56 protein-coding genes and 3 pseudogenes (1 of these 59 running past the window's edge) are annotated in these 56057 nt (G+C 72.1%); 22 read left to right on the top strand and 37 right to left on the bottom strand.

Features of this window, described 5'->3' with window-relative positions; genetic code table 11:
* Nucleotides 1-56: 56 nt before the first annotated feature.
* Genes FHL80_RS05620 through FHL80_RS05630 form a run of 3 tightly spaced genes read right to left on the bottom strand, consistent with a single transcriptional unit; the run spans nucleotide 57 to nucleotide 2544 of the window.
* Nucleotides 57-938, bottom strand: a complete 882-nt coding sequence (locus FHL80_RS05620; RefSeq protein WP_138732478.1) for a branched-chain amino acid ABC transporter permease — start codon at nucleotides 936-938, stop codon at nucleotides 57-59.
* Nucleotides 935-1684 (bottom strand): ABC transporter ATP-binding protein, encoded by a 750-nt coding sequence (locus FHL80_RS05625; RefSeq protein WP_216870451.1) that lies wholly within the window; start codon nucleotides 1682-1684, stop codon nucleotides 935-937. Before FHL80_RS05625 ends, FHL80_RS05620 begins: the two co-directional genes overlap by 4 nt.
* Entirely contained in the window at nucleotides 1681-2544 is an 864-nt protein-coding gene (locus tag FHL80_RS05630; protein WP_216870452.1) for an ABC transporter ATP-binding protein, read from the bottom strand. The genes FHL80_RS05625 and FHL80_RS05630 overlap by 4 nt, the downstream gene beginning before the upstream one ends.
* 89 nt (nucleotides 2545-2633) lie before the next feature.
* On the opposite strand from FHL80_RS05630, the gene FHL80_RS05635 reads away from it, so the two are divergent.
* From FHL80_RS05635 to FHL80_RS05665, 7 genes are all read left to right on the top strand, one after another.
* Nucleotides 2634-3554 (top strand): LysR family transcriptional regulator, encoded by a 921-nt coding sequence (locus tag FHL80_RS05635; RefSeq protein ID WP_216870453.1) that lies wholly within the window; start codon nucleotides 2634-2636, stop codon nucleotides 3552-3554.
* Nucleotides 3555-3615: 61 nt separating this feature from the next.
* Complete coding sequence (locus FHL80_RS05640; protein WP_216870454.1) at nucleotides 3616-4626, top strand: amidohydrolase family protein; 1011 nt, start codon at nucleotides 3616-3618, stop codon at nucleotides 4624-4626.
* Nucleotides 4623-5621 (top strand): cyclase family protein, encoded by a 999-nt coding sequence (locus FHL80_RS05645; protein ID WP_246078482.1) that lies wholly within the window; start codon nucleotides 4623-4625, stop codon nucleotides 5619-5621. Before FHL80_RS05640 ends, FHL80_RS05645 begins: the two co-directional genes overlap by 4 nt.
* A 1-nt stretch (nucleotide 5622) precedes the next feature.
* Nucleotides 5623-6576 carry a fumarylacetoacetate hydrolase family protein gene (locus FHL80_RS05650; RefSeq protein ID WP_216870455.1) on the top strand — a complete coding sequence of 318 codons (954 nt, stop codon included), beginning with the start codon at nucleotides 5623-5625 and terminating at the stop codon, nucleotides 6574-6576.
* Between the two features lie 2 nt (nucleotides 6577-6578).
* Entirely contained in the window at nucleotides 6579-7364 is a 786-nt protein-coding gene (locus tag FHL80_RS05655; RefSeq protein ID WP_138732482.1) for an SDR family oxidoreductase, read from the top strand.
* Between the two features lie 2 nt (nucleotides 7365-7366).
* The gene (locus FHL80_RS05660; RefSeq protein WP_138732483.1) at nucleotides 7367-8149 is read left to right on the top strand and encodes a CoA transferase subunit A; all 783 of its coding nucleotides are present in this window, start codon (nucleotides 7367-7369) and stop codon (nucleotides 8147-8149) included.
* Nucleotides 8146-8820, top strand: coding sequence for a 3-oxoacid CoA-transferase subunit B (locus tag FHL80_RS05665; RefSeq protein ID WP_138732484.1), 675 nt, complete (start codon nucleotides 8146-8148; stop codon nucleotides 8818-8820). Before FHL80_RS05660 ends, FHL80_RS05665 begins: the two co-directional genes overlap by 4 nt.
* Here FHL80_RS05665 and FHL80_RS05670 read toward each other — a convergent pair.
* The 4 genes from FHL80_RS05670 to FHL80_RS05685 are packed head-to-tail and all read right to left on the bottom strand — an operon-like array spanning nucleotide 8810 to nucleotide 11902.
* The gene (locus tag FHL80_RS05670; protein WP_216870456.1) at nucleotides 8810-9499 is read right to left on the bottom strand and encodes an alpha/beta fold hydrolase; all 690 of its coding nucleotides are present in this window, start codon (nucleotides 9497-9499) and stop codon (nucleotides 8810-8812) included. The genes FHL80_RS05665 and FHL80_RS05670 overlap by 11 nt on opposite strands.
* Nucleotides 9496-10260: an enoyl-CoA hydratase/isomerase family protein gene (locus tag FHL80_RS05675; RefSeq protein ID WP_138732485.1), complete on the bottom strand. Its 765-nt coding sequence runs from the start codon at nucleotides 10258-10260 to the stop codon at nucleotides 9496-9498. The genes FHL80_RS05670 and FHL80_RS05675 overlap by 4 nt, the downstream gene beginning before the upstream one ends.
* The gene (locus FHL80_RS05680; RefSeq protein ID WP_138732486.1) at nucleotides 10257-10766 is read right to left on the bottom strand and encodes a nuclear transport factor 2 family protein; all 510 of its coding nucleotides are present in this window, start codon (nucleotides 10764-10766) and stop codon (nucleotides 10257-10259) included. The genes FHL80_RS05675 and FHL80_RS05680 overlap by 4 nt, the downstream gene beginning before the upstream one ends.
* An 11-nt stretch (nucleotides 10767-10777) precedes the next feature.
* Nucleotides 10778-11902: a 3-hydroxyacyl-CoA dehydrogenase family protein gene (locus FHL80_RS05685; RefSeq protein ID WP_216870457.1), complete on the bottom strand. Its 1125-nt coding sequence runs from the start codon at nucleotides 11900-11902 to the stop codon at nucleotides 10778-10780.
* 575 nt (nucleotides 11903-12477) lie between these two features.
* On the opposite strand from FHL80_RS05685, the gene FHL80_RS27015 reads away from it, so the two are divergent.
* Nucleotides 12478-12678 carry a helix-turn-helix domain-containing protein gene (locus FHL80_RS27015; protein WP_369333791.1) on the top strand — a complete coding sequence of 67 codons (201 nt, stop codon included), beginning with the start codon at nucleotides 12478-12480 and terminating at the stop codon, nucleotides 12676-12678.
* Between the two features lie 345 nt (nucleotides 12679-13023).
* Here the strand turns inward: FHL80_RS27015 and FHL80_RS26115 are convergent, their stop codons facing one another.
* From FHL80_RS26115 to FHL80_RS26125, 3 genes and pseudogenes are all read right to left on the bottom strand, one after another.
* A complete protein-coding gene (locus FHL80_RS26115; protein WP_342777317.1) occupies nucleotides 13024-13644 on the bottom strand; it encodes an alpha/beta hydrolase fold domain-containing protein in 621 nt (206 codons plus the stop codon).
* Nucleotides 13645-13739: 95 nt separating this feature from the next.
* Nucleotides 13740-13964, bottom strand: a pseudogene (locus FHL80_RS26120) (VOC family protein); the annotation flags it as partial.
* 161 nt (nucleotides 13965-14125) lie between these two features.
* Nucleotides 14126-14422: pseudogene (locus FHL80_RS26125) on the bottom strand (VOC family protein); the annotation flags it as partial.
* 50 nt (nucleotides 14423-14472) lie between these two features.
* Between FHL80_RS26125 and FHL80_RS05705 the strand changes: the two are divergent.
* On the top strand, nucleotides 14473-14874 hold the full coding sequence (locus FHL80_RS05705) for an alpha/beta hydrolase family protein (protein WP_138732490.1): 402 nt from the start codon (nucleotides 14473-14475) through the stop codon (nucleotides 14872-14874).
* Between the two features lie 92 nt (nucleotides 14875-14966).
* Here the strand turns inward: FHL80_RS05705 and FHL80_RS05710 are convergent, their stop codons facing one another.
* Genes FHL80_RS05710 through FHL80_RS05720 form a run of 3 tightly spaced genes read right to left on the bottom strand, consistent with a single transcriptional unit; the run spans nucleotide 14967 to nucleotide 18193 of the window.
* On the bottom strand, nucleotides 14967-16637 hold the full coding sequence (locus tag FHL80_RS05710; protein ID WP_138732491.1) for a CocE/NonD family hydrolase: 1671 nt from the start codon (nucleotides 16635-16637) through the stop codon (nucleotides 14967-14969).
* Entirely contained in the window at nucleotides 16634-16981 is a 348-nt protein-coding gene (locus tag FHL80_RS05715) for a putative quinol monooxygenase (RefSeq protein WP_138732492.1), read from the bottom strand. Before FHL80_RS05715 ends, FHL80_RS05710 begins: the two co-directional genes overlap by 4 nt.
* 3 nt (nucleotides 16982-16984) lie before the next feature.
* On the bottom strand, nucleotides 16985-18193 hold the full coding sequence (locus FHL80_RS05720) for an FAD-dependent oxidoreductase (protein WP_138732493.1): 1209 nt from the start codon (nucleotides 18191-18193) through the stop codon (nucleotides 16985-16987).
* A 107-nt stretch (nucleotides 18194-18300) separates the two neighbouring features.
* Here FHL80_RS05720 and FHL80_RS05725 point away from each other — a divergent pair, with 107 nt between their 5' ends.
* Entirely contained in the window at nucleotides 18301-18957 is a 657-nt protein-coding gene (locus FHL80_RS05725; RefSeq protein WP_138732494.1) for a TetR/AcrR family transcriptional regulator, read from the top strand.
* Between the two features lie 745 nt (nucleotides 18958-19702).
* Here the strand turns inward: FHL80_RS05725 and FHL80_RS05730 are convergent.
* Both FHL80_RS05730 and FHL80_RS05735 read right to left on the bottom strand, forming a co-directional pair.
* Complete coding sequence (locus FHL80_RS05730; RefSeq protein ID WP_138732495.1) at nucleotides 19703-20437, bottom strand: hypothetical protein; 735 nt, start codon at nucleotides 20435-20437, stop codon at nucleotides 19703-19705.
* Between the two features lie 53 nt (nucleotides 20438-20490).
* On the bottom strand, nucleotides 20491-21327 hold the full coding sequence (locus tag FHL80_RS05735; protein ID WP_138732496.1) for an undecaprenyl-diphosphate phosphatase: 837 nt from the start codon (nucleotides 21325-21327) through the stop codon (nucleotides 20491-20493).
* Between FHL80_RS05735 and FHL80_RS05740 the strand changes: the two genes are divergently transcribed.
* The 3 genes from FHL80_RS05740 to FHL80_RS05750 all read left to right on the top strand — a co-directional run bounded on the left by FHL80_RS05740 (nucleotide 21308) and on the right by FHL80_RS05750 (nucleotide 23652).
* Nucleotides 21308-21838, top strand: coding sequence for a BlaI/MecI/CopY family transcriptional regulator (locus FHL80_RS05740; protein ID WP_281283435.1), 531 nt, complete (start codon nucleotides 21308-21310; stop codon nucleotides 21836-21838). The two genes, FHL80_RS05735 and FHL80_RS05740, sit on opposite strands and share 20 nt — an antisense overlap.
* Nucleotides 21839-21840: 2 nt before the next feature.
* A complete protein-coding gene (locus tag FHL80_RS05745; RefSeq protein ID WP_138732497.1) occupies nucleotides 21841-22797 on the top strand; it encodes a M48 family metalloprotease in 957 nt (318 codons plus the stop codon).
* A 72-nt stretch (nucleotides 22798-22869) separates the two neighbouring features.
* Complete coding sequence (locus FHL80_RS05750; RefSeq protein ID WP_216870458.1) at nucleotides 22870-23652, top strand: ABC transporter permease; 783 nt, start codon at nucleotides 22870-22872, stop codon at nucleotides 23650-23652.
* 31 nt (nucleotides 23653-23683) lie between these two features.
* Here FHL80_RS05750 and FHL80_RS25245 read toward each other — a convergent pair whose 3' ends face one another.
* A complete protein-coding gene (locus FHL80_RS25245; protein ID WP_216870459.1) occupies nucleotides 23684-24157 on the bottom strand; it encodes an SLAC1 family transporter in 474 nt (157 codons plus the stop codon).
* Between FHL80_RS25245 and FHL80_RS25250 the strand changes: the two genes are divergently transcribed.
* Nucleotides 24150-24761, top strand: a complete 612-nt coding sequence (locus FHL80_RS25250) for a LysR substrate-binding domain-containing protein (RefSeq protein ID WP_216870460.1) — start codon at nucleotides 24150-24152, stop codon at nucleotides 24759-24761. The two genes, FHL80_RS25245 and FHL80_RS25250, sit on opposite strands and share 8 nt — an antisense overlap.
* Here the strand turns inward: FHL80_RS25250 and FHL80_RS05760 are convergent.
* From FHL80_RS05760 to FHL80_RS05775, 4 genes are read right to left on the bottom strand one after another with little or no spacing between them, the layout of a single operon-like run.
* A complete protein-coding gene (locus tag FHL80_RS05760; protein WP_138732498.1) occupies nucleotides 24706-25317 on the bottom strand; it encodes a DedA family protein in 612 nt (203 codons plus the stop codon). The two genes, FHL80_RS25250 and FHL80_RS05760, sit on opposite strands and share 56 nt — an antisense overlap.
* Before the next feature lie 46 nt (nucleotides 25318-25363).
* Nucleotides 25364-25660 (bottom strand): hypothetical protein, encoded by a 297-nt coding sequence (locus FHL80_RS05765; protein WP_138732499.1) that lies wholly within the window; start codon nucleotides 25658-25660, stop codon nucleotides 25364-25366.
* The gene (locus FHL80_RS05770) at nucleotides 25657-26052 is read right to left on the bottom strand and encodes a DUF1622 domain-containing protein (protein ID WP_138732500.1); all 396 of its coding nucleotides are present in this window, start codon (nucleotides 26050-26052) and stop codon (nucleotides 25657-25659) included. The genes FHL80_RS05765 and FHL80_RS05770 overlap by 4 nt, the downstream gene beginning before the upstream one ends.
* Complete coding sequence (locus FHL80_RS05775) at nucleotides 26049-26279, bottom strand: hypothetical protein (RefSeq protein WP_216870461.1); 231 nt, start codon at nucleotides 26277-26279, stop codon at nucleotides 26049-26051. Before FHL80_RS05775 ends, FHL80_RS05770 begins: the two co-directional genes overlap by 4 nt.
* 145 nt (nucleotides 26280-26424) lie before the next feature.
* Here FHL80_RS05775 and FHL80_RS05780 point away from each other — a divergent pair, with 145 nt between their 5' ends.
* Entirely contained in the window at nucleotides 26425-26988 is a 564-nt protein-coding gene (locus tag FHL80_RS05780; protein WP_138732501.1) for a DUF421 domain-containing protein, read from the top strand.
* A gap of 115 nt (nucleotides 26989-27103) precedes the next feature.
* Nucleotides 27104-28030, top strand: coding sequence for a haloalkane dehalogenase (locus tag FHL80_RS05785; RefSeq protein WP_138732502.1), 927 nt, complete (start codon nucleotides 27104-27106; stop codon nucleotides 28028-28030).
* Nucleotides 28031-28314: 284 nt separating this feature from the next.
* Here the strand turns inward: FHL80_RS05785 and FHL80_RS05790 are convergent, their stop codons facing one another.
* The 3 genes from FHL80_RS05790 to FHL80_RS05800 all read right to left on the bottom strand — a co-directional run bounded on the left by FHL80_RS05790 (nucleotide 28315) and on the right by FHL80_RS05800 (nucleotide 29634).
* On the bottom strand, nucleotides 28315-28986 hold the full coding sequence (locus tag FHL80_RS05790; RefSeq protein WP_138732503.1) for a haloacid dehalogenase type II: 672 nt from the start codon (nucleotides 28984-28986) through the stop codon (nucleotides 28315-28317).
* A 168-nt stretch (nucleotides 28987-29154) separates the two neighbouring features.
* Nucleotides 29155-29409, bottom strand: coding sequence for an OsmC family protein (locus FHL80_RS05795; protein ID WP_138732504.1), 255 nt, complete (start codon nucleotides 29407-29409; stop codon nucleotides 29155-29157).
* Entirely contained in the window at nucleotides 29410-29634 is a 225-nt protein-coding gene (locus FHL80_RS05800) for a hypothetical protein (RefSeq protein ID WP_138732505.1), read from the bottom strand. It abuts the gene before it with no gap.
* Between the two features lie 139 nt (nucleotides 29635-29773).
* Between FHL80_RS05800 and FHL80_RS05805 the strand changes: the two genes are divergently transcribed.
* On the top strand, nucleotides 29774-31339 hold the full coding sequence (locus FHL80_RS05805) for a Na+/H+ antiporter (RefSeq protein WP_138732506.1): 1566 nt from the start codon (nucleotides 29774-29776) through the stop codon (nucleotides 31337-31339).
* Between the two features lie 215 nt (nucleotides 31340-31554).
* Nucleotides 31555-32931, top strand: coding sequence for a DUF2254 domain-containing protein (locus tag FHL80_RS05810; RefSeq protein ID WP_138732507.1), 1377 nt, complete (start codon nucleotides 31555-31557; stop codon nucleotides 32929-32931).
* A 643-nt stretch (nucleotides 32932-33574) separates the two neighbouring features.
* On the opposite strand, the gene FHL80_RS05815 is transcribed toward FHL80_RS05810, so the two are convergent.
* The 11 genes and pseudogenes from FHL80_RS05815 to FHL80_RS05865 all read right to left on the bottom strand — a co-directional run bounded on the left by FHL80_RS05815 (nucleotide 33575) and on the right by FHL80_RS05865 (nucleotide 47708).
* Complete coding sequence (locus tag FHL80_RS05815; RefSeq protein ID WP_138732508.1) at nucleotides 33575-33982, bottom strand: four-helix bundle copper-binding protein; 408 nt, start codon at nucleotides 33980-33982, stop codon at nucleotides 33575-33577.
* A 262-nt stretch (nucleotides 33983-34244) separates the two neighbouring features.
* A complete protein-coding gene (nhaA, locus tag FHL80_RS05820; RefSeq protein ID WP_138732509.1) occupies nucleotides 34245-35564 on the bottom strand; it encodes a Na+/H+ antiporter NhaA in 1320 nt (439 codons plus the stop codon).
* Nucleotides 35565-35777: 213 nt separating this feature from the next.
* Complete coding sequence (locus FHL80_RS05825; RefSeq protein WP_138732510.1) at nucleotides 35778-36221, bottom strand: MerR family transcriptional regulator; 444 nt, start codon at nucleotides 36219-36221, stop codon at nucleotides 35778-35780.
* On the bottom strand, nucleotides 36221-37642 hold the full coding sequence (locus FHL80_RS05830) for a SulP family inorganic anion transporter (protein WP_246078485.1): 1422 nt from the start codon (nucleotides 37640-37642) through the stop codon (nucleotides 36221-36223). Before FHL80_RS05830 ends, FHL80_RS05825 begins: the two co-directional genes overlap by 1 nt.
* A gap of 564 nt (nucleotides 37643-38206) precedes the next feature.
* Nucleotides 38207-38365 (bottom strand): annotated as a pseudogene (locus FHL80_RS26130) (MerR family DNA-binding transcriptional regulator); the annotation flags it as partial.
* Between the two features lie 326 nt (nucleotides 38366-38691).
* The gene (locus FHL80_RS05840; RefSeq protein WP_138732513.1) at nucleotides 38692-40182 is read right to left on the bottom strand and encodes a SulP family inorganic anion transporter; all 1491 of its coding nucleotides are present in this window, start codon (nucleotides 40180-40182) and stop codon (nucleotides 38692-38694) included.
* Nucleotides 40183-40547: 365 nt separating this feature from the next.
* Nucleotides 40548-42233 (bottom strand): ribonuclease J, encoded by a 1686-nt coding sequence (locus FHL80_RS05845; RefSeq protein WP_216870462.1) that lies wholly within the window; start codon nucleotides 42231-42233, stop codon nucleotides 40548-40550.
* Between the two features lie 75 nt (nucleotides 42234-42308).
* Nucleotides 42309-43724, bottom strand: coding sequence for a mannitol dehydrogenase family protein (locus tag FHL80_RS05850; RefSeq protein ID WP_246078486.1), 1416 nt, complete (start codon nucleotides 43722-43724; stop codon nucleotides 42309-42311).
* Between the two features lie 161 nt (nucleotides 43725-43885).
* Nucleotides 43886-44890, bottom strand: a complete 1005-nt coding sequence (locus FHL80_RS05855; RefSeq protein ID WP_138732515.1) for an aldo/keto reductase family protein — start codon at nucleotides 44888-44890, stop codon at nucleotides 43886-43888.
* 316 nt (nucleotides 44891-45206) lie between these two features.
* Nucleotides 45207-47084: a glycosyltransferase family 2 protein gene (locus FHL80_RS05860; protein WP_138732516.1), complete on the bottom strand. Its 1878-nt coding sequence runs from the start codon at nucleotides 47082-47084 to the stop codon at nucleotides 45207-45209.
* A gap of 462 nt (nucleotides 47085-47546) precedes the next feature.
* Entirely contained in the window at nucleotides 47547-47708 is a 162-nt protein-coding gene (locus FHL80_RS05865) for an SDR family NAD(P)-dependent oxidoreductase (RefSeq protein WP_138732517.1), read from the bottom strand.
* Between the two features lie 151 nt (nucleotides 47709-47859).
* On the opposite strand from FHL80_RS05865, the gene FHL80_RS26135 reads away from it, so the two are divergent.
* Together FHL80_RS26135 and FHL80_RS27020 are read left to right on the top strand one after the other, a co-directional pair.
* Nucleotides 47860-48027 (top strand): hypothetical protein, encoded by a 168-nt coding sequence (locus FHL80_RS26135; RefSeq protein ID WP_246078487.1) that lies wholly within the window; start codon nucleotides 47860-47862, stop codon nucleotides 48025-48027.
* A 49-nt stretch (nucleotides 48028-48076) separates the two neighbouring features.
* On the top strand, nucleotides 48077-48295 hold the full coding sequence (locus tag FHL80_RS27020) for a PaaX family transcriptional regulator C-terminal domain-containing protein (RefSeq protein WP_369333792.1): 219 nt from the start codon (nucleotides 48077-48079) through the stop codon (nucleotides 48293-48295).
* Between the two features lie 763 nt (nucleotides 48296-49058).
* Here FHL80_RS27020 and FHL80_RS05875 read toward each other — a convergent pair.
* Nucleotides 49059-50987, bottom strand: a complete 1929-nt coding sequence (locus FHL80_RS05875; protein ID WP_138732519.1) for an FAD-binding monooxygenase — start codon at nucleotides 50985-50987, stop codon at nucleotides 49059-49061.
* An 85-nt stretch (nucleotides 50988-51072) separates the two neighbouring features.
* Between FHL80_RS05875 and FHL80_RS05880 the strand changes: the two genes are divergently transcribed.
* Nucleotides 51073-51828, top strand: a complete 756-nt coding sequence (locus FHL80_RS05880) for an IclR family transcriptional regulator (protein ID WP_138732520.1) — start codon at nucleotides 51073-51075, stop codon at nucleotides 51826-51828.
* 150 nt (nucleotides 51829-51978) lie between these two features.
* On the opposite strand, the gene FHL80_RS05885 is transcribed toward FHL80_RS05880, so the two are convergent.
* Nucleotides 51979-52458 (bottom strand): fumarylacetoacetate hydrolase family protein, encoded by a 480-nt coding sequence (locus FHL80_RS05885; protein ID WP_342777319.1) that lies wholly within the window; start codon nucleotides 52456-52458, stop codon nucleotides 51979-51981.
* Nucleotides 52459-53315: 857 nt separating this feature from the next.
* Nucleotides 53316-54233: an NAD-dependent epimerase/dehydratase family protein gene (locus tag FHL80_RS05895; protein WP_138732521.1), complete on the bottom strand. Its 918-nt coding sequence runs from the start codon at nucleotides 54231-54233 to the stop codon at nucleotides 53316-53318.
* A gap of 1123 nt (nucleotides 54234-55356) precedes the next feature.
* Here FHL80_RS05895 and FHL80_RS05900 point away from each other — a divergent pair.
* A protein-coding gene (locus tag FHL80_RS05900; RefSeq protein WP_138732522.1) for an epoxide hydrolase family protein crosses the window boundary here: on the top strand, nucleotides 55357-56057 show its 5' portion. It continues 562 nt past the right edge of the window; 701 of the gene's 1263 nt are visible here — the first part of the coding sequence; it begins with the start codon at nucleotides 55357-55359; its stop codon lies off the right edge, out of view.

The following is a 56057-nucleotide window of genomic DNA, read 5'->3' on the forward strand; positions in this document are numbered from 1 at the left end:
CGGGGCGGCCTGCGTGGCCGGGACGGCGCCGGCCGGCTCGGAGATCGAGGTGGCCATCAGGCACGCACCGTCGAGGCGCGACCGAACAGACCCTGCGGGCGGACGAGCAGGACCAGGAAGATGATCGCGAAGGGGACGACGAGCTGCAGGTCACCGCCGATGCCCGGCACGTACCTGCTGGCCAGGTTGGACAGCACGCCGACCAACAGGCCGCCGACCACCGCACCCAGCCGGCTGGAGAACCCGCCGAGCGTGGTCGCGGCCAGCGCCAGCAGCAGCGCGTTGGTCATCAGCTCGGGGGACAGCCCCAGCGTGGGCGCGGCGACCAGGCCGGCGATCGCGCCGACGGCGGCCGCGATGCCCCAGCCGACGGCGAGCATCAGCCCGGTGGAGATGCCCAGCAGCCGGGCGGAGTCCGGGTTGTCCGCGACGGCCCGCAGCCGCAGCCCCAGCGGCGTGAACCGGAACACCGCACCGCAGACCAGCATGGTGACGAGCACCAGCGCCCCGCCGCCCAGCGCCTGGGCGGTGAACGTCAGCGCCCCGACGTGGAAGACGGAGTCCCCGAACGGGCTGGGCATCGACCGGACGTCGGTGCCCCAGATCAGCGCGGTCACCGCGTTGGTGCCCAGCAGGAGGGCCGCGGTGACGGTCAGCAGGGCCAGCGGGCCGCTGTTCTCCACCGGCCGGACCAGCAGTCGCTCCACGCCGGCGCCGAACACGAACGCCACCACGACGAGCACCGGGACGACCAGCCACCAGGACAGCCCGGCGGTGCTCAGGGCGAAGGCGACGAACGCGGCCAGGGTGGCGAACTCGCCCTGGGCGAAGTTCAGCGTGCCGGTGCCCTGGAAGACCAGCGCGATGGCGAGGGCCAGGGCGGCGTAGACCAGGCCGGTCGTCAGTCCCGACACGGTCTGCTGGAGGAACTCGGTCATGCGGTCACCCCTTCGGGGCTGTCGGCGGCGGTGCCGAGGTAGGCCGCGCGCAGCGACGCGTCCGCGGCGAGCTCGGCGGCGGGGGCGGTGGCCACCACCCGGCCGCGGGCGAGGACGACGCCGCGGTCGGCGACCTTCAGCGACGCCCGGGCGTTCTGCTCGGCCAGCAGCACCGACAGGGACCACTCCTCACGCAGCCGGGAGAGGACGGCGAACATGTCCGCAGAGGTGAGCGGGGCCAGGCCCAGCGACGGCTCGTCGATGAGCAGCAGCCGGGGCCGGGCCAGCAGCGCCCGGGCCAGCGCGAGCATCTGCTGCTGGCCGCCGGAGAGGGCACCGGCCGGCCGGCGGCGCATCTCCTGCAGAACGGGGAACGTCTCGTAGATGCGCGCGAGGTCGCCGTCGGCCTGACCACGGGACCCGGCCGGGCGGGAGAGCAGCCCCAGCCGGACGTTCTCCTCCACGGTCAGCCCGGTGAAGGTGCCGCGGCCCTGCGGGACGTGCCCGAGGCCGGCCCGCGCGATGCGGTGCGCACCGGTCCGGGTGAGGTCCAGGCCGCCCAGGGAGGCCCGGCCGGCGGCCTTCACGGTGCCCGACAGCGCCCGCAGCAGCGTGGTCTTCCCGGCGCCGTTCGCCCCGAGCACCGCGACGATCTCGTTCTCGCCCACGGTCAGGTCGATGCCGTGCAGGGCGCGGACCGCGCCGTAGCCGGCGGTGAGCCCGGCGACCTCCAGCAGTGCGATCACGACGCCTCCTCCGTCACCGCGTGCAGCCGCTCGGGAGCGGGCTCGTCGACGTCCTCTGCCCCCAGGTAGGCCTCGACGACCCGGGGGTCGGCCCGGACCTCGTCCGGCGTGCCGACGGCGAGCAGCCGCCCGGAGTCCAGGACGACGACCCGGCGGGCCACCGACATCACCAGCGCGACGTCGTGCTCGACCAGCAGCACCGTGGTGCCGGGGCCGGCGACCTCCTCCACCTCCCGTAGCAGGTCCCGGGCCTCCTCGGCGCCCAGACCGGCGGCGGGTTCGTCGAGCATGAGCAGGGTGGGCGCGCTCATCAGCGCGCGGGACACCTCGACCCGGCGGCGGTCACCGTGCGGCAGCCCGGCGACCGGCCGGTCGGCGAGCTGGTCGATGCCGGCCCGCCGCAGCAGCTCGAACGCCTGCTGCAGCGTCGCCTGCTCCTCGCGGCGTCGCCGGGGCGTCATGAGCATCGAGTCCAGGACGCCGACCCGGCTGTGCGCCACCGCGCCCAGGGCCACGTTCTGCAGCGCCGACTCGCCGTCCAGCAGCGCCGGGGTCTGGAACGTGCGGGCGACGCCCAGCCGGGCCCGCTGGTGGGGGCGCAGCCGACCGAGGGGCCGGCCGTGCAGCAGCAGCTCGCCCTCGTGGCGGTAGAGGCCGCTGATGCAGTTGAACAGCGTGGTCTTGCCCGCGCCGTTCGGGCCGATCACGGCGGAGGTGCCACCGGCCGGCACTTCGAACTCCAGCGCGTCGAGAGCGCGCAGGCCCGCGAAGGACAACCCGACCCCGCGCGCCACCAGAGCGGGTGCACCCGGTGGGGACGGGGCCGGTGGTCCGGCCGGCTGCGCGGTGGAGTGGGTCACATCCGCGGACGCTAGGGGGTTGCTCAGGCCACAGGGAAATGGTTCCTTCTGATGCGATGCATCCATGCGGTGAATGGGAAGGAGGTGCGATGAACCTGGCCGGGGCGGACCTCAACCTGCTCGTCGCGCTGCGCGCCCTCCTGCAGGAGCGCAACGTCACCCGCGCGGCGCAGGTGGTCGGACTGAGCCAGCCGGCCATGAGCAACGCGCTCGGGCGGCTGCGCAGGCAGTTCGGCGACGAGCTACTCGTGCGCGAGGGGCGCGGGCTGACGCTGACCCCGGTCGCCCGCGAGCTCCAGCACGCCGTCGAGCCCGCGCTGGCCATGGTCGAACGCGCGCTGCGCATCCAGGCGTCCTTCGACCCGGCCATGGCGGTCCAGTACTTCCGGGTCGCTGCCAGCGACTACGGCATGACGCTCATCGCCGAGCGTCTGCGCGGCCTGCAGCGGATCGCGCCGGGGGTGACCGTCGACCTGGTGCAGATCGACCACGGGTTCGTCCGGGACAGCGAGACCGTGATGCGCGGGGTCGACCTGTTGCTGGCTCCCCGGGCGTTCCTCAGCGGGTACCCGAACGAACCGTTGTCCAGCGAGCCCTGGGTCGCCGTCGTCGACGCCGACCACCAGGGAGACCACCTCGACGAGGCAGACCTGGCCGCGCGCCCGCTGGTCGGCCTCTTCCACGACCTGGGGTCCGGCGCGCACATCGAGCGACTACTCACCGTCCGGGGCATCACCGCCACCGGCGCGGTGAACGCCGAGGCGTTCTCCGCGGTGCCGGCGCTGGTCGAGGGAACCGACCGGGTCGGCTTCCTCCCCTCTGGACTCGCCCGCCGCCTGCAACCGGGCTACCGCATCCGGGTCCTCGAGCTGCCGTTCCTGGGAGAGCCGCTCGTGGAGTGCCTGTACTGGCACCGCTCGGCGCTGCGCGACCCGGCGCACCTGTGGTTGCGCCGGCTGCTCCTCGGTGAGCATCCGACGTCCACGGAGCCGGGGTCATCGGCACCGTGAATGGCAGGGCATACCGGATCTGCGGTTCCGCCAGCGACCCGCAGCACCGATGCTGGCGGTCGTGTCAGCGCCGTCACGACCACCCGCCATCGACGTCCATGCGCACGTCGCCGTCCCGTCCGCCGACGCGCTCCTCGAGGGTCCTGGCCTCGACCAGCAGCGCCGGGTCGACGCCGCCTCGCTCGGGCGGGAGTCGCTGCAGCTGAACCTGCGGCAGATCGCCGAGATCGGACCGAAGCTGGTCGACCTGGACCTACGGCTCACGGCCATGGACGCCGCTCGGGTCGACGTCCAGGCGGTCAGCGCGTCCCCGGTGCCGCACCTGTGGACCGACCGCGAGCTGGCCACCCGGTACACCGCTGCCAGCAACGAGGCGGTGGCCGCGTTCTGCGCCCAGCAGCCGGACCGGCTGCTGCCGATCGCCACCGTCTCCCTGCAGCACCCCGACCTGGCCGTCGGCCAACTCGAGGCGGCTGTCCGCGACCACGGCGTCCGCGGTGTGCAGATCTCCACCTCGGCCGGCCCGGGCCGGGAGCTGGACGACCCCTCGGTCGCCGAGTTCTGGGCGGCGGCGGAGGAGCTGGGCACCGCGGTGCTGGTCCACCCGTGGGGCTGCACGCTGGGCGAGCGGCTGGACGCCTACTACCTGTTCAACACCGTCGGGAACCCGACCGAGACGGCGCTGGCGTTGAGCCGCATCGTCTTCTCCGGGCTGCTGGAGCGCCACCCAGGGCTGCGCATCTGGTCGGCGCACGGCGGCGGCTACCTGGCCAGCTACGTCGTGCGCGCCGACCACGCGTGGGCCGCCCGCGCCGACGCCCGCAGCACCCAGCAGCGGCCGAGCGACCTGCTGCGCCGCACCTGGGTCGACTCGCTGGTCTACACCCCCGAGCAGCTGCGCCACCTGGTCACCGTCATGGGTCCGACCCAGGTGACCCTCGGCAGCGACTACCCCTTCGACATGGGCGTCGAGGACCCCGTCGACCGCCTCGAGGCGGCCGGGTTCGACGCCGTCACCACCGACGCCATCCGCGGCGGCAACGCCGCCCGACTCCTGGAGCTGGACGCGTGAACGGTTACGACATCTCCATCGACTTCGGCCCCGACCCCGAGGCGGCGATCGCCGATTCCGCGAAGCGGTACGGCAACTGGAACCGCTGGGGCGCCGACGATGCGCTCGGCACGGTCAACCACCTCGACGCCGCCACCCGCGCGGCAGCCGCGGCGCTGGTCCGGCGCGGGGACTCCTTCAGCCTCTCGCTGCCCTTCGACACCGACGGCCCCCAGTTCGGCTGGAAGCGGCGGGTCAACCCCGTGCACACCATGACCTCCACCGGCATGGACACCGCCGAGCAGATGGGGCTGCCACACGGCCTGTCCGTCGCCGACGACGTCGTGTTCATGCCGCTGCAGTGCTCAACCCAGTGGGACGGTCTGGGCCACTGCTTCGACCACGGCGTGGCCTACAACGGGCGGGTGGCCCGGGAGGTCGTCACCAGCGAGGGCGACTCGGCCACCGGCATCGAGCACCTCGCCGCGCCGGTCGTCGGCCGGGGCGTGCTGCTCGACGTCGGCCGGGCGCTCGGGGAGGACGGCGAGCTGCCCGACGGCTGCCCGATCACCAGCGCCGACCTGGAGGAGACCGTCCGCCGGCAGGGCGCGAGCTCCCGGGTGGGGCGCGGGGACATCGTGCTGGTGCGCACCGGTCAGCTGACCCGGGTCCGCCGGCGGCTGGCCGCGGGCGAGGGGTGGGGCGCGTACGCCGGCGGCCCGGCGCCGGGTCTGTCCTTCGAGACGGCGGGCTGGCTGCACGGTTCGGAGATCGCCGCTGTGGCCACCGACACCTGGGGCGTTGAGGTGCGGCCCAACGAGTGGCCCGACGCGATGCAGCCTCTGCACCAGGTCGCGCTGCCGCACATCGGCCTGCTGCTGGGGGAGATGTGGGACCTCGACGCCCTGGCCGCCGACTGCGCCGCCGACGGCGTGTACGAGTTCTTCCTCGCCGCCCAGCCGCTGCCCTTCACCGGCGCCGTCGGGTCGCCGGTCAACCCCGTGGCGGTGAAGTGACGTGCGGCTGACCACCCTGCTGCTGGCTGATGGCCCGCGGGTCGGCGTCCTCGACGGGTCGATGACCGACGGCGTCGTCCGGCTGCTCGAGCCGGGCCCCACGATGCTCGACGTCGTCCGCGGCGGGAACGACGCACTGGCCGACGCCGGTCGGCGGGCCACCCGGTCGGCCGACGCCGTCGAGGTCGGGCAGGCGTCGTTCGGCCCGCTGCTGGAGCCGACCAGCTTCCGGGACTTCCTCACCTACGAGGCGCACCTCGCCGAGCTGACCGGGGCCCCTCCGCCGGAGGAGTGGTACGACCAGCCGCTGTTCTACTTCGGCAACCCGGCGTCGGTCGTCGCGCCCTACGGCGACCTGCGGATGCCGCCCTACGTGACCCAGTACGACTACGAGCTCGAGGTCGGAGCCGTCGTCGGCCGCGCCGGTTCGGACCTGACGCCCGAGCAGGCCGCCGAGCACATCGTCGGCTACACGATCGTCAACGACTGGTCCGCCCGCGACCTGCAGGTGCACGAGTTCAAGTTCCCGATGGGGCCGTCGAAGTCCAAGGACGCCGCGATCACCCTTGGGCCCTGGCTGGTCACCGCCGACGAGGTCACCGACCGGGTCGAGGACGGGCTGCTGGCGCTCCGCACCGAGGTGCGGCTCAACGGCGAGCGGGTCGGTGGCGACGTCACCTCCAACATGGCCTGGTCCTTCGCCGAGCTGGTCGCGCACGCCTCGCGCGGCACCGTCGTCCGGCCCGGCGACGTGCTCGGGTCGGGCACGTGCGGCACCGGCTGCCTGGCCGAGCTCAAGCGCAGCCGGCCCGACACCGCGCCGGACTGGTTGCGGGTGGGCGACGTCGTGCGCATCGAGGTCGAGGAGCTCGGCGTGATCCAGAACCGGCTGGTCCCCGGCGCCGACCCGCTGCCGGTGCCTCGCGGCCGGCGGCGCATCCAGCGGGAGGGCTGACCGTGCGGCTGCGCGACGCCGTCACCGTCGTCACCGGTGCCGGCAGCGGGATCGGCGCGGCGCTGGCCCGGCGCTTCGCCGCCGAGGGTGCGGCCGCGGTCGTGGTGAGCGACCGCGACGGCGACGCCGCCCGGCGGGTGGCCGACGAGATCGGCGGCACCGCCGACACCACCGACGTCACCGACGAGGCCGCGGTCGCCGCCCTGGTCGAGCGGACGCTGGCCGCCCACGGGCGGATCGACCTGTTCTGCTCCAACGCCGGCGTCTTCTCCGGTGGGGGCGTGGAGACCCCGACCGCCGTCTGGGAGCAGGTCTTCGCGGTCAACGTGCTGTCCCAGGTGTACGCGGCCCGGGCGGTGCTGCCCTCGATGCTGGAGCGGGGGAGCGGGTACCTGCTCAACGTCGCCTCCGCGGCCGGGCTGCTCACCACCCCGGGCGATGCGCCCTACACGGTGACCAAGCACGGCGCGGTCGCGCTGGCCGAGTGGCTGGCCGTCACCTACGGCGACCGTGGGATCGGCGTCAGCGTCGTCTGCCCGCTCGGGGTGGCCACCCCGCTGCTGCTCGACCCGCTCGGGCAGGGCAATGCAGCGGCCGCCGTCGTCGCCGCCTCCGGAACGGTCATCACCCCCGACGAGGTGGCCCAGGCGGTGGTCGACGGGCTGACCGAGGACCGGTTCCTGCTCCTGCCGCACCCGGAGGTCGGCACCTACTGGGCGCAGAAGGCGGCCGACCCGCAGCGCTGGCTGGCCGGCGTCCGCCGACTGACCCGGAAGACCGGAGGCTGAGCATGGCACGGGACAAGGTGGTCGCCGATGCCGCGACGGCCGTGGCCGACGTCCCGGACGGCGCGAGCCTGGCCGTCGGCGGGTTCGGGACCTGTGGCCTCCCCACGGTGCTCATCCAGGCGCTGCTGGAGGCGGGGACCACCGACCTCTCGGTCGTCTCCAACAACTGCGGCACCGACGCGCACGGCCTCGGCACCCTGCTGGCCGCCGGCCGGCTGCGCCGGGTCACGGCCTCCTACGTGGGCGACAACGCCGTCCTGGCGAAGATGTGGCAGGCCGGGGAGGTCGAGCTCGAACTGGTACCGCAGGGGACGCTGGCCGAGCGGTTGCGAGCCGGCGGCTCGGGCATCGCCGCCTTCTACACGCGCGCCGGGGTGGCCACGCCCATCGCCGACGGCGGCTTGCCCTGGCGCTACGCACCTGACGGCACCGTCGCCGTGGCGAGCCCATCGCGCCGTGTCGAGCTCTTCGACGGCGTGCCGCACGTGCTGGAGCACGCCACCCGCACCGATGTCGCGCTGGTCCGCGCCGCACTCGGGGACCGAGCCGGCAACCTGGTGTTCCATGCCGCGGCCCGCAACTTCAACCCCCTGGCCGCGATGGCCGGCCGGGTGACCATCGCGGAGGTGGAGGAGCTGGTCGACGTCGGCGAGCTCGACCCCGACGAGGTGCACCTGCCCGGGATCTTCGTCCAACGTGTCATCGAGGTGCCGCCCGGCACCCCCAAGCGCATCGACCGGCTGACCCTGCAGGGGCGGCCCGACCAGTGGGGGGTGGACCGGTGACCCTGACCCGTCAGCAGATCGCCGCGCGGGTGGCCCAGGAGCTGCCCGACGGTGGCTACGTCAACCTCGGCATCGGGCTGCCGACACTGGTGCCCGGGTTCCTCCCGCCGGGGGTGGACGTCGTCTTCCACAGTGAGAACGGCGTCCTCGGCGTGGGGGGCTTTCCGCTGCCCGGCAACGAGGACCCCGACCTCATCGACGCCGGCAAGCAGACCGTCACCGTGCAGCCCGGAGCGTCGTTCTTCGACTCGTCGGTCTCGTTCGCGATGATCCGCGGCGGTCACCTGGACGTCGCCGTGCTCGGGGCCATGCAGGTCTCCGCCGCCGGCGACCTGGCCAGCTGGACCGTCCCGGGCCAGGCGCTCAAGGGCATGGGCGGTGCCATGGACCTCGTCCACGGTGCGCGTCGGGTCATCGTGGCCATGGAGCACGTCACCCGCCGCGGGGACCCGAAGCTGCTCGAGCGGTGCACGCTGCCGCTCACCGGCGCCGGCGTCGTCCACCGGATCGTCACCGACCTCGCCGTGATCGACGCGGCCTCCGACGGGCTGGTCCTCCGCGAGGTCGCCCCCGGGACGACGGTCGAGGACGTGCAGGCGGCGACCGGTGTGCGGCTGCAGGTGGCCGGCGACGTGGGCGAGATCCTGGTCGCCGACGTCGTCAGCTCCTGACCGCGGCCACCCGGTCCGCGATCAGGTCGGCGACGGCCTCGGGCCGGCCGACCTGGGGGCTGTGACCGCAGTCCCACTCGACGGAGCGGGTGGCCCGCTGGGCCATCGCCCGCTGCAGCTCCGGGTGCACGACCTGGTCGGCGGCGCAGACGACGTAGGTGGAGGGCACGGTGCGCCAGGCGATCGACTCCGGCACGCCACGGAAGAGCATCCTGCCGACCGGCCGCAGACGGGCCGCCGCAGCCGCGGCGACGTCCTCGGGCACGTCGCCGTAGAGCAGCCGCGGCCCGAGGTCGGGGTCGATGGCCACCTCGTCGCCGGCGACGACCATGGCCTCGGGCAGCCGGGTGTCGGGCAGGCCCTTCCCCGGGCGGGTGCGGCTGACCGACTCGCCGGCGTCCAGCTGGAAGGCCGCGACGTAGACGAGCTCACGGACCAGCGGATGGACGCCGGCAGTGGTGACGACGGCACCACCGTAGGAGTGGCCGACCAGGACCACCGGCCGACCGAAGCCCCCGATGGCGTCGAGCGTCACCTGCGTGTCGGTCCCGAGGTCGGTGAGCGGCAGCTCGACCGCCACGCTCTCGACCTCCCGCTCGGCGAGCTCAGCCCTCACGGCGTCCCAGCACCACGCGCCGTGCCACAGGCCGTGGACCAGGACGGCTCCGACGTCGGTCACGCCCAGCGCGCCGGGCGCTTCTCGGCGAAGGCGGTGCGGCCCTCGACGTGGTCGGAGTGGGCGGCCGCCTCGCCCTGGTGCCGGGCCTCCATCGCCAGGGCCGCGTCGAAGCCGATCTCGCCCACCGCCCGGAACTGGCGCTTGGTCAGCGCGAACGCCAGCGCCGGTCCGGCCGCGAGCATCCCGGCCAGTTCCTGGGCGCTCGCGGCCAGCTGGTCGGCGGGCAGGACGCGGTTGACCAGGCCGTAGGTCTTGGCCTCTTCGGCGGTGAAGGTCCGGCCGAGGGTGGCGAGGGCGAAGGCGCGGGCGTAGCCCAGCTCGCGCACCAGGTGCCAGGAGACGCCGGTGTCGGGCACGAGGCCCACCTTGCCGAAGGCGCAGGAGAACGACGCGGACTCCGCCGCCAGCCGCAGGTCGCAGGCCAGCGCGAGACCCAGGCCCGCGCCGACCGCCGCGCCGTTCACCGCTGCTACCACGGGCTTCGGCATCTCGGCGATCGTCGAGGCGATCGGGTTGTAGGAGCCGGCCACGGTCTCGTCGGCGTGGTCCAGCTCCTCGACCGCGGCGAGGTCCTGGCCGACGCAGAAGGCGCGCCCGCTGCCGGTGAGCACAACGGCCCGGACGGTGTCGTCGACGGCGACCTCGCGCAGCGCGCCGATGAGCTCCCAGCGGGTGGCCCGGTCCAGGGCGTTCATCTTCTCCGGGCGCGTCAGGGTGACGGTCGCGACGGCGCCGTCCCGGGTCGTGACGACGACGCTCATGCCGTGCCTCCTGGTCCGTACTGCTCGGCGTGCGGATGGACGGTGCTGCGCTCGGCTCCGGCCAGCGAGTAGCCGCGCTCGACGTAGGGGAAGCCGGAGAGCTCGGTGGTCTGCGGGCGCAGTTGGTAGTAGGAGCGGATTTCGTGGATGAGGCCGTCCCGGCAGGTGAACCACTCGGCACCGCGGGTGGCGACCCGCTCGGTCGCGCCCTCGGGCAGCCACCACATCGTCCACTCGATGACCGCCTGTTCCGGCGTCGCGCAGATGCTGTCGACCACCCAGCGGGCCTGCAGCATGCCAGTGACCTTGCGCCAGTACCGGGCCAGGTGCTGGGCGCCCGCCACCGCCTCCGACCCGGTGTTGGGCGCGAGGAACCAGTGCACGACGTCCGGGTGCAGCGTCTCCAGCATCAGGTCGACGTCTCCGGCGCTGCAGCCGTCGTAGTACCGGGTGATGAGTGCGCTCCAGGCGGCGGCGGGGTCGGTGGCCGTCCGTGGGTCGTCCATGCGAGTTCCTCTCACGAGTAGGTGTGGAAGCCGGCGCCGGTCTTGCGGCCCAGCCGGCCGGTGGCGGCGAGCTCGCGCAGGGTCGCGGCGGGGGAGATGCGCGGGTCGTCCTCGACGGCTGCCATCGACTCCAGGGCCGCCACGGTGACGTCGACGCCGATCAGGTCGATCAGCGCCAGGGGGCCCATCGGGTGGCCCGCGCCGGTGCGCAGCAGGTCGTCGACCTCGGCGACGGCGTGCCCCTGCTCGTGCAGCCGGACGGCGTCGTTGAGGAACGGGATGAGCAGCCGGTTGACCACGAACCCACGGGCGTCCGCGCAGCTGATCGGCGTCTTGCCGAGGTCGGCGGCCCAGGCGGACGCCGTCGCGCGCAGAGCGGCGCCGTCGTCCACGTCGTCCGGGACGACCACCTCGACCAGCTTCATCACCTGGGCCGGGTTGAAGAAGTGCAGCGCGATCACCGGGCGTGCACGGGAGACGAACGGCCGCAGGTCGGCGACGCGGAACGACGAGGTGTTCGTCGCCAGCGGTGTCGACGCCGGCAGCTGGGCATCGAGCTGCTGCGCGACCAGGACCTTCACGTGGAGGTCCTCGGCGACCGCCTCGACCACCACGTCGGACCCGGCCAGCGCAGCCGGCTCCGTGGTGACCCGCACTCGGGCCAGCACGTCGGCGCGGCCGGCCTCGTCGAGTCGTCCGCGGCTGACTGCGCGGTCGAGGCTGGCCGTCACCCGCGCGCGCAGTCCGTCACCGGAGGCGGTGGTCCGGGCGAGCACCCGGACCGGACGCCCGTTGCGGGCCACCGTCTCGACGATGCCGCCGGCCATGTGCCCGGTGCCCACGACGCCGACCGGGCCGGTCCAGCCGGTGTCCGCAGCGGGCAGCTCGTCGGGGGCGGGCGTCTCGGGGAGCTGCTGCCCGGGCAGACCGAGGCCGCGCTGCTGATCGGCGGTCATGCCGGCGAGCAGGGTGAACGGCCCGGTCGGGTGGCCGGCGCCCAGCCGCATCGCGGTGTCGATGTCGGCCGGGGTCGCGGTGCCGCGCTCGGCGAGCAGGACGGCATCGCGCAGCAGGCCGGACAGCGCGTCCAAGGCAGGCGGGGACGGGGGAGCGGCGACTCCAGCGGGCGACGTCACAGGACCTCCGGAGCTCGGCGCGCCGATCCCGGCTGAGCGGCGCCACTGCCGCCTGCGAGTCTGCTGACCGCCGTGAGTCAGCGGAAATGACATCTGCCCATGTGCAGGCATCCACGGAGCCGATGGTCGCCTCGCCGCCGCGTACAGCAACCGGCACAGGGTCAGGGGGACGCAGGTCCAAGTCCTGTGAGCCGACGTGAGAAACAGCCGGTCAGGGGCCGTTTGTGGGAAACCGGGAGCGGAGCGGCCCTGCTCCTCGTCAGGGGCGGTCTGACCACCATTCCGACCACCACCAGCCGGCCCTGAGTTGGCGAGGACCTCGCCGAGCGTCCGCACTGCATCCCGCGAGACGTCCGGCGACACGTGCCCATGGACGTCGCCCGTGATGGCGATGGAGGAGTGCCTGAGGCGGCAGCTCTCCTCAAGGTCTCGTTGGGCACCCTGGCGCGCTACGAAGCCGGGGAACGGGCTACGCCGATGCCGGTGGTCCGGCGGATGGCGGCCGCCCACCAGCGGACCGTGGCCGAGGTCCTCCGGTGCAGCGGCACCGAAGTGCGACCACTTCCACCGGCCCCGTGGACGTCCGTCCACTCCCCGACGTCCTCCAGGCCCTGCGGTCGGCAGGCGGCATGAGCAGGGTGGACGTCGGTCGCGCTGTGGGCCGGTCGGGTCAGGCTGTGCGAGGCTGGGAGACCGGCCGAACTCGACCGACCCCCGGGAGCCTCCGGCGACTCGAGGCGATCTTCGGCCTCGCGCCCGGCCGACTGTCGGCCTGAGCGGGCCCGGGCGCCGACGGGGAACGCCCGGGTCGCGGATCCGCTCAGCGGAGGGCGACGGTCCAGGTGGGTACGGCGCCGCCGTCGGTGCGGACGAGGTCTCGGCTGGCGAGCAACCGGAGATGGGCGTCGGTCTCCGAGCCGCTCCGGGCGGCGACTCTCGTCGGGGGAGCGAGCCCGTCGAACCCGCGCCACGCGCCGTGGGGATGACGCGCGACTTGAGCCGGGACGTCCACGCTGTCTGGCTCACTCCTCCTGACGGCTGCCTCGGGCGTCCTGCGGTCGGTGGCCGGGCGTAGGGCCCGACGTGGTGGGGGAGCAGAGGTGGCGGGTCAGATGACGAAGTCAGGCCTTCAGGGCGTCGCGAACACGTCCCGAGATGGCGTCGTACATCTCCCGGGTCTGGCGGTCGTCCTTGGCCAGCATGTTGTAGGCGTGGTCAGCGCCGGGCACCACGATGAGTTCCTGCAGGGCTCCCGCTCGGTCGAGCAGGTCCGCGTAGGTCTCGGACTCGGCGCGGAGGCGGTCGTGTTCCGCCGCGACGACCAGGGCGGGGGCGATGCCCCTCAGCTCGTCCGGGTGGCTGAAGACCGGTGACGCCAGCGGATGCCGTCGCTGTGCGGGGTCGGGGAGGTAGGCGCCCATGGACAGGTCCAGCACGGGGAGCGGCAGTTGGGGCTTGGGCACGGGCTTCGGCTTGTCGGCCGGGTCACCGGCCTGGTCGAAGACCCCGTAGTTGAGGACCTGGAGGGTGATCGGCGGTGCGCCCGCGTCCCGGGTCTGCCGTGCGGCCGCCGCGGCCAGCGAGGCACCCGAACTCTGCCCCCCGACCGCCAGCCGAGTGCCGTCCCAGCCGTGGTCGCCGCCGGCCTCGGCGGCCCAGCGGACGACGTCGAACGCCTGGTGAGCGGCTGCCGGGAAGGGGTGCTGCGGCGCCAGCGCGTAGTCGACGTTGAGCACCACCACTCCCGCAGCCGCGGCGAGGTAGCGGCACCAGGGGTCGGGTCGTGGAAGTAGGAGAACGTGTTGTCACCGGCCAGGTGCCGTCCCGGTCCCCACACCATCCGGGCGCCGGCGCGCAGGATCTTGCCGGTGCCGCGCATGTACTCCTCGATGCCGCGCATCTCGAAGGACGCGTGGTGCAGGGAGGCGTGCGGACCGCGGGCGATGGCGAACGAGTGGTGCCACTCGTTGCACCGCATGAAGTACATGAGGTCACCGGCGTGCGGGTGCGCCAGCGTGTCCGACAAACGGAAGCCGAGGTGCTTGGCGTACCAGTCGCGCATCCGGGTGGGTCCGGGGAGTTGACCACGCAGTGCGAGAGCTTGACGGGGATGGCCTCACGCTCCTCGATCTTGCGGTGCTGCCGCAGGGCGACGTCGCTGGAGACCTCCACGACGCGACCGTCCACGTCGAAGAAGCGGAAGCCGTAGCCGCCTCCGGGGGTGTCCAGCTTCTGCGGCTCGCGCACGATCTGGACGCCGTCGGCGATCAGCCGGTCGGCGAGCGCGTCGACGTCCGCTGCGTTCGCGGCGCCGAAGGACACGAGGTCCATGCGCTTCTCGCCGCGGCGCAGCCGGACGACGTACTGCTCAGGGGAGCCCTCGGCGGCGAGGAATGCGATCCCCTTGTCGTCGGCGACCTGGGTCAGGCCCCAGGTGTCGGTGTAGAAGGCCAGCTGCTTGTCGTAGTCCGGCACGGCCAGGTCGACGTGCCGGAGATGGGTGATCAGCTGAGAGGTCATGTTCGCTCCTGCATCGAGGACCGGGCTGCACGTGGCGGCTCGCCCTCGTCGTGTCCTGGGGCGCCAACCACAACTGGGGTGAGGTCCAGCGCCGTCGGCTGCAGCGGGAGGGTGAGAACCCGGTCCCGCACTACTGGGAGCACGCGCTGTGGGTGTGGGGGCAGGCCTCGATGGAGGAGTTCGAGGCGCTGTGGGACCAGATCAACCTCGACGGCGTCGTCGAGCGGATCCAGGTGCCGTACCTGGTCGTGCATGGTGCACACGACCGGCAGATCCCGGTCGAGTACGCGCACCGCAGCTACGACCAGGCCGTCAACAGCTCCAAGCGTGAGCTGAAGGTCTACACCGCGGACGAGGGAGGCGTCGAGCACTGCAACCTCGACGACCCGGTCAACCCGACCAGCTTCATCGCCGACTGGGTCGCCGAGACGTTCGGTCAGTCCGTCGGCTGACCTGTCGCACCTGCTCGACCCGGCGCCCGCCACGCGGAGCAGACTCCCGGTGCGCGGAGACGACCAGCCCGGCGGGCACGCCGCCGCTCAGCTCAGGCGGTCACCGGCAGCACGAGGGTGGAGGCGCCCCCGGCGAGGGTGATCGTCCGGCGTGAGCGGGCGGTGGCGCTGGAGGTCGCCGGGTCCTCACCGGTGCCGAGGTTCCGTTCGAACCGCGGGTACGAGCCGCCGGCGACCAGCAGCCTGATCCGGCTGCCGGCCGCGAAGCGGTGGGCGATCGCGTCGAGCGACAGCCGGACGACGCCCTCCGGCGCCGACGGGTCCAGCCGGACGAAGCCGTCGGACACGTTTCGTGACCTGCCCGTGGCGTCGACCTCGCTGATCCGGACGAACAGGTCGGCATGCGGATTGTCGGACGTGTGCGCCAGTTCCACCACCGGCACGCCCAGCACCTCGAGCGGCGCGGTGAGCACCGGTCCGGTGAAGGCCAGCACGTCGCCCCGCTCGGCGAGCGCGCGGTCGTCGCGACGGCCGGCCATGCCCTGGGAGAGCAGACGCCCGCCGATCGTGGGCGTGGGGTCCGCGGGGTCGTAGGTGAAGCCGACCGTCGGGGCGTCGTCGGCCGGCACTTCGGTACCGAGCCCGTTGGCGGGCGCCAGGTACAGCGTCTGCCCGGTGGAGGCCGGTGGCCAGGCGGGCAGGTCCCGCCACTCGTCGGCTCCGGTGACGTGCACCCGTACGGGGGACCGCCGGGTCCGGGTGCCGGTCCCCGCGAGGTGTTCGGCCAGGAAGCCCAGCCCCTCCCGCCCGACCACGCCCGCCGCCTTGGTCACCAGGTCCACGTGCACCCAGGGCCCGACGGTCAGTGAGACGTCCTGCCCCCGCTCGTGGAGTCGCGCGTACTGCTCGAGGGTCTGGTCGAGGAAGAGGTCCTGCCAACCGCCGACCAGGTGGACGGGGACATCCACCCGGTCCAGGGCGGCGGTCATGTCGTGGGCCCTCCAGAAGGGCTCGGTCAGGTCCCGGCGGGACACCCAGTCGCCGTACCACGGGGCGCCGCCGGCGAGGTGCCGCTCACCCGCCTCCCGCAGCGGGAGTGCCTGCATGACAGGGGCGAGGCGCTTCTCCGCGCGGGCCATGTTCACCAGTGAACGCAGGGGGCCGTGCTTCTCCTGGTCGGCCACCATGTCGCTCCACCCGAGGAAGTCGTTCAGCGTGAAGGCCCCGGTCCCGTGGGCGACGCGGGTGAAGTCGTGGGGGCCGACGATGACGATCGCGCCCACCAGTTCCGGCGGGGGGTCCATGAGCATCGCCCACTGGGTGAAGCCGAGGTAGGAGAGCCCGACGGTCACCAGGCGCCCGCCGAACCAGGACTGCTCGCGCAGCCAGGCAAGGGTGTCGACTCCGTCCTCGACCTCGTCCACCATCGGTCGGAAGGTGCCCCCGGAGCCGAACGTGCCCCGGCTGCTGGTGAACAGCACGTGGTAGCCGTGCTGGGCGTAGAGGCGGGCGTAGTTGACCGCGTACAGGCCCGACCGGCCGTAGGGTCCGCGGACCAGCAGCGTGCCCAACGCCTGGGACGTCGGCGCGTAGTGGTCGCCGAGGAGCTCCACGCCGTCCCGCATGGGCACCCGGACACCTCGGGTGACGGTGTAGTCGGACGTGGGTGGCGGCAGCGCGAAGAGCCGGTTCAGCGCTGCGTCGAAGGTCCTTCCACGGCGGGTGCGTGGACGGGCGGTCGAGGGGTGTGGCGTCGTGGTCATAGCTGAGCTCCTCGGGCGGGGGCCGGGTCAGTGGGCGGGAGGACATCTGCGTGTCCCTCGTCCGGGACGGAGTGGAAGGCCATGACAGGCTCGCCGGCGACCAGACCGGGAGCCACCCGCAGGAACTCCTGAGTGTGATCGTGGCCCATGTGCTCGTCGAGCGCGGCCTGGTCAGCCCAAACCTCGATGCCGATGATGCGGTCGTCGTCCTCGACATCGGCGGAGAAGGAGTAGGACAGGCAGCCGCGGTCGCCGCGGGTGGCGGCGGCGACGGCGCGGGTCGCCGCGACGAGCTCGTCGCGGCGGCCGGGGGCGGCGGCGGCACTGGACAAGATGATGAGCACGGTTCACTCCTCCATGAAGGCGAGCTGCTTGTTGATCTCGCGGGGATTGGAGTCGCCCACCACCTTCTGCAGGAACGGCGTGCGGTCCAGGACGAAGTCGCGGACGGGCCGTAGTGGTGCGGGGGCGTGGTGGAAGACCTTCCCCAGCACGTACGCCGCCTGGACCTGCTTGGCGGTGTGCGGCTTGCGGGGGTCCTCGTAGGACTGCAGTGCCCGGGAGACGGCGACCGGATTGGCGAGGTCGACGCCGGTCAGCGCCCGGCCGAGGAAGTAGCCGTCCTCGATGGACATGCCAGCGCCGTAGGCGGCGTAGGGGGAGGTGGGGTGGGCTGCGTCGCCAACGAGGGTGGCCCGGCCCTTCGACCACTGCTTGAGGGCGGGCCGGTCGCGCAGCACCCAGCGCTGCACGCTGCCCGGGTCGGTGGCCGCGACCAGGCCGGGCAGCGGTGCGGGGAACTCCGCGGCCAGCGCGGTGGCAGCGGCCTTGAGGTCGGCCGGCGCCGGGGCGTCGGGGTCGGTGGCGGTGAGCACCCACCACTGGTGGCCGTCCCGGCCGTGGTTGCGGATCGACGTCCAGCTGCCCTGGGTGGTCCGGCTGTGCCCGACGATGCACTTGTTGGCCTCTGTACCCGGCACGTCGGCGAAGGTGAACCCGCCGAAGATGTGCAGCCGGTGCTCCCGCTTGGGCGCATCGCCCCACAGCGTGCGGCGGACGAGGGAGTCGATGCCGTCGGCGCCGACCAGCACGTCGTGCTCGGCGGTGCTGCCGTCGGCGAAGTGCAGCGTGACCGCACGGTCGTCCTGCTCGATGCGCGCCACCTGCTGGCCGAACCGGATCACCCCGGCGGGGAGGGCGGCCAGCATCCGCTCGTAGAGCTCGGGCCGCAGCAGGCCGATGAAGCCGCCGCCGAACTCACGCTTCACGTCCTCGTCGAGCTTGACCCGTGCCCGGACCTCACCGCGCAGGTTCCGGAACTCCGAGTCGGTGGGGGCGCCGAGGTCGACGGTGTCGACCCCGAGGGAGCGCAGCGCCTTCAGCGGCGGCGGCCAGAGGTTGAGGATGTTGCCAGCCGGCCGGGCCTCGCGGTAGCGCTCGTAGACGACGACGTCATGACCGGCCTTGATGGCGCCGAGAGCGGCGGCCATGCCCGCCGGACCGGCGCCGAGGACGGCGACCCGGCCACGGGGAGCTGGGGAGGGTGGAACAGTCACGGCACACCTCGTTGTGCGGAGGAACAGTAGCGAACGCTACCGTTGCTTCGGAACAGTAGTGCGCGTCACAGTTCTGTCAAGGCCATGAAGGCGGGGAGGATGCACCCATGGACGACGCCCCCCTCGGCGATCTCGCGGTCCGGCCGCCGCTGCAGCGGCGGAGCCGGGAGACCTGGGCGCGGGTGCTGGACGCCGGCGTTGCGGTGTTGGAGGACGGCGGGTACGACGGCTTCACCATCGCGGCCGTCTGCGAGCGTGCGCAGGTCGCGCCGACGGCCCTCTACGCCCGCACGACGAGCAAGGACGCGCTCTTCCTGGCCGTCTACGAGCACGGGATCGCGCGGTTGCAAGCCGACCAGGCCGTCTTCGCCGACGAGGAGCGCTGGGTCGGGCTGGCGCCCGCCGACCTGGTCCGGTCGGCAGTGGCCGAGATGGTCGGCATCTCATTGCGGTACGAGCGCTACCTGCGTGCGGTCGTCCTGGTCTCGGCTGCGCACGCGGAGGTCCGCCGCCGCGGCTCGCGCTACAGCGCAGAGCTGGGGGAGGGGTTCGCCCGGGTGGTGTTGCGGGCGCGCGGGGTCATCCGGCACGACGACGCGGAGGCCGCTGTCCGCGCCTGCTTCGGCATGGTGTTTGCGACCTCTGTCATCCGCGTCGCCTACGGACCGGGTTTCGCGACGTCTGTGCCGGTAGACGACGAGGTCTTCACCGCCGACCTGGGTGAGACGGCGGTGCGCTACCTGCTGGCTGGTCCCGTCGGCTGACGCAGGCCGGCGCTGACGTCGGTGACGAGGTCGACAAGCCAGCGGTGACCGCATGCCATGCCATGGCAGCGGCCGGCCACGGCGGCGCGCAGCTCTGCGATCCCCAGATGCGAACAAGGGGCGGGAACCGCGGGTGGAGCAGCACGCGGCTGCGCATCGACCGGGGAGGCGCGGTGATGCACCGTTGTCCGGCAATCGAGAGACTGGACGAGTCCGAGCACACCCACGCCGTTGCCACGCTGCCGGTCGGGGAGACCAGGGCCACGGTGGTGGACTCTGCGGTCTCCGCCAGGGTGACACCGACGCCGGCCAGCAGGAATGCCGCCGGCAGCGCCGGCCAGGCGTGCTGGTCGATCGCGAGCATCGCACAGGCGGCGAGGTAGACGGCTGAGCCGGTGGCGGACCCGGCACGTGGTGTCATCCGGTCGGCGAGTTGACCGCCCCGAGGGAGGTCAGCGTGGAGGCCGCGTTGTGCGCCGCGTGGAGGAGGATCGCCACCGCCGTGGCCGCGGTGAGGCTGCGGCCGTTGGAGTGCAACAGATCGCTGGCCCGCAGGATGAGCAGGGTGCTGGCGCCGCAGTGGCAACGGCGGTGCTGAGGTACCCGCCGGCGGCGAGCTTGGCCTGCTGCCCAGGGTCCTGGGACAGTGGCCCACCGGCGAGTTCGCTCAGGCCCACGACTGCGTCGGAGGCCCCTTCGATCGCCCCGCCATCCGCTGGGTGACCGGCGTCATCCGCGGTCGGGATCACGGTGGTGACGAGGAACCGGGAGGTGGTCCACCGGGGCCGCCGCCGTCGTCCTGCCAGTCGTCGGCCAGTGGGAGCAGCAGGACGACTGCGATGACGGCTGCCACCACGGTGGCTGACAGGGCGAGAGTGCGGCGGCCGGAGCCGGCGACGGCAGTGGTGCTCCCGAGGCGGCCCGGCGCCCGGCCGCTGGTCAGGGCGAGGGCCGGGGCGATGCGGGCCAGGAGGTGGAGCCCGGCGAGTGCGGCGAACGCGAAGAAGAGTGCCTGGTGGACGGTGATGAGGTCGACGCGCTGACCGAGGGCGGTGAAGAGGTTCTGACGGCTGCGCTCCTCGCCGACGACGATGAGCACGATCCCGGAGGCGAGCAGTCCGAGGGTGCTGGCGATCACGAGGGGACCGAGGACGCGCAGCAGGGTGGGCGGCGGACCCGCGGTGCGGTACGGCTGGTGGCCGGTGTAGTAGCGCAGGATGCGCCAGCCGGTGGCGGCGGTCTTGAGCAGGGCCACGGGGATCAGCAGCACGCCGATGCCGACGTGCCAGTCGATCAGCCCGCGGACGTCGAGCAGGGTGATCAGTTCTGCGGCGATGAGCACGAGCAGCAGCAGGCCGGTCCAGGCGATGAGCAAGGCATTCCCTGCCGGACCGCCGGAGGGTGCGGTCACCGCGTTCCGGCGCTCGGCCCGGCCGCTGGCTTCGTGCAGGACGTCGTCGATCAGGCGGGGGATCGGCACGGTGCACCTCGGTCTGGTCGGGACGGCGGGGGAGCGGGTGACGGGAGGCGTGGTCAGGTGGCGGCGATGGCGCCGGTGGCCAGCGCGATGCCGAGCAGCACGCCCAGCCCGACCCGGTATCCGACGAACACCGTGATGCGGTGGTGGGCGACCAGGCGCAGCAGCCATGCGATCGAGGCGTAGCCGACGAGCAGGCTGAACAGTGTTGCCAGCAGCGTCGGGCCCCATCCGACGGTTGTCGAGACGGCGCTGCTCTCGGTCACCGCCTCCAGGCCGCCTGCGGCCAGCAGTGCGGGGATGGACAGCAGGAACGACAGCCGGGTCGCCGCGACCCGGTCCAGGCCGCGGAGCAGTCCGGCGCTGATCGTGGCGCCGGATCGGGACACCCCGGGGATCAGCGCAACGCACTGCAGGGCGCCCACGACGAGGGCGTCCCATAGGCCGACCGATGACTCTGGCCGGTCCTGGCGTGCGCCGCGCTCGGCGACGACCATGACGCCGCTCCACAGCACGAGGGCGGCGGCGACGACCCAGAGGCTGCGCAGCGGACCGGAGACGAGGTCTCGGGCGAGCAGCCCGACCACCCCGATCGGCACCGTGCCGACGATGACCACCCAGGCCTCACGCCAGGCGAGTTGCTGGCGCGCCTCGGCACTCGAGAGCCCGCGCAGCCAGCCGACGGCGAGCCGCCCGATGTCCCGGCGGAAGTAGATGATGACGGCCAGGATGGCGCCGACCTGGACGATGGCGGTGAAGGCCGTGACCCCGGGGTCGTCGGTGGACAGGTCGAGCATCCGCTCGGCGATCGTCAGGTGGCCGGTGCTGGAGACGGGCAGGAACTCGGTGAGCCCTTCGACCACCCCCAGGATGATGGCCTGCAGCCAGGTCACGGAACTGGTGGTCCTTCCTTCCCTCGGGTCGGCCGGCGGCTCGGCGCCCGGCGGGGATCCGGACGAGGCAGCCTCGACGCAGCTCAAACTGACCAACTACGAAAGATGTAGTAGAAGAGAGAGTGTCATGACGGCGGATCAACGGCGCGAGCGGGGCGACCTGGAGAACGAGGTGCTGGCCGCGCTCGGTACAGCCGGTCGCCCGGTCACGGCCGGCGAGGTGCTCGAGCTGCTGGAGCGCGACCTGGCGTACACGACGGTGATGACGACGCTGACCAGGCTGCACGACAAGGGCGCGGTCACCCGGGAACGGGTAGGACGCGCGTACGCCTACGCCGCGGCGGACAGTGCGGCCGTCACCGCCCGACGCATGCGCCGGGTGCTCGAGGGCGGCGACGACAGGACTGTCGTGCTGGCCCGGTTCTTGGACGAACTCGAGCCTGCTGACGTCCCGCTGTTGCAACGGTTGCTGGCCGAGGCCGAGCAGGCACAGCAGGACGGCGGGCAGTAGCAGTGCACGTCGCCGTCTACTGCCCTTTCCTGGCCAGCGCGGTGCTGGGAGTCGTTGCTCCGCTGCTCGCCCGGCGGCTGCCGCCGGCCACCGCCACCCGGCTGCTCGTCGCGAGCGCCCTGGTTGCTGCGGCGTCCAGCCTCCTGGCCGTGGGGGTGCTTGCGCTCACCCTGGTCGGCCGGCTCCCGACGGTGGCCGCGGTCGGGCACTGGTCGGCCGGGGCGTTGGGTTCGGCCAGCCCCGTGCCCCCGGTCGTGGGCGGTGTGGCGGTCACTGGCGTCGTCGCGGCCATCGGCCGTGGTGCGGTCGTCGCCGTGCACCGCGCCCGCGCCCTCCTCGCCGCGCGGGCGTTCTGCCGGGACCTCGGCGGTTCCGGTGGTCAGCTGATCGTCACCGACGAGGACATCCAGCCGGTGGCGGTGCCGACCGGTGGGGGGCGCATCCTCGCTTCTCGAGTGCACCTCGCTGCCCTCCCGGCCGCGGAACGGCGGGCGCTCCTGCTGCACGAGCGGGCGCACCTGGTCGACCACCACCACGTCTACCGGCTGGTGGCCGACCTCGCCGGCGCGGTGGATCCCCTCCAGCACCGGGTCCGCCAGGCCGTGCGCTACTCGACCGAGCGCTGGGCCGACGAGGTGGCTGCTGCGGCCGTCGGGAACCGTGCCGTCGTCGCTGGGGCGCTGGCCCGGTCGGGGTTGCGGTCGGCAGGGCTGCCGCCCCGGACCGGGTGGGAGACGGTGGCGTTGGCGGCCGGGGGACCCGACGTCGTCCGTCGGGTGCGCGCGCTGCTGGCGCCGGCGCCGAGCCAGCGGCCGGTGCTCGTACTGACGGCCGTCGCCGTCGTGGCGTGCACGCTGACTGCCTCACTGCACGCCCAGGAGGACAGCGAGCGCTACTTCGGGCCGGCCACGTCGACGGCCGGCGCACCTCAGGCCGGGGATGCTGCCGGTGGGCGGTGACAGGCCATCTCGCGGTGGCCGGCCGGGTGCCACGGGGCGACGCCGTGGCTCAGGACGACGAGGCCTGAGCGGGTGACGGTGGTCGCTCCCGGCTGGGCACTGGCGGTGGTCCTGGTCGTCCTGGTCGCCGCGGCCGCCGCCGCAGGTCACCTCTCCGGTCTGGGCCAGAGCGGCCCGATCGTGGTCGCGGCGCTGCGCGCGGTCGTGCAACTCGGCGTCGTCTCCGCGCTGCTGGCGGTCGTCCTGCGGAGCCTGTGGTCCTCGGCGCTCTTCGTGCTCCTCATGCTCACGATCGCCGCGGTGACCTCCGCGCAGCGGATCACCGGCCTGGGGCTGCGCCCCGCGGGCGCGCCCCGGCGCGTCGCGACACTCGCCGTCCCGATCGGTGCCGGCAGCCTGCCCGTGCTCGCGCTGGTGCTGGCAACGGGCACCGTCCCTCTCCGCGGGGTCTCCGTCGTCCCGATCGGCGGCATCCTCATCGGCGGGGCGATGAGCGCTGCCTCGCTGGCCGGCCGCCGGCTGTTCGACGAGCTGCGCCAGCGGCGCGGTGAGGTCGAGGCTGCGCTCGCCCTGGGCTTCCTGCCACGGGACGCCGTCCTGGAGATCGTCCGGCCGGCCGCCGCGACCGCCCTCGTGCCTGCCCTCGACCAGACCCGCACGGTCGGTCTGGTCACGTTGCCCGGGGCCTACGTCGGTGTGCTCCTGGGCGGGGGCAGTGCGCTGCAGGCCGGCGCGGCCCAGCTGCTCGTCCTGGTCGGTCTGCTGGCCGCCGAGACGGTGGCCGTCTGGATGGTCACCGAGCAGGTCGCCCGCGGTCACCTCACGCCGGACCCCACAGCCCTTCCCCGTAGGTGATCGCCAGTTGCCGGCGACCGGCTCGAGTGCATCAGCCCATCAGCGCAGCAGGTGCCCGGTGAAGACGCCGTGCGCGGTGCGGACGGCCACGGTGGCCCAGGCGGCGACGAGGCCGAGGAAGAAAGAGGACGGCGGCGACGGTGAAGAACGTGTCGTCGCTGTGCGCGGCGAGGCTCGACGTGCCGGTGACCACGGTGCCGACGGGGAAGGTGAACGACCACCAGGTCAACGAGAAGGGCAGGTGCTGGCGTGCGGTGCGCACGGTGATGGCGATGGCGAGCGCGGCCCACATCATGGCGAAGCCCCAGACCGGCAGGCCGTAGACGAGGCCGAGGGCCTGGAAGGCGGTGTTGAACGGCGCGGGGACCGCGAGGTGGGCCTGGGCGCCCAGGTTGTTGGCGGCGGTGATCGACTGGCCCAGTGGGCCGAGCACGATCCACAGCGTGGGCACGGCGGCGGCACCGACCTTGTGCCGGGCCAGCCGCCCCCACAGCAGGGTGATCACCCCCGACCTGGGCTTTGTGGAGGGACTGGAGGCACCCAGCGGCCTGCACGCCCAGGTCATCGCGGAGGACCGGCTCGTGCTGGTGGTCCCGGCCGGGCACCCGTGGACGCACCGCACTCGCGGGGTCGGTGCCCGGGAGCTGGCCGGCACGCCGCTGGTCACCCGGGGGCCCGGATCGGGCACTCGGGGTGCGCTGGAGGCGGCGGTCGCCCGCGCGCCCGGTCCCGACGCCGGTCTCAGCGCACCGGTGGCCGAGTTCGGCACCGCGACCGCCGTCCGGGAAGCGGTCCGAGCGGGCCTGGCACCGGCGGTGCTGTCCGACCTGACGGTGGCCGACGACCTGGCCTCGGGGCGTCTGGTGGCCGTGCGCACGACGGGCCTGGACCTGCTCCGGGAGCTGCGCGCGGTGTGGCTCGGCGCGGACACCCCACCGGTGGGGCCAGCACGGGACCTCATCGCGATCGCCTCGTCACCCGGGCGGAGAACCGCGACTCCGACATCCCTGATCGCGGCTGGCGCGAGCGGTCTGACCCTGCCGGTCGGGGCGTTCAGCCGTCACGTCCGGCGCGGTGCTCGCGCACCCGCCAGACGATCAGCGCGATGATGACCACGGCCGCCACCACCGCCGCCGAGGCCGTGCCGAAACGCTTCTCGACCTGGGCGTAGGAGGCACCGGCGGCGTAGCCGATGAGGACCACCGTGGTTCCCCAGGCTATCCCGCCGGCGGCGTTGTAGAGCAGGAACTTCGCGAACGGCATCCGCGCGGTGCCGGCGAGCGCGGGCATGACGGCTCGGAAGAAGGCGACCCAGCGACCGAGGAACACCGCCGTCCCCCCGCGGCGGGCGAGGAAGTCCTCGGCCTGGGCGAGACGAGCGCGGCGTTTGTCCAGGATCCGCAGGGCCAGGACGCGCTGCCCGAACCGCCGGCCGATCAGGTAACCGACGCTGTCACCGGCGATCGCGGCGAGCACCACGACGAGCACGGCCCCCGTGAGCGGGACGTGTCCCAGCTTGGCGGCCACACCGGCGAGGACGGCCACCGTCTCGCCAGGGATGACGAAGCCGATGAAGAAGGCGTCTTCGGCGAACACGACCGCCCCGGTGACGACCAGCACGGTCCACCCGGGCACGTCGAGCAGTCGCTGGACGAGGCCGCTCATGCTCGCGACCCAGCCGCTGTCGGCCGGTGGTGCCGGGCGGTCGCTGTCATGGCGCCCACCTCCTCGGTGGTGACGGTGCGGGCATTGACGTCCGGGCGCGCACGGCGGTGGCGCGGCGCAGGCCCGCGGACGCGAGCCGTTTCACCAGTACCAGCAGCGCCGTGCCGGCGAGCTGCACGGGGGTCGGGTCGAGGGCGAGCCGGAGGAGTGAGGCGGCCAGGAGCATGTCCAGGAGCACCGACAGGGTGGGGACGATGCGGCGGGTGGCGAGCAGCGCTGCGGCGGCCGACACCAGTGCCGCGACGGTGACCAGCAGCGCTGCGGTGCTGAGCGCGCCGGTCATGGCGGCGGGGCGGAGGGATCGGGGTCCTTCCGTTCGGCGGCGAGCTGTTCCTGCTCTTCCTTGATCTCCTTGCCGAGGAAGTAGTTCAACGCCGTCCGGATCGCGGCGACCGCGGCGAGCTCTCCGATCTCGCGCAGGGTCGGGGCCACAGCGGTGCGCAGGACGTCGCTGGCGAGCTGGAACTCCAGGCCGAGGGCGAGGTAGCGGCCCAGCCCCAGCCGGACGGCGACGAACCGGTGCGGTTCGTGGCGGTGCCGCACGGCGGCGTCGAGGAAGCGGATGAACGCGATCGCCGCGCCGATGAAGATGATCACGGCGCCGGCGCTCTCGACGAGGCGGACCAGCAGTTCGACGGCGGTCTTGAGGAAGTCCTCGGACACCAGTTCGGTCACGGCAGCGCCACCAGTCCGACGACGCCGAAGGCGTCGAGGGCGACCAGGACAACGGTCGGGATGGCGATGCCGCCGAGCAGGTTGCCGACCCCGCCGAGGGCGCTGCCCAGGTGGAGTCGCTCGGCCAGCACGTCGGTGTAGCTGGACAGCCTGATCCCCGCACCCCAGATCACGGCGGCGGAGGCGACGAAGATCAGCAGGAGGACGAGGGAGGGCAAGGACGACATCGACCCTCCTGGACAGGGCGCGGAGCGGGCCCGGGACAGGGCGGGGGATCTCCAGGATCGATCCGTCTGCCCGTCCGGCGTGCGCGTCTGCGCGGTGCCAGGGTGCTGGCAGGCGGGGGCTCCCGCCATTCGAGGGGAGCAGCGGATGTCCTGGTTGACCAGCTCGTGGTCCGATCTCGGGATCGTCGCGGCCAAGGCCGCCCTCATGTACGGCACGGCGCTGGTCGGTCTGCGGGTGGCCCAGCGCCGGACGCTGGCGCAGTGGACGATCATCGACTTCGCCGCCGCCGTGGCCATCGGGGCGATCATCGGCCGCACCGCCGTCGCCCAGACCCAGTCCTACGCCACCGGCGCGGTCGCGCTGCTGACGATCATCGGAGCGCACCGGCTGGCCAGCCTGCTCCGCTTCCAACCGCTGCTGGGCAAGCCCACCGACTACCGCGTGCGCGTGCTGGTCGCCGACGGTCAGGTCCGGCGGGGCCAGTTGCGTCGCTGCGGTCTCACCGACAACGACCTCTACGCCGAGCTCCGCCAGCGTGGGGTGTTCGACGTCAGCCAGGTCAGGTTCGTGCTGTACGAGGGCAAGGGCGGGTTGACCGTGGTGCCCCGGGACGTCCCATCGCCGACACCGCTGATCTCCGAGGGACTGCGCAGCTCGGTCGGCTACGCGCCGCCGGGAGAAAGCGGAGCCGCGGCTCCCCGGAGGTGACCGTGGCCGGCTCCGGACTTCGGTGGGCCTGTGCAACGTCCGCTCGGGGCCGGCGCGTCGCTCACGTCCGATGGCCGCTCTTCTCCGCCCGGCGGGCGGGCCATACCGTCGGGCTGTGGAGATCCTGCGCACCCCCGACGAACGGTTCGCCGACCTGCCCGACTTCCCGTACGAGCCGCGCTACGTGGAGGTCGACGACCTCGACGGTGGCCGGCTGCGGGTCGCCTACGTCGAGGAGGGGCCGGAGGATGGTGAGACGGTGCTGTTGCTGCACGGGGAGCCGTCCTGGTCCTTCCTCTACCGGCGGATGATCCCGGTGCTGACCGCCGCGGGGCTCCGTGTCGTCGTCCCGGACCTGGTCGGCTTCGGCCGGTCGGACAAGCCGGCGCAGCAGGGCGACCTCAGCTACGCCCGCCACGTCGAGTGGCTGCGGCAAGCGCTGTTCGACCGCCTGGACCTCCGCGAGGTCACCCTCGTCTGCCAGGACTGGGGCGGCCTGCTCAGCCTGCGCCTGGTGGGGGAGCACCCCGACCGGTTCGCTCGAGTGGTGGTGGCCAACACCGGCCTGCCCACCGGCGACCACCCGATGAGCGAGGCGTTCCTGGCCTGGCAGCGGTTCGCCGCGACGGCCGACCGGTTCGACGTCGGCCGGGTGGTGCAGAACGGCACGGTCACCGAGCTCCCCGCCGCTGTCGTCGCTGCCTACGACGCGCCGTTCCCCGACGACTCCTACAAGGCGGCCGCCCGGGTCTTCCCCAGCCTGGTGCCCACCCGGCCGGACGATCCGGCCGCCCCGGCCAACCGCGCGGCGTGGGAGGGGTTGACGCGCTTCGACAAGCCGTTCCTCACCGCGTTCTCCAACGGGGACCCGATCACCGGCGGCGGTGACCGGGTGTTCCAGGAGCTCGTCCCCGGCGCCCGGGGGATGCCGCACACGACACTCGCCGGAGGGGGGCACTTCCTGCAGGAGGACGTCGGCCCGGAGCTCGCACGCGTGGTGCTCGACCTGATCGCCTCGACCCCCGCTCCGCCTGCAGGGTGAGCCGGCCCAGGCGGCCGGGTCAGGCGCCGGCCAGCTCGCCACGACCTCCGAACAGCACCTGGCCTACCCCGTGCTGCACTACTTCCGCAGCCGGGAGCAGGACGCTGCCGCACCGGTCGCCATCGGCCGCCGGCGGCGATTGCACCAGCTGGTGAGGAGCAACGGCTGGTCCTGGTGACGGGCGTCGCAACCCGATCACCGGCGGCGGTGACCGGCGCCGCGGACCGGTCGGGTCCCCGCGTTCCCAGCTGGCGATCGGGGCCCGCCCAGCACCGCGGGCCGGATCAGGCCAACCGGACGGCGAGGTCGGTGAGCGATGGGACGGTGTGACCAGGCGGGGTGAAGTAGTCGGGATACGGGGCGCCGGTGCGGTTGATCCAGACCGTCTCCATGCCCACCCTGCCGGCCCCGTGGATGTCCCAGGGGTGCACGGCCACCAGCATCATGTCGGTGAGTGCCGCCCCGCAGGCGCCGGCGGCGTACTCGTACGCCTCCCGCGCGGGTTTCCATGCTGCGGCGTCCTCGACCGACAGGAGCAGGTCGAAACAGTCACGGACGCCGGCGCGGGTCAGCAGCTGGTCGGCCACCTGGCTGGCGCCGTTGCTCAAGGTCACCAGCCGCTGTCCGGCGTCCCGCAGGCTCCGCGCGCCGTCGGCGACGTCTGCGTGGACCGGGAGCTGGCTGAAGCCGGTCATGATGTGGTCGATCGCTGCGTCGAGGTCCCGCCCCAGGTCCAGGCTGCTGAGGAGCGTCCGCAGCGCTCCGGCTGCCAGCTTCGCGAACGGCTGTTGCGGGCGGGCAGCCGCCAGGGCGAACCCGTCGCGGAGGACCGTCGCAAACCACAGCTTCGCCAGGTGTTCCGGCGCACCGACGTCCGCGAACCGCTGTGCCATCGGTGCCATGTCGGAGAGCGTCTCGTTGACGTCGAACACGACGGCGGACGGGCGACTGCTCATCGGTGCTCCTCGGGTAGCGGCGCCGGCACCTCGCGGCGCGTCATCACCTCGTGACCGATGCCTGCAGGGACCAGGCGGCGACCGCAGGAGAAGCCAGTTCGCCCATCGGCCGGCACCGGCACCGCCTGACGGCCCAACGCAGGCACCGGCCGAGACGAACCGCGCAGATCAGGCGAGCTGGGTGGTGATGTCGATGGCACCCTTCAGGCTGCGTGCCACCGGACAGCCATCGGCGTGGAACCCGAGCACACGCTGCACCTTCTCAGCGTCCTCGGCGGCGATGCTCAGGCCGGTGTAGGTCACCTTGATGCGCTTCACCACCAGCACCTTGCCCTCCAGCTCGACCTCGCCGCGTGCGTGCCCCACCAGACCGGTGGGGTCGATCCGCCGGGCCGCGAGGGCACCGGCGAACGTCCCGGTCAGCTAACCGAGAGCGGCACCGACCAGGTGATCGATCGTGCTGGCACGACTGGGAGCCGTACCCGGCTCGATCCCGTAGTGCTCGGCGATGGCCCCGTGCATGCCGTAGACGGTCGGCTCCTCGTCGCCCGGCAGGTGGGCGGCACGCAGCGGTCCACCGAGGCGCTCGACCCGCACCTCGGAGACGTAGGCGATGTCGGCAACCGGCTTCGTCCTGTCGTCAGTCACGGGTGTCAGCCTCCCAGCCGATGCCCCCCTCCACCACGTGGATGCTGACGGGGCAGGCCAGGCCAATGCGCGATGCCGCTCGGCGGCGACGGCGGGGGATCACCGTGCCTGAGGGCGGCATGGCCGTGACGATGGACAGATGGACGCCGTCGCACTGCTGGGTCTGCTCGCACTGGGAGTCGTCGTGCTCACCCCGGTCGCCGAGGGGATCGGCGTCCCTCAACCCGTCCTGCTGACGATCTACGGCCTGGTGCTCGGAGTCGTCCCCCTGGTTCCCGCACCCGACCTGGCGCCGGACCTGATCCTCCCGCTGGTGCTGCCACCGCTGTTGTTCGCCGCCACCCAGACCACGTCGATCCGCGAGCTGCGGCAGTCCGCCCGGCCGATCCTCGGACTGGCAGTCGGACTGACCCTGGTGACCGCGGGGGCGGTGGCGGTGGTCGGCCACGCGCTGGGTCTGCCCTGGGCGGTGGCCGTCGTCCTCGGGGGAGTGGTGGCCCCGCCGGACCCGGTGGCGGCCAGCGCCGTCGCCAGCCGGCTGCACCTGCCGCCGCGGCTGGTCACGCTGCTGGAGGGGGAGGGGCAGTTCAACGACGCCACTGCGCTGGTGGTGTACCAGCTGTCGGTGATGGCCGTGGTCGCCGGCGGGGTCACGGTCACCGAGGTCGGTGTCGGGCTGCTCGTGGCGGTCGGCGGCGGCATCGTGCTCGGTCTGCTGGGCGGCTGGCTGGCCCGCCGCGCGCTGGGCCTGCTGCATGATGCGGCGACGGAGACCACGGTGACCATCGCCGTCCCGTTCGCCCTCTACCTGCTCGCCGAGCACCTGGGGGCCTCCGGCGTCCTGGCGGTGCTGATGGCCGGACTCTTCCTGCGGGCGACGGTGTCCCGCGAGGTGACCTCGGCCGGCTGGCTGCTGGGGCGCTCGGTGTGGCGCTACGTCGAGTTCGTGGTCAGCGGTCTGTTGTTCGCCTTCCTGGGGCTGGAGCTGACCAGCGTGCTGGGGACGACGGAGCTGCTGGACCACGCCCGCACCCTGCAGGTGGCCGGTGCCGTGGTCGCCGTCCTGGTCCTGCTGCGAGCGGCCACGCTGTTCACCGCCTCCACACTGGCCGGGCGGCGCGCCCGGCGTGCCGATTCAGCGACGCCCTACGGCTGGCGGGAGTCCGCGGTCGCGTCGTGGGCGGGCATGCGCGGGGTGGTGACCGTGGCCACTGCCCTGGCGCTCCCGCAGACCGTGGACGACGGGGGCCCGTTCCCGGCCCGCGAGGAGGTGGTGCTGGTCTCCCTCCTGGTGGTCGTCGTGACCTTGGTGCTGCAGGGGCTGACCCTGGCCCCGCTGATCCGCAGACTCGGTGTGGCCAGCGCTGCGGACGTCGCCGCCGACGCCCGGCGCCTGCACCGGACGGTGACCGAGGCGGCGCTGGAGCACCTTGCGGCGGTCGACGGCCTCGATGACGAGGTCCGGGCCGCGGTGGTGCGGCAGTACGAGAGCCGGCTGGCCTACCGTCGGCACGTCGAGCGTCTCGTCGACGGGGACGCCGGTGGCGAGCGGGCCGGAGACCAGTTGCGGGAGCTGCTCGCGCAGGCCACCGAAGCAGAACGAGAAGCGGTTCTCGAAGCCCGTCGGCGCGGCGACGTCAGCCCGGCAGCCGCGGATGACGTGCTGTTCGACGTCGAGGCGCGGGCGCTGCGCTACGAGGCCTGAGGCACTCCGGCGCGGCGGTCGCCGGTTCCTCGTCGGCGCATCTGCCGTGCCGGACCCGGGACGGTGCCGTCGTGCTCGGCGACGGCCCACCGCCGTCCCCACGACCGGCTGCACCGCACCGGGCCGGAGCGCGGCGTGCAGGTGGAGGAGCCCGACGGCCGGTCGGCGAGCTGGCCAGGACCGGCCGCCGAGCCGGGGACAGGGGAGACTCGGGCATGGGTTTTCCGTCCGGGATGCGCCGCGGGCCGGTCGCCTGGCTGCTCGGCTGGCTGCGCGGTGCGCTGTGGCCCATCCCCTGTCTCGGGGTGCTGCTGGCCATCGGGCTGGGCGTCTTCCTCCCTGCCGTGGACGGCTGGCTCGAAGACCCCGGCGACCACCCCCTGACATTCGTCTTCGGTGGCGGGGCATCAGCCGCGCGGGACCTGCTCGCGGCGATCGCCGGATCGTTGATCTCGGTGACCGGCCTGACGTTCTCCCTCACGGTCGTCGCACTGCAGCTGAGCAGCAGCCAGTACTCGCCACGATTGCTGCAGACCTTCGTCACCGACCGGGTGGTGCAGGTGACGTTGGCCCAGCTGGTGCTGACGTTTGTCTACGCGCTCACCGTGCTGCGGACCGTGCGCACCGAGAGCGCCACCGAGGACGACACCGCCTTCGTCCCGCGACTGTCGATCACCGTCGCCTATCTGCTGACCTTGGGCAGCGTGATCGCGCTGGTGCTCTTCCTCGGTCATCTGGCTCGGGCGCTGCGTGTGGAGACGATGCTGCGGGACGTCCACGACGAGGCCAACGGGACCATCGCCCGGCGGTTGGTCGAGCCGGCCGGCGACGAGCGGACGGCGGACGCCGAAGGGGGACGTCTGGTCGCGCGGGCGGGTCAACCGACACCGCTGTCGATCGGCTCCAGTGGCTTCCTCGTCGGCATCGACGAACGGGCAGCTGCGGCAGCTGCACGGGACGCCGGGGTGGTGGTCGAGCTGGCGGTCCGCGTCGGCGACGCTGTCGTGGCGGGCACGCCCATGGCGCACGCCTGGCCCGCCCGGTCGGCCGACGGATCCCGACTCGAGGCACTGGCGGAGGCGCTGGACGAGGCCGTGCGGCTGGACTTCGAGCGGTCGGCCAGTGAGGACGTCGCCTACGGTCTTCGCAAGGTCGTCGACATCGCCGTGCGGGCGCTGTCGCCGGGGGTGAACGACCCGACGACCGCGGTGCACGCGCTCTCGCACGTGTCTGCGCTGCTGGGCGACTTAGCGGCACGACCGTCCGACGGCCGGAGGATCTCCGACGAGGACGGCGTGGTGCGGGTGGTCGTGCCCGGGTGGCAGTTTCCCGCGCTGCTGCAGCTGGGGCTGGAGGAGCCGCTGCAGTTCGCCGACGGTCAGCCGGCGGTGCTCCGCCGGCTGGCCGGGGTGCTTCGCGAGGTCGCCTGGCGCGCCCGGGGTGGAGGGGTCGAGGACCTGCTGCGCGGTTACGCCGACGCTCTTGCCGGTACCGCGCGGGAGACGACCGCGATCGACGCGGAGGAGACCCGCAGCTGGCGAGCGGCCCTGGACGACGCGCTCGCCGGCCGCTGGTCCGCACCGCACGGCTGACGTCCGTCGGCTGCGGAGCCGCCGCGGCGCCGCCCTCAGGTCCCGACTCGGCTCCGCAGGAGCAGGCCCCCAGCAGCCGAGGACCGGCTCAGCCATCCCGGTGCACAGGGCGGACGAGGACGACCGGGCCGGCGGCGGCCGGGCGGCTGGTGGGCGGCTGGTGGCGAGCCCCCGACGTGCCAGGGGTCGACGGGCACGGCGGTGCGGTGCGTGACCGGGGGAGCGAGCTGAGCAGGTGTGGCCAGCCACGTTCGCCGGCGAACGCGGCGAGCGGGAGCCCGAACGGCACGGGGTGGTCCCCCAGCGTGTGGGGGCCGGACCCACCTGACAGCTCTGGCCCCGCTGTGGCGGGGGCAGCAGAGTGAGGGATGAGCCGCGCCCCCGACGACGTCGCGTCGGTGGTCGCTGAGGTGGCCGCTGCCTCGGCCGAGGAGTGCGGTCTGCCCGGGATGCTGCTGGACGGGTACCTCGCGGCACTGTCGGCGGTGGCGAGCACAGATCGGCGACTGGTCAGCGATGGAGGGGGTGGCCGGCGTCCCTGCCCGAGAGCGCTGAGGCGATCGGCCTCGATCACTCCTCCACGACCCAGGGAAGGGCCACATCCGGTGCAGGCTGACGGTGCAGGCTGACCAGCCGCTCCGGATCAGCCGAGGGCGTTGATGAGCGCCCGGCACGCCTCCTCGCAGCGGCGGCACGCTTCGGCGCAGATGCGACAGTGCTCGTGCATCTCGGCGTGGCTACCGCACTCGTCGCCGCAGCTCTTGCACGCTGCAGCGCAGGCCTCCAGGGCGGCCCGGGTCAAGTTGGCGTCGTACCCGGTGTGCCGGGAGAGCACCCGGCCGGTGGCGGCGCAGACGTCGGCGCAGTCGAGGTTGGTCCGGATGCAGGTGGTCAGCTCCGCCACCATGTCCTCGCTCAGGCACGCGTCTGCGCAGGCGGTACACGCCTGGGCGCACTCCACGCACGCGTCGATGCAGGCGATCAGCGCGTCCCGGTCGATGCCGCCGAGGTCCTTGGGGTAGGTGCTGAGCATGTCGGCTGCGACGGTCATGGGATCTCCTCGGTGAGGGTGGTGGCGGCTCGGGTGCCGCCTGCATGAGTCACTGTCGCTGGACGGTTACCCCGCCGACATGGGGAGTAGACCAGCTACATGACCTCGTCACGTGCCCGTGGCCAGGCACCCGACGAGCAGGTCTCGGCGCCCAGCGGCCGGCGCGGTCTGCGCCGCCGCGCCGGGACAGCCGCTGCTCAGCCCCGACGCGACAGCTGCGGGTCGAAGGTGTGCCTCGCGGGACAGGGGATCGGTGCCCGACCTAGGTGACCGGGTTGTTCGGCCGCTCGTAGACGTCGGGCACGCCGTCGGCGTCGGTGTCGAGGGTCTCCTCCTCGCACAGCCGTCGGTAGCGGCGGTTGCGCAGTCGCAGCAGCACCGCGGCGACCAGGGCCGCGATCAGGGTGCCTGCCAACACCCCTACCTTGACGTGCTCGTCGCGCTCGGTGCCGGCGCCAAAGGCCAGTTCGCCGATCAGGAGGGAGACGGTGAAACCGATCCCCGCCAGTAGTGACAGGCCGATCACGTCGGGCCAGCCGAGGTCACGGCTCAGCTCCGCACGGGTGAACCGGCTGACCAGCCAGGTGGCGGCGGTGATCCCGATGGTCTTACCGACGATGAGGCCGAACATGATGCCGACGGCGACGCTGTCGGTCAGCGCGGCGCCGAGGCCGGACAGCCCGCCGATGGTGACCCCGGCGGAGAAGAAGGCGAACACCGGAACGGCGAACCCCGACGAGAGGGGCCGGATGCGGTGCTCGAAGTGCTCTGCCAGTCCCGGGCCGGCGCCCGGGCCGCCGGCGGCCTCGCTGCGCACCACGGGCACGGTGAACGCCAGCAGGACCCCGGCCACGGTTGCGTGCACCCCTGACTCATGCACCAGCACCCAGGTGAGGATGGCCAGCGGGAGCAGCAACCACCACGAGCGGATGCGCTTCTGCACCAGCAAGCCGAAGACGGCCAGCGGGATCAACGCCAGCAGCAGCGGGGTGACGGCGAGAGAGGACGTGTAGAAGACCGCGATGATCGTGATCGCCAGCAGGTCGTCGACCACGGCCAGGGTGAGCAGAAAGGTGCGCAGCGCGGTGGGCAGGTGGGTGCTGATGACCGCCAGTACGGCCAGTGCGAAGGCGATGTCGGTGGCGGTCGGGATGGCCCAGCCTGCCAATGCGCCGTCGCCGGCGCCCACGTTGGCCAGTGTGTAGAGCAGCGCGGGCACGGCCATGCCGCCCACCGCTGCGGCCACCGGTAGGGCCGCCCGGCGCGGGTCGCGCAGGTCGCCGGCGACGAACTCCCGCTTGAGCTCCAGCCCGGCGACGAAGAAGAAGATGGCCAGCAGCCCGTCGGCGGCCCAGGTGCCCAGGGTGAGGTCCAGGTGCAGGCCGGCCGGGCCGACCCGGGTGTCCCGGATGGTCTCGTAGGCAGCGGACCAGGGGCTGTTCGCCCAGATCAGCGCGGCGAGTGCGGCGCAGACCAGCAGCACCCCGCCGACCGTCTCCCGCCGCAGGATCCCAGCGATGCGGCTTGCCTCGGGCCAAGAGCCCCGATCGAACAGGCGGAACGACGGAGCGGCGGTGTTCACGAGGCGGCTCCCGACAGGGATGTGTCGCTGGACGATCCGCCGACGCGACTCACCGGCTCGACGGCAGCCAGGCTACGGGAGCACCGCCCGTGTCGTCTCAGGTGGCCAGGTCCCGATGCGCGTACCGCCAGGCGCCACGGCCAGCGAACACAGCGACGGACAGCATGCCGAGCGTGAACGCGAGCAGCGCGGCACCCGTGCACGGCAGGGTGTTCAGCGGTGGGTGTCCAGGTGGTCGGTCAGCGTCCCGGCAAACCCCTCGGCAAAGGCGAGCTGCTCCCGCAGCGCGGTGACCCGGGCGGTGGCCGCTTGGTGGAACATCGCAAGCCGGTCGATCAACGCTGCGCGGTCGCCACGCTCGTGGGTGAGGTCGTGGAGCAGGTTGAGCAGCTCCTGCATCTCGTCCAGGGAGAAGCCCAGCGGCTTCATCCGCTTGATGACCTCGAGGCGTTCGACGTCCTCGTCGCTGTAGAGCCGGAACCCACCGTCGCTGCGGGTGGTGGGGACGACGAGTCCGGTCTCCTCGTACCAGCGGATCGTGCGCAGGCTCAGCCCGGTCCGCTCAGCGACCTGCCCGATCTGCATGAGCCCCGCGCGGGGGTTCGGCCTCCGCTCCTCAGCGGTGGGGGCCGTCGTCGACCTGTCGGTGGGGGACATCAGTGACCTCCGCTCAGCTGCCCGGCGTGCCGCTCGTAACGGGCCGCGGAGTGGTCGCTGAGCCCGACCACGGTCGCAGTCTTGCCCCGAGTCTCGTACTTGTGGGTGATCGCGTCGAGTGCCGCGACGGTGGAGGCGTCCCACACCTGGGCGTTGGACAGGTCGATGACCACCTCGGCGGGGTCGCCGGCGTAGTCGAACTGGGTGTAGAGGTCGTTGCTGGAGGCGAAGAACAGCGCGCCGTGCACCGAGTACACCCGGCGGCCCTGGTCGTCGGTGGTCGCGGTGACCTCGACCAGGTGGGCGATGCGCCGGGCGAAGGCCACGCAGGCGACCAGCACGCCGACGCCGACGCCGATGGCCAGGTTGCTGGTCCAGACCACCACGGCGACGGTCGCGAGCATCACCACGGTCTCGCTGCGCGGCATGGTGTGCAGGGTGCGCAGGCTGTGCCAGTCGAAGGTGGCGATCGACACGAAGATCATCACCGCGACGAGGGCGGCCATCGGGATGATCGCCACCACGTCGCCCAGGGCCACGACCAGGATGAGCAGGAAGACACCGGCGAGGAAGGTCGACAGCCGGGTGCGGGCGCCGGACTTCACGTTGATCATGGTCTGGCCGATCATGGCGCAGCCGCCCATGCCGCCGAAGAAGCCGGTGACGATGTTGGCCACGCCCTGGCCCCAGGACTCGCGGGTCTTGTCGGAATGGGTGTCGGTGATGTCGTCGACCAGCTTGGCGGTCATCAGCGATTCCATGAGCCCGACGAAGGCGACGCCGAGTGCGTAGGGGGCGATGATCCGCAGCGTCTCGAAGGAGAGCGGGACGTCGGGCAGGGCGAGGAACGGCAGGCTGTTGGGCAGTTCGCCCTCGTCGCCGACGTTCGGTACGGCGATGCCGATGACCACGGTGACGACGGTGAGCACGATGATGCTGACCAGCGGCGCGGGGACGGCATTCGTGATCCGGGGCAGCCCGAAGATGATGGCCAGCCCGACGGCCACCATCGGGTAGACCAGCCAGGGCACGTCGATGAGCTGAGGAAGCTGGGCGGTGAAGATCAGGATCGCCAGGGCGTTGACGAAGCCGACCATGACGCTGCGCGGGATGAATCGCATGAGCTTGGCGAACCCGGCCAGCCCGATCAGGACCTGGAAGATCCCGCCGAGGACGACGGCGGCCAGCAGGTAGCCCAGCCCGTGCTCGTGCACCAAGGGGGCGATGACCAGGGCAACGGCACCGGTCGCGGCGCTGATCATCGCCGGGCGGCCGCCGGTGAAGGAGATGACCACGGCCATCGTGAAGGAGGCGAACAGGCCGACCCGCGGGTCGACGCCCGCGATGATGGAGAAGCTGATCGCCTCGGGGATCAGCGCCAACGCCACGACCAGGCCGGCGAGGACCTCGGTGCGGGCCACTCGGGGAGACAGCCAGGCCGGTCGGCCTGGTGCGGACAGTGCGGGCAGGGAGGACATGCCACCGTCTTCGGGTCGAGCGCCATCCGGCGCGGGTGTCCGCATGGGCGCGGGTGGGAAGAGGTGCGGCGCTGCACCCCGAGTCGGGACCCGACCTGCAGAGGCTGCCGTCGGGCGGGTGCGCCGATCGTCCGCGGTCGGGGTGTGCAGTCCCCGGCGGTCTCAGCGCCTGCACAATCTAACCCTTACGTGACGTAGTTGTTCCCTCCGGCTGGGCGGCGAGCCTCACAGCCCGGAGCGCTCGCGATCGGAGTCGGCAGCGGCGTCAAAGCTGCTCGATCTCCAGGTGCAGGCCGGTGGCGAAGGTCGCGGCTGCCGACCACTGGGCGTGCGGCTCGGTGACGCGCTGGTCGGCCAACTCCCGGTACATGGTGAGCCGCTCCACCAGGTGAGGGTCCGGCGCTCCGGTGCCAGCCGCCGGGGACCGTCCGCGGAGCCGTCGAGGATCTTCATGACCTCGCGGATCTCCTCGATGGTGACGTTCAGTGGTTTCATGCGGCGGATTGCGTGCAGCCGCACGACATCGCTGCCGGTGTAGAGCCGGAAGCCGCCGCTGCTGCGGGCAGTGGGGCTGACCAGGCCGCTCTCCTCGTAGAACCGGATGGTCCGCACGCTCGGACCGGTCCGCTCAGCGACCTCGCCGATCTGCATCTGCCGCTGGTCCATCAGAGCCTCCGATCCGTCCCGATCGACCTGACGTGATAGTGGAGTTGGCGCACGGTCGGCCCGCGGGTCGTGACGGTTGCCCGGTGGGCCAGTCGGGCCCTGGCGGTCGAGGTGACCCCCAGACCAGGCGGTGACCGGGGGCCCGTCGTCGTGGTCGGGCCCGGGTGCGGAGCCACCACGGTTCGTTCCCGGTAGAAGGCACCTGGGTGTGCAGGCCCCCCACGCGCTGATGAAGGTGGTCCGGAGCGGTCGGGCGACCAGCAGCTGACCGCCCCGGAGGTCGATCCGCCGTGCGGGGTGCGGCGGCGGTCACCTCGTCGACGGCATCAGTGGGCACCGGCGAGCTGGCCGCTGTGTCGCTCGTAGCGGTGGGCCGAGTGCCCGGTGAGGCCGACGACCTCGACCTGCTTCCCGCGGGTGGCGTACTTGTGCGTGATGGCGTCCAGCGCGGCGACCGTGGAGGCGTCCCAGACGTGGGCGTTGGACAGGTCGATCACGACGTCGGCGGGGTCGCCGGCGTAGTCGAACTGCGTGTAGAGGTCGTTGCTGGAGGCGAAGAACAGCGCGCCGTGCACCGCGTAGACACGGGTGGAGCCGTCAGGGTCGGTGACACTCGTGACGTCGACCAGGTGGGCGACCCGACGGGCGAAGAGCACGCAGGCGACCAGCACACCGACGCCCACCCCGATGGCGAGGTTGTGGGTGGTCAGGGTGACCGCGACGGTGGACAGCATCACGGCGGTCTCGCTGCGGGGCATCGTGTGGATGGTTCGCAGGCTGTGCCAGTCGAAGGTCGCAGCGGCCACGAAGATCATCACGGCCACGAGGGCGGCCATCGGGATCAGTGCCACCACGTCGCCCAGGGCGACGACGAGGACGAGCAGGAAGACCCCGGACAGGAAGGTCGACAGCCGGGTGCGGGCGCCTGACTTCACGTTGATCATGGTCTGGCCGATCATGGCGCACCCTCCCATGCCGCCGAAGAAGCCGGAGGCGATGTTGGCCACGCCCTGGCCCCAGGACTCACGGGTCTTGTCCGAGTGGGTGTCGGTGAGATCGTCGACCAGCTTCGCGGTCATCAGCGACTCCATCAGCCCCACGAAGGCCACGCCCAGCGTGTAGGGCGCGATGATCGTCAGCGTCTCGAGGGTGAACGGCAGGTCGGGGATCCCGAAGAACGGCAGGCTGTCCGGGAGCTCCCCCTCGTCGCCCACGTTCGGCACGGTGAGCGAGGCGGCGACGGTGAGCCCGGTGAGCACGACGATCGACACCAGAGCGGCGGGGAACGCCGTGGTCAGCCGGGGCAGGCCGACGATGATGAGCAGCCCGACGGCGACCATCGGGTAGACCAGCCAGGGGACGTCCACCAGCTGCGGCAGCTGCGCCATGAAGATGAGGATGGCCAGGGCGTTGACGAAGCCGACCATCACGGCTCGCGGGATGAACCGCATCAACCGGGCGAACCCTGCCAGGCCGAGGAGCACCTGGAACACCCCGCCCAGGACGACGGCGGCGAGCAGGTATTCCACGCCGTGCTCCAGGGCCAGGGGCGCCACGACCAGGGCGATGGCACCGGTAGCGGCGGTGATCATGGCGGGGCGGCCGCCGGTGAAGGCGATGACCACGGCCATCACGAATGAGGAGAACAGGCCGACCCGGGGGTCGACCCCGGCGAGGATGGAGAAGCTGATCGCCTCGGGGATCAGTGCCAGCGCGACGACGATGCCGGCGAGGGCCTCGGTGCGGGCGACTCCCGGGGAGAGCCAGGTGGGTCGGGTCAGGCGCGGCTTGGGCGGCGCCTGCAGAGCAGAGGTCATGTCACCGTTTCCGGGTCATGCGCCTGGTGGCGCGTGGGCGTGCAGCACTGCGGAGCGCCGCGCAGCAGGAGTGCGTGCGCGAGGCACCGGACGTGCGAGGTGTGGATTGCCGCAGCAGGCGTCAGGCCGCCGGCGACGGAGCCCGGAGCATCGGCGGTCCGGAGGGCGACGACCACGAGGCCGTCGGCGTCGAACTCACCATACCCTGACGTCAGGGAAGTGTTGTCGTGGGGTGTGTCACCGTGTTCCCGCCTGCCCCGGCAGAGCGCCTCCGCGCGTTGAGCCACGCGACCCCGACCGGGCGCGGGCGACCCGCCGGCGACCACGAGGCCTCAGGCCCGCGCCCGCCCGGCGGGTCAGGTCGGTCAGGCGTCGATGACCACCGGGATGATCATGGGGCTGCGGCGGTGGCTGCGGTGCGCCCAGTTGGCGACGGCGCGGGCGATCAGCCCCTCGAGCTGGTCGACGGCGGTGACCCCCTCCTCCGCTGCGCGCGCCAGCTCCTTCTCGATCAGCGGCACCGCGGCGTCGAAGGATGCCGCCTCGTGCACGAAGCCCCGCGCCAGGAAGTCCGGCGGCTCAGCCAGTCGTCCGCTGTCAGCATCGATGATCGCGACCACTGTGATCACGCCTTCCTCGGCCAGCGTCCGCCGGTCGGTCAGCGAGGCCTCGGTCGCCCCGCCGACGGTGGACCCGTCCACGTAGACGTTGCTCGCCGGCACCGCGCCGGTGATCGACGCCCGGCCGCTGACCAGGTCCACCACAGCGCCGTCCTCGGCGAGCACGACCCGGCTCGGGTCGACCCCGGTGCGGATCGCCAGGTCGGCGTTGGCCTGCAGGTGCCGCCACTCGCCGTGCACCGGCAGGACGTTGCGCGGCCGGACGACGTTGTAGCAGTAGACGAGCTCGCCGGCGCTGGCGTGCCCGGAGACGTGGACCTTGGCGTTTCCCTTGTGCACCACGTTGGCGCCCAGCCGGGTGAACTCGTTGATGATCCGGTAGATGGCGTTCTCGTTGCCCGGGACGAGCGAGCTGGCCAGCAGCACGGTGTCGCCCTCGGCGATCCGGATGACGTGGTCGCGGTTGGCCATCCGGGACAGCGCCGCCATGGGCTCGCCCTGCGAGCCGGTGCAGACCAGGCAGACCTGGTCGGCGGGCAGCTTCTCCAGCACCTTGAGGTCGACCACCAAGCCCTTGGGCACCCGCAGGTAGCCCAGGTCGCGCGCGATGCCCATGTTGCGGACCATCGACCGGCCGACGAAGGCGACCTTGCGGCCGTGCTCGCGCGCGGCGTCGAGGACCTGCTGGATGCGGTGCACGTGGCTGGCGAAGCTGGAGACGATGACCCGCTTGGGCGCGGTGCGGAACACCTGCTCGATGGCCGGGGTCAGCTCGCCCTCCGACGTGGTGAACCCGGGCACGTCGGCGTTGGTGGAGTCGACCAGGAAGAGGTCGACCCCCTCCTCGCCCAGTCGCGCGAAACCGCGCAGGTCGGTGATCCGCCGGTCCAGCGGGAACTGGTCCATCTTGAAGTCGCCGGTGTGCAGCACCAGCCCGGCCGCGGTCCGGATCGCCACAGCGAGCGCGTCGGGGATGGAGTGGTTGACCGCGAGGAACTCCAGGCCGAAAGGGCCCAGGTCGATCCGGTCGCCCTCGGCCACCTGCCGGGTGACCGGGCTGATCCGGTGCTCCTTGAGCTTGGCCTCGATGAAGGCCAGGGTCAGCTTCGAGCCGACGACCGGGATGTCCCGCCGCTCCCGCAGCAGGTAGGGGACGCCGCCTATGTGGTCCTCGTGCCCGTGGGTGAGCACGACCGCCACCACGTCGTCGAGCCGGTCCCGGATCGAGGTGAAGTCGGGGAGGATGACGTCGATGCCGGGCTGGTGCTCCTCGGGGAACAGCACGCCGCAGTCGACGACCAGCAGCTTGCCGGCGTGCTCGAACACGGTCATGTTCCGGCCGATCTCACCCAGTCCGCCCAGGGCGATGACGCGGAGGCCTGAGCGGGGCAGTGCCGGGGGAGTGCGGTGATCGCGGCGCGTTCGACTCACGACGCTCACGCTACGTCAGGCTGACTGGGCAGCTGCAGCGCCGGTCTGCGCACCAGCTGCGGGCCCGCGGCCCGGTCAGGACACGAGGTCCGCCCCTTCGGTGAGTCGTTGGAGGGTGCCTCGGGCGCCGTGCCGGTGCAGGCAGTCCAGGGCCTGCAAGAACGGCGTCGCGAAGCGTTCCTCGTCGACGAGGTCCCCGAAGATGCTCCGCTCGGTCAGGAACGCGAGCGGGTCCGCCCGCTGTCGCCGGGCGTTGATCTGCAGGAGATCGGCGCGGCGGTCGACGAGCGGGACCGGCCGCCCCTGCTCGTCGAGTCCCTCCGCGAACCGTGCCCAGCTCGCGACGACGGCCGCTGCCCGGTGCACCTCTCCTCCTCGTGCGAGCTGGTCACGGACCACGGGGAGCACGAACTTGGGGATCAGCGCCGACGTCTGGGCGCAGAGCCGGGCGGCCGTGTCGGCGACCGCGGCGTTGGAGAACCGCTGGATCAGCGTTGCCTTGTAGGTCTCCAGGTCCACCCCGGGGACTGGATCCAGGGTCGGGGTCACCTCGCGGTCCATGTAGTCCCTGAGGAAGTGCGTCCAGAGGGGGTCCTGACAGGCCTCGTGGACGAACCGGTAGCCGGCGAGGACGGCGAAGTAGGCGAGGGCCTGGTGGCTGCCGTTGAGCAGGCGCAGCTTCATGGACTCGTAGGGCTCGACGTCGGGGACGAACTGCGCACCGGCGGCCTCCAGGGGCGGGCGGCCGGCGGGGAAGTCGTCCTCGACGACCCACTGGGCGAACGGCTCACAGACGACCGGCCAGGCGTCGACGATCCCGAACCGCTCCTCGATCATGGTGACGTCCTGTGGCCTGGTCGCCGGGGTGATCCGGTCCACCATGCCGTCCGGGAAGGACACCTCACGGTCGATCCACGAGGCCAGTTCCGGGTCGCGCAGTTCGGCGAAGGCGGTGAACGCCTGGCGGGCCAGTCGACCGTTCCCCTGCAGGTTGTCGCACGAGAGGACCGTGAACGGCGGGATGCCGCGTTGCCGGCGGCGGGCGAGGGCCTCGGTGACCAGACCGAACGCGGTGGTCGGCGTCGCCCCTGCGTCGAGGTCTGCCTGGATCGACGACGCCGATGGATCGAAGCGGCGGCTCACCGGGTCGACGTTGTAGCTGCTCTCGGTGATGGTCAGCGAGACGATCCGGGTGGGCGGTGCCGCCATCTTCTCCAGGACCGCCTCGGGGTCGTCGGGCGCGAAGAGGTACTCCACGATCGAGCCGATCACCCGTGCTTCGACCGAGCCGTCCGGGTGCTTGACCGCCAGTGTGTACAGACCGTCCTGGGCGTTCAGGGCATCCCGCATCCCGGCGTCTCTGGGGAGGACGCCGATCCCGCAGATGCCCCAGTCGAGCGCGAGCCCGGCGTTCATCAAGCGGTCCACGTACATGGCCTCGTGCGCCCGGTGGAACCCGCCCACCCCGATGTGCACGATGCCCGTGGTCACCCGACTCCGGTCGTACGTCGGAACGGGCAGTCTGGTGCCCAGGGAGTCCAGGGTGCCGGCATGGAGGGGGGTGGGAGGGCCGGTCGAGGAAGCACGGCGGAGCGTCATCCCCGGTCCTTTCCCTGACGTCAGGGTAGGTATTCTCGGGCCCGGCGGGCCGCTCAGCTCCTGGAAGACCTGTCCGCCGGGAGGAAGACCTGATCGGGGTCGCGCTCCACGACGTCGCCGAGCACCTCGTCGATGCGCGTGAGGACCTCGGCCGGCAGCTGGACGCCGGCGGCCTTGACGTTGTCGTGCACCTGCTCGGGGCGGCTGGCCCCGATGATCGCCGCGGCGACGTTCGGGTTCTGCAGCACCCAGGCGATCCCCAGTTGGGCCATCGACAGGCCGAGCTCGTCGGCGATGGGGCGCAGCTGCTGCACCCGGGTCAGCACCTCGTCGGTGAGGAACCCCTGCAGCTGGAAGCCGACGGCCGAGTGGCTCGCGCGGCTGTCGGCCGGCGGCTGCTGCCCGGGCAGGTACTTGCCGGTCAGCACGCCCTGGGCCAGCGGCGACCAGACGATCTGCGAGAGGCCCTCCTTCTCGCTGGTCGGCACCACCTCGGACTCGATGACCCGCCACAGCATCGAGTACTGCGGCTGGTTGCTGATCAGCTGGACCTCCAGCTCCCGGGCCAGCTCGGCGGCGGCGGCGATCTCCTCGGCGCGCCACTCCGAGACGCCCAGGTAGAGCACCTTGCCCTGCCGCACCAGGTCGGCGAAGGCGGTCATCGTCTCCTCCAGCGGCACCGAGGCGTCGTAGCGGTGCGCCTGGTAGAGGTCGACGTAGTCGGTCTGCAGCCGCTTCAGCGAGGCGTTGCAGCTCTCGGTGATGTGCTTGCGGGACAGGCCGCGGTCGTTGGCGCCCGGCCCGGTGGGCCAGTAGACCTTGGTGAAGACCTCCAGACCCTCGCGGCGCTGGCCGGCCAGCGCCCGGCCGAGGACGGACTCGGCCTTGGTCTGGGCGTAGACGTCGGCGGTGTCGAAGGTGGTGATCCCCACGTCGAGGGCGGCCCGCACGCAGGCGTGCGCGGCGTCCTCCTCGACCTGGCTGCCATGGGTCAGCCAGTTGCCGTAGGCGATCTGCGAGATGGACAGGCCGGAACGACCGAGGCGTCGGAACTCCACGACGGCCAACCTAGGTGGGCGGTCGGTGCTCGGCACGCGGAGCGCATGACGTAGCGGCGCGGCGCCGTCCTCGGTTCGCGCGCCCCGGGCAACGTGCGAGCGTGACGGCCGGGCGGCGCAGACGGCCGCCGGAGGGAACGACCACCCGGTCATCGGCCCGACAGCGAGGGGCATTGTGCGACCGGTCCACCGGCAGGTGCGCACGCTCCATCCGCTCCCACCCGCAGCGGCTCGACGACGAGGACGCGCGCTTCAGCCGCACGCCACCCGAGCACCGGGCCGAGGTCCGGCCCGGCGTCCGGGCGCGTGCTCCTCGTCATGCCGTTGCGAGCAGGTCAGGGCCTCCTCGTTCGTCCCGGCCTGCGATGACGGTGCGGAAGAAGGCAACGAGGTCGCTCACGTGCGCGTCGAAGGTGAATTGACTGCGCTGCGCCCACACGTTCCGACGCAGAGCCGACATGGCCGGCGTGTCAGTCAGCGCCCGGGCCAGCTCCTGCGGGTCCGAGTAGAAGAGCCCCAGCCCCCGGGCTGCCGTCAGCGTCTGCGTTGCGACGATGGACCCGTCGTTCCGGGGTTGGATCATGGGCAGGCCTGCTGCGGCCAGCGTGCCCATCCGCGCGGGGTAGTTGAGGTCGTCCCAGGTGGCGGCGTGCAGGTCGCCACCGTTGTGGCTGCGGACGTCATGCAGCCATCCGGCGTCGTACTGGGAGAACTCCTCCACCCAGCCATGCTGATCGACCTGAGGATGCAGATGGAAGTGGCGCGGCGCTCGCCTCCCCACCTCGTCCACCCACTCCTTCATCTGCAGGTGGGCCTTCTCGCTGTAGAGGTGCACGTGCACGCCGTGCCGGGCGAGTTGCTCGATGACGTCGGGATGCGGACCCATCGGCCTGCCCGGGATCACGGTGTGGACCTCCCCGTCACGCTCGGAGAGCAGAGGTGAGGGCTCACCCGTGAGCCATTCGGCCTTCGGCAGATCACCGTCGAGGACGTGGCTCATCCCCGAGCGGGTCTGCGGCACGGTGGCTGCGAACCAGTCCCGGAGTTCGGGGCTGGAATAGATCTGTCCGTCAGATCGCAGGTGCAGGTCCACCAGCTGCGGCCAGAGGCCACGCTCGAGGCAGAAGAACGGACCCTCCTTGAAGTGCCAGACGAACGGGATGTCGAATCCGGCCATGAGGACCTCGTGTGCGAAGGGCACCGCCTGCCAGTTCAACAACGCGTAGATCAGGTCGGGGCGCAGTTCCTCGACCGCCGCGCGCCACCCCTGTCTCGGCAGATCCTCGACGTGGCCGAAGGGGAGCGGCCCGACCGTGTTGAACCACACGGGGTCGTCGGTCCACAGCCCGTAGAGGGTGTGGCCGCGTTCTGCGAGGCTGAGGATGCGCTCGGGATTGTGGGCCAGTTCCCCGACGAGGAGGATCCGGAGCCCGTCCGGCGCTGGGGGAGTGGCGGGACGTTCGCGGAAACGCCGGTAGTGGCTGACTTCGTCGTGGAGATGACCGACGGAGCTCTGCAGACGCAACGGCTCCTGGACCCCGTAACGCACCCGATACGGGTTCAGCCCACCCCAGGGCTCGCGAAGGACCCGGTGGCGCTGCCGGGGATGGCTTCCCCACGTGGCGGTCACGGCACCGGTCCCCAGCGGTGGCTCCGCCGATGCGGACAGCCGGGACCAGAACATCCGCTCCAGGTCGTCCGTCGTGAGCTCGGCACGCTCGAGCCAGCGTTTCCGCGTGTGCCGGTGCATGACCTGGATGAGCTGCAGCGGCTCACCGTCGACGCGACCGGTCGTGGTCTGGTCCTGGCCGTGCCTCAGCCCCGAGAAGACGAACGGTGCCTCCGGGTGGGCGCCGAGCAGGGTGACCAGGGACGCGAGGTGGTCGACGTGCATGCGGTCGTCGCACGGCAGGTAGGTGATGAAGTCCCCGACCGCCACGTCGAGCCCGCGGTTCAGGGCCGCGCCCAGCCCTCGGTTGGCGGGAAACGCCTCGATCCGGACCCTCGGGTCATGCAGCTCGGCCCCGAGAGCGGCCTCGACGTCGCCGGGCGAGCCGTCGTCTACCACGACCAGCTCCCAGTCGGTACACGTTTGTGCGAGCAGAGAGGCGACCGCGCCCGGCAGGTAAGCCTCCTGGTCGAAGCACGGCATGATCACGCTGATCCGCGCTGGTGAGCGCTGGTCGTCCTGCATCGGCACCTCAAGGGGGCTGGGAGATGGAACTGTGCTCGGGCGCGTTCGGCTCCTCGGGCACTCTCGTGCCCGGTCGGAGGTGGGTAGTTCGTCTACCACGTCAATGACCGCCTCCGCCAGCCTGAGCTCGACCGCCCAGGTGCGGCCGAACGACCGGATGGCGGCCTTCGACGCGGCGTACACACCGAAGGCGGCGTCCCGTGCAGGGTGGAGGTGGAGCCGGCAAGCACCACCGAGGCGTGGTCGTTGAGCAGCGGCAGCATCTTCTGCAGCGTGAACAGCGTCCCGAACACGTTGCTGTCGAACGTCGCGGCGCAGTGCTTCGGGATGATCTCCCCGAGCGCGGCGAACTCGCCACCGCCCGCAGTGGCGAACAGGACGTCCAGCCCGGTGCCGAGGTCGTCGACACCTCGGCCAGTCGGTCCAGGTCGGGGAGGTCGCTCACGTCGCCGCGGACGCCGCTCACGGGACGGTCGAAGGCGGCGAGCGCTTCTCCAGCGACTCCTGCCGGCGCCCGGTGATGACGACCTGCGCGCCCTCCTCGGCGAACCGACGTGCGGTCGCGAGGCCGATCCCACTGGTGGCGCCGGTGACCAGCGCCGTCCTGCCCTCGAGCTGTCCCATGGTGCTGACTCCTCGTGCTCCGCTGGACCGCGGGCCCGTGCGGCGGCGGCTCCGGCCGGAACTCTGCGCCGCGCCCCGACCCCGAGGCATCGGTCGATCGACGGGCATCTCCGTGATGACCGACGCGGCCGGCGAGACGGTCACTTGACCGATGCGCGCCCCGGAGCGCCGCGAGGAAGGTCCTCGTCGCACGCACCCGACGGCCCGTGCAGAGGACACATCACCGGGAGACCCGATGGGCACCTACACCACCAAGGACGGCGTGGACATCTTCTACAAGGACTGGAGAACCGGGCAGCCGGTCGTCTTCAGCCACTGACTACCAGGACCTGGTCGGCCGCCTGGAAGGGCTGTCACCGGGCGCCGAGCTGGCCGCACTGTCCGGCCCTGAGGCCCTGCGGCTCCGGATCGAGCTGGTCGCCGACTATCGGCACTTCCCGTTCCGAGATCCCGACCTGCCGGTCGAACTGCTGTCCGACGACTGGCCGGGAGCCCGCGCGCACCGCCTCTTCGTCGGTGCGCACGAGGCGCTGGCGCCACCGGCCAACGCCTTCATCACCGACGTGCTGGCGCATCACGCGCCCTGAGCGGGCGGCCGGGGTCGTCGGCGATGCAGGGGTTCCGTCGGCTGGGCTTCCTGTGTCGCAGTGCGGTTGCCCGTCGCCTGAACGACACACTGTCCGGCTGCTGTTCAGCTCGCCGATTCGTCAACCGTCGGCCGGGACGGCGCATCGATCTCGTACCTGACCTCGGGTGAACTCGGGCGACCGCTCGTGTTCCTCGTGCACGGGCACGGCGCGAGCGCCCGGTGGTGGGACCACCTGGCACCTGGCTCGCCGACGAACACCGCGTCGCGGCCGTCGACCTCTCCGGGCACGGCGAGAGCGGCTGGCGGGCGTCGTACGGCTTCGAGGTGTGGGCCCGGGGTGCAGGGGCTTGCGATGATCGACACCCCGATCGGGGTGTCGCACCGGGATCCAGGCGGCTCGGCACCGCGGGAGATGCGGGTGTACGCCACCCCTGCGGAGGCGGTCGGCCGGTTCAGGCTGCTGCCGCCGGACCCGGGGACCAGTTCGGTCGTCGAGGCGCACATCGCGGAGCACTCGGTGCGGCCGGTCGACGGGGGATGGGCCGTCCCGTCCGATCCGGCTGCCGTGCGTCCGGTCCTGCTGCGCCTCGAGGAGGTCGGTGCGGCGTGCTGCCCGGTCGCCCTGGTCCGTGGGGAGCGGGGGATCGCGACCGCGCAGACGACGGCGGCCGTAGCCGCCCGCGTCGGCATCGGTCAGCCGGTCGCACTGATCGCCGTCCTCCGCCTCCTGCTCAGCAGCTGGTGGCACGCCGCCGACGGGGTCAGCGGGCGTCGACCAGCACGCCGGCGAGCAACTCGGCCAGCTCGTCGTGTGCGTGCAGGGGCAACACGGCGGCCACGTACTGGTCGGGGCGGACGAGCACCATGCAGCCGGCCGCCCGGTCGATGCCGCGGGCATCGAAGAGGTCGCCCGCCCGCGGATCGGGGCAGAAGACCTTCTCGTGGTCCACGAGCCCGAACCTGCCCTTCCTCGGCCGCAGCACAGGAGGGAGTTGATCGACGGCGACGTCGCGGTGCCCCTGCTGGTAGACGGCGCGGACGTCGATGACGGAGTCGGGGTCGGCACCGACCGGGGTGTACCGGGCGACCGGTGACTTCTCCGCGGCCAGGAAGTCACACAGCGCCCAGGTGGGGGAGCCCGCCGAGGACGGATCGGCGGGGTCGGCGAACACGTAGAGGCGCCAGGCGCCGTCGGCCCGGGCGGCGTGGCCCAGCTGCACGGGCTTCGCGTCGGCCAGCCGGATCGCGGGCGCGGAGTGGAAGCGCATGCCGATCGGGAAACCGGTGGCGAGGTGCTGGAACTCCGGCCCGGCGGTGATCATCGAGGGCGTGTACCGGGTCGCGACCCCGGCGGTGAAACGCCCCTGGGCGGCGAAGTACCGCTGGAACTCCGCCGGGTCCACGCCCTCGCCCTCGCCGTCCCCGGACTCCTTCGGGGGTGCGCTGAACATGGCGGCGAACTCGCGGTCGAAGTCGATGAGCTCCTGGGCGATGGCCTGTCGCTCGGCGGAGTAGGTGTGCAGCAGCTCCGGCCGGGCCGTGCCCCGCAGGACGCCGGCCAGCTTCCAGCCCAGGTTCCAGGCATCGGCCATGGACACGTTCATGCCCTGGCCGGCCTTGGCGCTGTGCGTGTGGCAGGCGTCGCCGGCGATGAACACCCGCGGCTGTCGGCTACCGACCTCGTCGGCAGGCACGTCGTCGAACCCGTCGCAGAGCCGCTGGCCGATCTCGTAGACCGACCACCAGCCGACCTCCTTCACGTCGATGCGGTACGGGTGGAGCACGCGGTTGGCGACGGCGGCCAGCTTCTCCGGCGTCACGCTGCGCTCGTCCAGCATCTCCCGGTCGTTGACCTGGTCCAGCTCGATGTAGAGGCGGACCAGGTAGCCACCCTCGCGCGGGATGATCAACAGGTTGCCCTGGTTGGCGGACAGGATGGCGCTCTTGAGCCGGATGTCGGGGAAGTCGGTGACCGCCAGGACGTCCATGACGCCCCAGGTCTGGTTCATCGGGTCGCCGACCAGTTCGCGGCCGATCGCCGTCCGGATGCTGCTGCGGGAGCCGTCGCAGCCGACGACGTACCGCGCCCGGACGGTGGAGGTGCGGCCGGTCTCGCTGCCGTCCTGCAGGTGCTGGAGGGTGACGATGACCGGGTGCTCCGGGTCGAGCTCGGCATCGATGGTGAGGTCGCTCGCGTGCAGCCCGTAGGTCGGTTCCAGCTTGCTGGCGGAGCGCGCCATCGCGTCGCGGAGGTAGGCCAGCATCCGGGCCTGGTTGACGATGACGTGGGGGAACTCCGACAGCCCCTCCTCGACGTCGTCGATCCGGCCGGTCCGGATGATGCGCGCAGGCGCCTCGGGGTCCGGTCGCCAGAAGGACACCTCGTTGACCCAGTAGCCCTCGGCCACGAGCTGATCGGCCAGCCCGAACGCCTCGAACATCTCCACGGTGCGGCAGGCGACGCCGTCGGCCTGGCCGATCTCGAGGGGACCCTCGCGGCGGTCGATCACCAGGGTGGTGATCTCGGGGAACGCGGCCAGCTGCGCGGCCAGCACCAGTCCGGCCGGCCCGCACCCGACGATCAGGACGTCGACCTCGTCCGGTACGCCCTCGGGCCGGTCCGCCACGGAAGGATGTGGCTGCTCGACGAGCGGGTCCCCGGGGCGGTAGCCGTTGAGGTAGAACTGCACGTTCGCCTTCTCTCCCTGACGTGACACGAGCGGGCTTCGTTCGAGCGTCTCGCGTCTCCCGTTCAGGGGGATAGCCTTTTCTGTCATGCAGAACAGACCGACGTACACGGTGGGCTCCGTCGACTCGGCGTTGCTGCTGGCGACCCTGCTCCAGCAGGAGGGGGCGATGCGGGTGACCGACGTCGCCGCCCGGGTCGGCATCTCCGTCTCGACCGCTCATCGGTTGCTGGGCACGCTGGTGTACCGGGACTTCGCCGAGCAGTTGTCGGACCGCCGGTACGGCCCCGGCCCGGTTCTGCGGCGGGGGGCGGTGCAGCAGGCGCCGGTTGCCGCCCTCCGGGAGGTCGCCTTACCGCACCTGCGGCGCCTCGTCGACGCGGTCGGTGAGACGGCCAACGTGCTGGTCCTGGCCGGCCCGGACGTCCGGTTCGTCGCCACCGTCGAGTGCGATCGCGTGCTGCGGGTCGGCGACCGCACCGGTCGGGCGCTGCCGGCGCACCTGACCTCCGGGGGCAAGGCGGTGCTCGCCACGCTCGACCCGGCCCAGCTCGCCGCGGTCCTCGCTCCGCTCGAGGCGGATGAGTCGGCCGCGCTGGAGCGTGAGCTCCGCACGATCCGGCGTCGGGGCTTCGCCGTCAACGACGAGGCGACCGAGGCCGGACTCACGGCCGTGGGGGTCGCCGTCCCGGCTGCCGGCGGGGTCGCCGAGGCTGCGTTGTCGGTGGCCGCGCCCACGGCCCGGTGCTCTCGAGACCGAGTACCGGTCTGGGCGGCAGCACTCGGTGAGACCGCTGCCGCCATCGCTCACGAGCTCGCTGACACGGCTCATCCGGGCGGATAGCGCCACATCCGGGGCGCAGGGCTCCAGCGCAGGCGGTGGCAGTACAGCGACCGGTACTGCGACGCCGCTGGGCGGCGTCCTCAGGCCGCACGTGCACGGGTCGTCGGCGGAGCCCGAACACGGGCGGTTCGTCTCGTCGTGATCCGCAGGTCAGCAGGCGCGATTCCGAGTGCGCGGTCGCGGTCGCGCCGGGCGCACCGGCGGCAGCTCGAGGCCCGCGACGACGCGATTCCGGATGGTGCCGATGCCTTCCACGGTCATCTCCACGACGTCGCCCGGCTGGAGCGGGGGAGTGGAGAGCTCCCCGCGCCGGCCCCAGAGCTCGCCGAGGCATCCGCCGTTGCCGCAGGTGCCGGAGCCGAGGACGTCGCCAGCAAGGGCGCGGTGTGCAGCCTCGTGCGGGAGCTGTCGATCGAGTTCGCCCCCCGGGTCACTGTCAACGCAGTGGCTCCCTCGGGGATCGCGGGGAGCCAGCTCCACGGGCCGCGGGCCCTGGGACTGGAAGAGTCGAAGCAGTCCGACATCCCCGCCGACGCCTTCCGCGCCCAGTTCGAGGCGCAGGTGCCGCTGTAGCACCTCCCCTCGCCCGCGGAGTACGGGGCCTCCTACACCCTGCTGGCTTCCAAGCACAACAAGGTCATGACCGGGCAGACGGTGATCGCGGACTCTGGGGCGCTCAACCGTGCGCTGATCAGTGCGAGTCCCGCGACCTTCGGCATCCCGGTCGGCGACTGAGCGGAGCACCCGAACCCGAGCAGCAGCAGAGGGCGGTCTCGGCGTACGGCAACCGATACTGCAACGCGGTGCACACGACCACGGACCGGGACGGATGACCACGGACGCCGCGCCCCTGTGACCTGCAGAAACGGCACGCGGTGAACAGTCACGGACAAGCGCCCGGAGCCAGGGGTCAAGGGGTCGCAGGTTCTCATCTTGTCGGCCCGACAGAGAGACCGCAGGTCAGAGGGACATCGCCCGTCAGGGCGAGGCCCCTCTGGTCGTCAGTACTGCAACCGGTACTGCAACCGCGAATGTGTGCGGCTCGGGTCACCAAGGCAACGCGCTGTCCAGGCGGTCCGCAGCCTCGCGCTGCTGCGCCGGCCTGACATGGCTGTAGAGGTCCGCGGTGATCGCCGGGGGAGCTTGTGCAGCGTCATCACGAACCGACGCCATGAAGACCTGTCCCGCATCGAGAGCACCGTCGGTGAGCTCCTACGTGTCAACGCTGGCCGGGCGTAGCGTCCGGTTCGGCGGTGGGTGCGGTGGACTGGCCGCAGCAAAGAGCAGGTCAGGAACTGTGATCCTGTCGCGCAGCTGGCTTCGGCCGTGAAGACGCGTCCCTTTTGCCGCTGCCGCACTCACCGTCCTATCGCTCGCCGCGTCAGTTCCGAGCCTCCACCGAACCGGGGCGAGACAGCCGGACGAGAGTCAGGAGCGTGGAGCGGCAGCGCCTCGTATTGGCATGCCGGCGGCTGCCGCGGGCGGCGTCAGTCGCTGGCTGCGGTCCATGTCAGCGGTCGGGGAGAGAAGCCGAGCTCCTTGCGAGCTCGATCGTTGGCAGCCCCTCGGAGCATCTCGGCGTAGAAGCGACCGTCGGGGTCCGTGTCCGGTCCGGTCGCCACACGTGGCGGCGGCGGCGCGCCTACGTAGCGGGCGAACGCGGGGAGCCACTGGCCGATCGGGGTAGGGGAGTCGTCGCAGATGTTGAAGGCGCCTGTCACATCGGCCTCGACCGCGGCGACCGTCGCCGCGGCAGCATCGTCGACGTGCACCCATGACCAGCGACCGGCCCCGCTGCCGAGTAGGGGGTACCGGCCGTCACGGACTTGGTCAGCGACATCGCCGTCGGGGTGGAACCACGTACCTGGCCCATAGAAGAACCCATACCGGAGCGCGACGCCGGCGAGCGGCTGGTCGGGTGCCAGGGTGCGTTCCTCGACGGCCGTCTGGACGTCGAGAGTCGCCGCGACCAGTGGCGGTCCCTGCTCCACCCACGGTTCAGCCTCGTCGGCCAGCCCCGCTCCGGGCCTGTAGAAGTAGCACCCTGACTGCGAGATGTACCGGCGACTGCCCGCCGCGACCGCGGCTGCATAGAGGTTGTCGCCACCCACCGTCCGAACTGCTCCGTTCGCGGTCAGGGTCGCCCTCATCTGCGCGGGGGAGTAACTGCGGGGCAGGGCGCTCAGCTCGTCGACGACGACATCCGGTCGGCCCTCCATGACGGCTTCAGCGGTCGCCTGCCGGTCCAGAACATCAGCGACGAGAGGCTGAGCGCCGAGACCGCGAAGCCTGTCGGCACCGCGGGGGTGGCGAACGAGCCCCGAAACGGTGTGACCGTGGGCCTGTAGTGCCGCGACCAACGGCCGTCCGACAGCACCGGTCGCGCCTGCCACGAGCACGTGCATGGCTCCTCCTTGACTTTCTCCAGTGCCCGGTCGAGGGCTCGACGGTCAGGGCTCGAACGGGTGGAGCGGCGGTCACCCGGTCCTCCCCTTCGGGGAGAGAGCCCGTCGAACACAGCCGCCGTGGTCGGGCCGTACAGCACATGTGCGCTGAGGTCTTTGGCGAGCGTGGCCCGTTCGTACTCCCGGATCTGCTCGTGCAGCCCGGCCGCGGGGAGGACGACGTAGCCGAACGCCCAGACGCTGGCGCCGAACGGGACGCCGTACCGGACCCGGGGTGCCCGCAGGGACCCGGCAACGATCCCGTACTGGACGCCGCTGAGGATCCCGTAGCCCCAGTGAGTGACGTGGTTGACGAGCCGTGCGCGGTGCTCGGGCAGCTGGACCTTGAAGGTCCCCTCGATCAGCCGCATGCCGATGTGTGCAGGAGCTGGCGCCTGCTCCCAGCTCGAGACGTCCGATGACGACTCCCAGTCCCGGAAGCCGCTCTTTCCGCCGCCCCACTCGTAGCGCGAGAACCACAGCAGGTCCATCGCCAGGGTGCCCACGGCGCCGGCGACCAGGCCGCGGACGACGGCTCCCATCGGTGCCATCCCTCGCCGTTCGCCGACCATGCTTTTCGCTTCCGTTCGTGACGACGGGATCGAGCTGGCTTCGACGTTCGACATCGGGATGACGACGACCTCCAGCCTCAGGTCCACGGAGGGTCACTCCTCGCTTCCTCGACTCGCAGTTGGGGCGCTGCGCTCGAGACATTGCCGCCCCTCCGCCTGCGTCGCGCCTGTCAGAGACCCTGGTCGTCACCCCGGGCACAGCCGGAAGGCTGCATCGCCGCTCCGAGCGACTGATCGCCGGCGCTCAGCCCTGTCGACGGGAACGGCGTGGGCGCGATGCTGATCGTCACAGCGAGGCGCTGATCGTCGCCGTTGAGGACGAGGTCTCACAGGCGAGGAGTCAGCTGAACCGGGGCACTGCCGGGCTCTCGGGCGCATGGCCCAGGGCCCAGGGCCGAGGGGATGCCAGGGACTCTCCCTGGCTCGACCGTCGCGTGCGCCGACCAAGATCGGCTCACGACCTCGATCGCGAACCGCTTGTTGAAAGCGAGCCCGGATACCCGGAGGCGTCCATGTCCCAGCCCACCGTCCTCGCGACGACCGCCGTCGACGACACGACGGGCGGTGCCGTCCGCCCGTTCCGCATCCAAGTGTCGGATGAGGCACTCGCCGAGCTGCGTAGGCGTGTCGAAGCGACGGTCTGGCCCGAGAGAGAGACCGTCGCCGATACGTCACAAGGGGTTCCGCTCGAGATGATGCAGGACCTGGCACGCCACTGGGCGACGGAGTACGACTGGCGGAGGTGTGAGGCGGCTCTGAACGCGCTGCCTCAGTTCATCACCGAGATCAACGGCCTCGACATCCACTTCATCCATGTGCGCTCCCAGCACCAGGACGCTCTGCCGCTGGTCATCAACCACGGTTGGCCCGGGTCGGTCATCGAGCAGCTGAAGATCATCGACCCGCTGGTGAACCCGACGGCGCACGGAGGGAACGCATCCGACGCCTTCCACGTGGTGATCCCGTCCATGCCCGGCTACGGGTTCTCCGGCAAACCGACCAGCACCGGCTGGGGCCCCGAGCGCATGGGTCACGCTTGGGCGGAGTTGATGTCACGGCTCGGCTATGGCCGCTACGTCGCCCAGGGTGGGGACTGGGGCGCGTTCGTCGTCGACCAGATGGGACTGCAGGCGCCAGAGGGACTGCTCGCGATCCACACCAACATGCCGGCCACCGTTCCGGCCGACGTGGACAGAGCTCTCGTCGCGGGTGG

This window comes from Modestobacter excelsi, assembly GCF_005930495.1.
Taxonomy (GTDB): Bacteria; Actinomycetota; Actinomycetes; order Mycobacteriales; family Geodermatophilaceae; genus Modestobacter; species Modestobacter excelsi.

Excerpts from the sequence above, each read along its gene's own strand:
- FHL80_RS26135 (WP_246078487.1), top strand. The coding sequence starts at position 47,860 with ATGCGCGCCCCGGAGCGCCGCGAGGAAGGTCCTCGTCGCACGCACCCG.
- FHL80_RS05675 (WP_138732485.1), bottom strand. The coding sequence starts at position 10,260 with ATGAGCGTCGTCGTCACGACCCGGGACGGCGCCGTCGCGACCGTCACC.
- FHL80_RS05790 (WP_138732503.1), bottom strand. The coding sequence starts at position 28,986 with ATGAGCAGTCGCCCGTCCGCCGTCGTGTTCGACGTCAACGAGACGCTC.
- FHL80_RS05840 (WP_138732513.1), bottom strand. The coding sequence starts at position 40,182 with ATGACCTCTGCTCTGCAGGCGCCGCCCAAGCCGCGCCTGACCCGACCC.
- FHL80_RS05815 (WP_138732508.1), bottom strand. The coding sequence starts at position 33,982 with ATGACCGTCGCAGCCGACATGCTCAGCACCTACCCCAAGGACCTCGGC.
- FHL80_RS05810 (WP_138732507.1), top strand. The coding sequence starts at position 31,555 with ATGGGTTTTCCGTCCGGGATGCGCCGCGGGCCGGTCGCCTGGCTGCTC.
- FHL80_RS05895 (WP_138732521.1), bottom strand. The coding sequence starts at position 54,233 with ATGCACGTGCTCGTGGCAGGCGCGACCGGTGCTGTCGGACGGCCGTTG.
- FHL80_RS05620 (WP_138732478.1), bottom strand. The coding sequence starts at position 938 with ATGACCGAGTTCCTCCAGCAGACCGTGTCGGGACTGACGACCGGCCTG.
- FHL80_RS05760 (WP_138732498.1), bottom strand. The coding sequence starts at position 25,317 with ATGAGCGGCCTCGTCCAGCGACTGCTCGACGTGCCCGGGTGGACCGTG.
- FHL80_RS05710 (WP_138732491.1), bottom strand. The coding sequence starts at position 16,637 with ATGACCACGACGCCACACCCCTCGACCGCCCGTCCACGCACCCGCCGT.
- FHL80_RS05725 (WP_138732494.1), top strand. The coding sequence starts at position 18,301 with ATGGACGACGCCCCCCTCGGCGATCTCGCGGTCCGGCCGCCGCTGCAG.
- FHL80_RS05680 (WP_138732486.1), bottom strand. The coding sequence starts at position 10,766 with ATGGACGACCCACGGACGGCCACCGACCCCGCCGCCGCCTGGAGCGCA.
- FHL80_RS05880 (WP_138732520.1), top strand. The coding sequence starts at position 51,073 with ATGCAGAACAGACCGACGTACACGGTGGGCTCCGTCGACTCGGCGTTG.
- FHL80_RS05740 (WP_281283435.1), top strand. The coding sequence starts at position 21,308 with ATGGCCTGCAGCCAGGTCACGGAACTGGTGGTCCTTCCTTCCCTCGGG.
- FHL80_RS05825 (WP_138732510.1), bottom strand. The coding sequence starts at position 36,221 with ATGTCCCCCACCGACAGGTCGACGACGGCCCCCACCGCTGAGGAGCGG.
- FHL80_RS05780 (WP_138732501.1), top strand. The coding sequence starts at position 26,425 with ATGTCCTGGTTGACCAGCTCGTGGTCCGATCTCGGGATCGTCGCGGCC.
- FHL80_RS05660 (WP_138732483.1), top strand. The coding sequence starts at position 7,367 with ATGGCACGGGACAAGGTGGTCGCCGATGCCGCGACGGCCGTGGCCGAC.
- FHL80_RS05865 (WP_138732517.1), bottom strand. The coding sequence starts at position 47,708 with ATGGGACAGCTCGAGGGCAGGACGGCGCTGGTCACCGGCGCCACCAGT.
- FHL80_RS05765 (WP_138732499.1), bottom strand. The coding sequence starts at position 25,660 with ATGACCGGCGCGCTCAGCACCGCAGCGCTGCTGGTCACCGTCGCGGCA.
- FHL80_RS05635 (WP_216870453.1), top strand. The coding sequence starts at position 2,634 with ATGAACCTGGCCGGGGCGGACCTCAACCTGCTCGTCGCGCTGCGCGCC.
- FHL80_RS05775 (WP_216870461.1), bottom strand. The coding sequence starts at position 26,279 with ATGTCGTCCTTGCCCTCCCTCGTCCTCCTGCTGATCTTCGTCGCCTCC.
- FHL80_RS05860 (WP_138732516.1), bottom strand. The coding sequence starts at position 47,084 with ATGCAGGACGACCAGCGCTCACCAGCGCGGATCAGCGTGATCATGCCG.
- FHL80_RS05805 (WP_138732506.1), top strand. The coding sequence starts at position 29,774 with ATGGACGCCGTCGCACTGCTGGGTCTGCTCGCACTGGGAGTCGTCGTG.